69 protein-coding genes and 2 tRNA genes (2 of these 71 running past the window's edge) are annotated in these 54,147 nt (G+C 34.0%); 32 read left to right on the top strand and 39 right to left on the bottom strand.

Annotated features, from left to right (window positions below; all coding sequences use genetic code 11):
- On the top strand, window positions 1-620 hold the 3' portion of the coding sequence (locus SB689_RS08860) for a glycine-rich domain-containing protein (RefSeq protein ID WP_410691763.1). It extends 115 nt beyond the left edge of the window; 620 of the gene's 735 nt are visible here — the last part of the coding sequence; the start codon falls outside the window, past its left edge; its stop codon occupies window positions 618-620.
- Between the two features lie 16 nt (window positions 621-636).
- On the top strand, window positions 637-987 hold the full coding sequence (locus SB689_RS08855) for a hypothetical protein (RefSeq protein ID WP_410691762.1): 351 nt from the start codon (window positions 637-639) through the stop codon (window positions 985-987).
- A gap of 73 nt (window positions 988-1,060) precedes the next feature.
- On the opposite strand, the gene SB689_RS08850 is transcribed toward SB689_RS08855, so the two are convergent.
- From SB689_RS08850 to SB689_RS08840, 3 genes are all read right to left on the bottom strand, one after another.
- On the bottom strand, window positions 1,061-1,267 hold the full coding sequence (locus tag SB689_RS08850) for a hypothetical protein (protein ID WP_410691761.1): 207 nt from the start codon (window positions 1,265-1,267) through the stop codon (window positions 1,061-1,063).
- Window positions 1,268-1,360: 93 nt separating this feature from the next.
- Entirely contained in the window at window positions 1,361-2,131 is a 771-nt protein-coding gene (locus SB689_RS08845; RefSeq protein ID WP_410691760.1) for an SDR family oxidoreductase, read from the bottom strand.
- Between the two features lie 11 nt (window positions 2,132-2,142).
- A complete protein-coding gene (locus SB689_RS08840) occupies window positions 2,143-2,898 on the bottom strand; it encodes an SDR family NAD(P)-dependent oxidoreductase (protein WP_410691759.1) in 756 nt (251 codons plus the stop codon).
- A gap of 106 nt (window positions 2,899-3,004) precedes the next feature.
- Here SB689_RS08840 and SB689_RS08835 point away from each other — a divergent pair, with 106 nt between their 5' ends.
- Window positions 3,005-3,358 (top strand): winged helix-turn-helix transcriptional regulator, encoded by a 354-nt coding sequence (locus tag SB689_RS08835; protein WP_066753955.1) that lies wholly within the window; start codon window positions 3,005-3,007, stop codon window positions 3,356-3,358.
- 56 nt (window positions 3,359-3,414) lie between these two features.
- Here SB689_RS08835 and mnmA read toward each other — a convergent pair whose 3' ends face one another.
- On the bottom strand, window positions 3,415-4,602 hold the full coding sequence (gene mnmA, locus SB689_RS08830; RefSeq protein ID WP_410691758.1) for a tRNA 2-thiouridine(34) synthase MnmA: 1,188 nt from the start codon (window positions 4,600-4,602) through the stop codon (window positions 3,415-3,417).
- A gap of 115 nt (window positions 4,603-4,717) precedes the next feature.
- On the opposite strand from mnmA, the gene SB689_RS08825 reads away from it, so the two are divergent.
- Window positions 4,718-5,245 carry a hypothetical protein gene (locus tag SB689_RS08825; protein WP_410691757.1) on the top strand — a complete coding sequence of 176 codons (528 nt, stop codon included), beginning with the start codon at window positions 4,718-4,720 and terminating at the stop codon, window positions 5,243-5,245.
- Window positions 5,246-5,330: 85 nt separating this feature from the next.
- On the opposite strand, the gene SB689_RS08820 is transcribed toward SB689_RS08825, so the two are convergent.
- The 9 genes from SB689_RS08820 to SB689_RS08780 all read right to left on the bottom strand — a co-directional run bounded on the left by SB689_RS08820 (window position 5,331) and on the right by SB689_RS08780 (window position 11,954).
- The gene (locus SB689_RS08820) at window positions 5,331-5,888 is read right to left on the bottom strand and encodes a hypothetical protein (RefSeq protein ID WP_410691756.1); all 558 of its coding nucleotides are present in this window, start codon (window positions 5,886-5,888) and stop codon (window positions 5,331-5,333) included.
- Between the two features lie 6 nt (window positions 5,889-5,894).
- Complete coding sequence (locus SB689_RS08815; RefSeq protein WP_410691755.1) at window positions 5,895-6,275, bottom strand: hypothetical protein; 381 nt, start codon at window positions 6,273-6,275, stop codon at window positions 5,895-5,897.
- A gap of 23 nt (window positions 6,276-6,298) precedes the next feature.
- Complete coding sequence (locus SB689_RS08810) at window positions 6,299-6,871, bottom strand: hypothetical protein (protein WP_410691754.1); 573 nt, start codon at window positions 6,869-6,871, stop codon at window positions 6,299-6,301.
- Window positions 6,872-6,875: 4 nt separating this feature from the next.
- On the bottom strand, window positions 6,876-7,250 hold the full coding sequence (locus tag SB689_RS08805) for a hypothetical protein (RefSeq protein WP_410691753.1): 375 nt from the start codon (window positions 7,248-7,250) through the stop codon (window positions 6,876-6,878).
- 59 nt (window positions 7,251-7,309) lie between these two features.
- On the bottom strand, window positions 7,310-7,861 hold the full coding sequence (locus tag SB689_RS08800) for a hypothetical protein (protein ID WP_410691752.1): 552 nt from the start codon (window positions 7,859-7,861) through the stop codon (window positions 7,310-7,312).
- A gap of 4 nt (window positions 7,862-7,865) precedes the next feature.
- Window positions 7,866-8,240 carry a hypothetical protein gene (locus tag SB689_RS08795; protein WP_410691751.1) on the bottom strand — a complete coding sequence of 125 codons (375 nt, stop codon included), beginning with the start codon at window positions 8,238-8,240 and terminating at the stop codon, window positions 7,866-7,868.
- Between the two features lie 105 nt (window positions 8,241-8,345).
- Window positions 8,346-8,897 carry a hypothetical protein gene (locus SB689_RS08790; protein ID WP_410691750.1) on the bottom strand — a complete coding sequence of 184 codons (552 nt, stop codon included), beginning with the start codon at window positions 8,895-8,897 and terminating at the stop codon, window positions 8,346-8,348.
- A gap of 4 nt (window positions 8,898-8,901) precedes the next feature.
- Window positions 8,902-9,276 carry a hypothetical protein gene (locus SB689_RS08785; protein ID WP_410691749.1) on the bottom strand — a complete coding sequence of 125 codons (375 nt, stop codon included), beginning with the start codon at window positions 9,274-9,276 and terminating at the stop codon, window positions 8,902-8,904.
- A gap of 149 nt (window positions 9,277-9,425) precedes the next feature.
- Window positions 9,426-11,954 carry an ATP-dependent Clp protease ATP-binding subunit gene (locus SB689_RS08780; RefSeq protein WP_410691748.1) on the bottom strand — a complete coding sequence of 843 codons (2,529 nt, stop codon included), beginning with the start codon at window positions 11,952-11,954 and terminating at the stop codon, window positions 9,426-9,428.
- 153 nt (window positions 11,955-12,107) lie between these two features.
- Here SB689_RS08780 and SB689_RS08775 point away from each other — a divergent pair, with 153 nt between their 5' ends.
- The 4 genes from SB689_RS08775 to SB689_RS08760 all read left to right on the top strand — a co-directional run bounded on the left by SB689_RS08775 (window position 12,108) and on the right by SB689_RS08760 (window position 14,934).
- Complete coding sequence (locus SB689_RS08775) at window positions 12,108-12,335, top strand: uroporphyrinogen decarboxylase (RefSeq protein WP_123981898.1); 228 nt, start codon at window positions 12,108-12,110, stop codon at window positions 12,333-12,335.
- Window positions 12,332-13,432 (top strand): glycosyltransferase, encoded by a 1,101-nt coding sequence (locus SB689_RS08770; RefSeq protein WP_410691747.1) that lies wholly within the window; start codon window positions 12,332-12,334, stop codon window positions 13,430-13,432. Before SB689_RS08775 ends, SB689_RS08770 begins: the two co-directional genes overlap by 4 nt.
- Window positions 13,433-13,543: 111 nt before the next feature.
- The gene (locus tag SB689_RS08765; protein ID WP_410691746.1) at window positions 13,544-13,963 is read left to right on the top strand and encodes a SufE family protein; all 420 of its coding nucleotides are present in this window, start codon (window positions 13,544-13,546) and stop codon (window positions 13,961-13,963) included.
- A gap of 2 nt (window positions 13,964-13,965) precedes the next feature.
- A complete protein-coding gene (locus SB689_RS08760) occupies window positions 13,966-14,934 on the top strand; it encodes a glycosyltransferase family 9 protein (RefSeq protein WP_410691745.1) in 969 nt (322 codons plus the stop codon).
- 6 nt (window positions 14,935-14,940) lie between these two features.
- On the opposite strand, the gene SB689_RS08755 is transcribed toward SB689_RS08760, so the two are convergent.
- The 4 genes from SB689_RS08755 to SB689_RS08740 form a co-directional block, all read right to left on the bottom strand.
- Window positions 14,941-15,420, bottom strand: a complete 480-nt coding sequence (locus SB689_RS08755) for a hypothetical protein (RefSeq protein ID WP_410691744.1) — start codon at window positions 15,418-15,420, stop codon at window positions 14,941-14,943.
- Between the two features lie 53 nt (window positions 15,421-15,473).
- Window positions 15,474-15,548: transfer RNA gene (locus SB689_RS08750), tRNA-Val, on the bottom strand.
- A 30-nt stretch (window positions 15,549-15,578) separates the two neighbouring features.
- Window positions 15,579-15,653 (bottom strand) — tRNA-Val (locus SB689_RS08745).
- Window positions 15,654-15,695: 42 nt separating this feature from the next.
- Window positions 15,696-16,940, bottom strand: coding sequence for a bifunctional folylpolyglutamate synthase/dihydrofolate synthase (locus SB689_RS08740; RefSeq protein WP_410691743.1), 1,245 nt, complete (start codon window positions 16,938-16,940; stop codon window positions 15,696-15,698).
- Window positions 16,941-17,038: 98 nt separating this feature from the next.
- Here SB689_RS08740 and SB689_RS08735 point away from each other — a divergent pair, with 98 nt between their 5' ends.
- The 5 genes from SB689_RS08735 to SB689_RS08715 are packed head-to-tail and all read left to right on the top strand — an operon-like array spanning window position 17,039 to window position 21,235.
- The gene (locus SB689_RS08735; protein WP_410691742.1) at window positions 17,039-18,352 is read left to right on the top strand and encodes a TolC family protein; all 1,314 of its coding nucleotides are present in this window, start codon (window positions 17,039-17,041) and stop codon (window positions 18,350-18,352) included.
- A gap of 1 nt (window position 18,353) precedes the next feature.
- Window positions 18,354-18,944, top strand: a complete 591-nt coding sequence (locus SB689_RS08730) for a SprT-like domain-containing protein (RefSeq protein ID WP_410691740.1) — start codon at window positions 18,354-18,356, stop codon at window positions 18,942-18,944.
- Window positions 18,945-18,946: 2 nt separating this feature from the next.
- The gene (locus SB689_RS08725) at window positions 18,947-20,029 is read left to right on the top strand and encodes a mannose-1-phosphate guanylyltransferase (RefSeq protein ID WP_410691738.1); all 1,083 of its coding nucleotides are present in this window, start codon (window positions 18,947-18,949) and stop codon (window positions 20,027-20,029) included.
- A 32-nt stretch (window positions 20,030-20,061) separates the two neighbouring features.
- A complete protein-coding gene (locus SB689_RS08720; RefSeq protein ID WP_410691736.1) occupies window positions 20,062-20,733 on the top strand; it encodes a hypothetical protein in 672 nt (223 codons plus the stop codon).
- On the top strand, window positions 20,693-21,235 hold the full coding sequence (locus tag SB689_RS08715) for a GNAT family N-acetyltransferase (protein WP_410691734.1): 543 nt from the start codon (window positions 20,693-20,695) through the stop codon (window positions 21,233-21,235). Before SB689_RS08720 ends, SB689_RS08715 begins: the two co-directional genes overlap by 41 nt.
- A gap of 90 nt (window positions 21,236-21,325) precedes the next feature.
- Here the strand turns inward: SB689_RS08715 and bcp are convergent, their stop codons facing one another.
- On the bottom strand, window positions 21,326-21,775 hold the full coding sequence (gene bcp / locus SB689_RS08710) for a thioredoxin-dependent thiol peroxidase (RefSeq protein ID WP_410691733.1): 450 nt from the start codon (window positions 21,773-21,775) through the stop codon (window positions 21,326-21,328).
- A 33-nt stretch (window positions 21,776-21,808) separates the two neighbouring features.
- Here bcp and SB689_RS08705 point away from each other — a divergent pair, with 33 nt between their 5' ends.
- Window positions 21,809-22,429, top strand: a complete 621-nt coding sequence (locus tag SB689_RS08705) for an endonuclease III domain-containing protein (protein WP_410691731.1) — start codon at window positions 21,809-21,811, stop codon at window positions 22,427-22,429.
- A gap of 45 nt (window positions 22,430-22,474) precedes the next feature.
- Here the strand turns inward: SB689_RS08705 and SB689_RS08700 are convergent, their stop codons facing one another.
- The 3 genes from SB689_RS08700 to SB689_RS08690 all read right to left on the bottom strand — a co-directional run bounded on the left by SB689_RS08700 (window position 22,475) and on the right by SB689_RS08690 (window position 25,700).
- Window positions 22,475-22,921, bottom strand: coding sequence for a DinB family protein (locus SB689_RS08700; RefSeq protein ID WP_410691729.1), 447 nt, complete (start codon window positions 22,919-22,921; stop codon window positions 22,475-22,477).
- 3 nt (window positions 22,922-22,924) lie between these two features.
- Window positions 22,925-23,758, bottom strand: a complete 834-nt coding sequence (locus SB689_RS08695) for a DUF6438 domain-containing protein (protein WP_410691727.1) — start codon at window positions 23,756-23,758, stop codon at window positions 22,925-22,927.
- Window positions 23,759-23,903: 145 nt separating this feature from the next.
- Window positions 23,904-25,700 carry a DUF885 domain-containing protein gene (locus tag SB689_RS08690; RefSeq protein WP_410691726.1) on the bottom strand — a complete coding sequence of 599 codons (1,797 nt, stop codon included), beginning with the start codon at window positions 25,698-25,700 and terminating at the stop codon, window positions 23,904-23,906.
- Between the two features lie 170 nt (window positions 25,701-25,870).
- On the opposite strand from SB689_RS08690, the gene SB689_RS08685 reads away from it, so the two are divergent.
- From SB689_RS08685 to SB689_RS08670, 4 genes are all read left to right on the top strand, one after another.
- Window positions 25,871-26,332, top strand: coding sequence for a hypothetical protein (locus SB689_RS08685; RefSeq protein ID WP_410691724.1), 462 nt, complete (start codon window positions 25,871-25,873; stop codon window positions 26,330-26,332).
- Between the two features lie 175 nt (window positions 26,333-26,507).
- Entirely contained in the window at window positions 26,508-27,212 is a 705-nt protein-coding gene (locus SB689_RS08680; protein WP_066753902.1) for a MotA/TolQ/ExbB proton channel family protein, read from the top strand.
- A gap of 10 nt (window positions 27,213-27,222) precedes the next feature.
- Complete coding sequence (locus SB689_RS08675) at window positions 27,223-27,621, top strand: ExbD/TolR family protein (RefSeq protein WP_410691722.1); 399 nt, start codon at window positions 27,223-27,225, stop codon at window positions 27,619-27,621.
- Window positions 27,622-27,655: 34 nt separating this feature from the next.
- Window positions 27,656-28,543: a ferric siderophore ABC transporter substrate-binding protein gene (locus SB689_RS08670; RefSeq protein ID WP_410691721.1), complete on the top strand. Its 888-nt coding sequence runs from the start codon at window positions 27,656-27,658 to the stop codon at window positions 28,541-28,543.
- A gap of 15 nt (window positions 28,544-28,558) precedes the next feature.
- Here the strand turns inward: SB689_RS08670 and SB689_RS08665 are convergent, their stop codons facing one another.
- The 9 genes from SB689_RS08665 to SB689_RS08625 all read right to left on the bottom strand — a co-directional run bounded on the left by SB689_RS08665 (window position 28,559) and on the right by SB689_RS08625 (window position 36,611).
- Window positions 28,559-28,951 (bottom strand): hypothetical protein, encoded by a 393-nt coding sequence (locus SB689_RS08665; protein WP_410691720.1) that lies wholly within the window; start codon window positions 28,949-28,951, stop codon window positions 28,559-28,561.
- Between the two features lie 549 nt (window positions 28,952-29,500).
- Window positions 29,501-30,904, bottom strand: coding sequence for a nucleoside recognition domain-containing protein (locus SB689_RS08660; protein ID WP_410691719.1), 1,404 nt, complete (start codon window positions 30,902-30,904; stop codon window positions 29,501-29,503).
- A gap of 191 nt (window positions 30,905-31,095) precedes the next feature.
- Entirely contained in the window at window positions 31,096-31,608 is a 513-nt protein-coding gene (locus tag SB689_RS08655; RefSeq protein ID WP_410691718.1) for a DUF6973 domain-containing protein, read from the bottom strand.
- Window positions 31,609-31,662: 54 nt separating this feature from the next.
- On the bottom strand, window positions 31,663-32,517 hold the full coding sequence (gene accD / locus SB689_RS08650) for an acetyl-CoA carboxylase, carboxyltransferase subunit beta (RefSeq protein ID WP_066753890.1): 855 nt from the start codon (window positions 32,515-32,517) through the stop codon (window positions 31,663-31,665).
- A gap of 92 nt (window positions 32,518-32,609) precedes the next feature.
- The gene (gene fbaA, locus SB689_RS08645; protein ID WP_072410144.1) at window positions 32,610-33,680 is read right to left on the bottom strand and encodes a class II fructose-bisphosphate aldolase; all 1,071 of its coding nucleotides are present in this window, start codon (window positions 33,678-33,680) and stop codon (window positions 32,610-32,612) included.
- A gap of 70 nt (window positions 33,681-33,750) precedes the next feature.
- Window positions 33,751-34,617 (bottom strand): NAD kinase, encoded by an 867-nt coding sequence (locus SB689_RS08640; protein ID WP_410691717.1) that lies wholly within the window; start codon window positions 34,615-34,617, stop codon window positions 33,751-33,753.
- A gap of 2 nt (window positions 34,618-34,619) precedes the next feature.
- Entirely contained in the window at window positions 34,620-35,195 is a 576-nt protein-coding gene (locus SB689_RS08635; protein ID WP_410691716.1) for a CBS domain-containing protein, read from the bottom strand.
- Between the two features lie 260 nt (window positions 35,196-35,455).
- Window positions 35,456-35,986, bottom strand: a complete 531-nt coding sequence (locus tag SB689_RS08630; RefSeq protein WP_410691715.1) for an RNA methyltransferase — start codon at window positions 35,984-35,986, stop codon at window positions 35,456-35,458.
- A gap of 4 nt (window positions 35,987-35,990) precedes the next feature.
- Window positions 35,991-36,611 (bottom strand): toxin-antitoxin system YwqK family antitoxin, encoded by a 621-nt coding sequence (locus tag SB689_RS08625; RefSeq protein ID WP_410691714.1) that lies wholly within the window; start codon window positions 36,609-36,611, stop codon window positions 35,991-35,993.
- 55 nt (window positions 36,612-36,666) lie between these two features.
- Here SB689_RS08625 and SB689_RS08620 point away from each other — a divergent pair, with 55 nt between their 5' ends.
- Window positions 36,667-37,266, top strand: coding sequence for a hypothetical protein (locus SB689_RS08620; RefSeq protein ID WP_410691712.1), 600 nt, complete (start codon window positions 36,667-36,669; stop codon window positions 37,264-37,266).
- An 11-nt stretch (window positions 37,267-37,277) separates the two neighbouring features.
- On the opposite strand, the gene SB689_RS08615 is transcribed toward SB689_RS08620, so the two are convergent.
- Window positions 37,278-38,159 carry a bestrophin family protein gene (locus SB689_RS08615; protein ID WP_410691711.1) on the bottom strand — a complete coding sequence of 294 codons (882 nt, stop codon included), beginning with the start codon at window positions 38,157-38,159 and terminating at the stop codon, window positions 37,278-37,280.
- A 225-nt stretch (window positions 38,160-38,384) separates the two neighbouring features.
- Here SB689_RS08615 and SB689_RS08610 point away from each other — a divergent pair, with 225 nt between their 5' ends.
- The 3 genes from SB689_RS08610 (at window position 38,385) to mutS (ending at window position 42,499) form a co-directional block, all read left to right on the top strand.
- The gene (locus SB689_RS08610; RefSeq protein ID WP_410691710.1) at window positions 38,385-39,260 is read left to right on the top strand and encodes a cupin-like domain-containing protein; all 876 of its coding nucleotides are present in this window, start codon (window positions 38,385-38,387) and stop codon (window positions 39,258-39,260) included.
- 192 nt (window positions 39,261-39,452) lie between these two features.
- Window positions 39,453-39,746, top strand: a complete 294-nt coding sequence (locus tag SB689_RS08605; protein ID WP_410691709.1) for a hypothetical protein — start codon at window positions 39,453-39,455, stop codon at window positions 39,744-39,746.
- A 155-nt stretch (window positions 39,747-39,901) separates the two neighbouring features.
- On the top strand, window positions 39,902-42,499 hold the full coding sequence (gene mutS, locus SB689_RS08600; protein WP_410691708.1) for a DNA mismatch repair protein MutS: 2,598 nt from the start codon (window positions 39,902-39,904) through the stop codon (window positions 42,497-42,499).
- 32 nt (window positions 42,500-42,531) lie between these two features.
- Here mutS and SB689_RS08595 read toward each other — a convergent pair whose 3' ends face one another.
- The 3 genes from SB689_RS08595 to SB689_RS08585 form a co-directional block, all read right to left on the bottom strand.
- Window positions 42,532-42,963, bottom strand: coding sequence for an energy transducer TonB (locus tag SB689_RS08595; protein WP_410691707.1), 432 nt, complete (start codon window positions 42,961-42,963; stop codon window positions 42,532-42,534).
- A 72-nt stretch (window positions 42,964-43,035) separates the two neighbouring features.
- Window positions 43,036-43,830 carry a hypothetical protein gene (locus SB689_RS08590; RefSeq protein ID WP_410691706.1) on the bottom strand — a complete coding sequence of 265 codons (795 nt, stop codon included), beginning with the start codon at window positions 43,828-43,830 and terminating at the stop codon, window positions 43,036-43,038.
- A 182-nt stretch (window positions 43,831-44,012) separates the two neighbouring features.
- Window positions 44,013-44,162 carry a bacteriocin-like protein gene (locus SB689_RS08585; protein ID WP_157885987.1) on the bottom strand — a complete coding sequence of 50 codons (150 nt, stop codon included), beginning with the start codon at window positions 44,160-44,162 and terminating at the stop codon, window positions 44,013-44,015.
- 121 nt (window positions 44,163-44,283) lie between these two features.
- Between SB689_RS08585 and SB689_RS08580 the strand changes: the two genes are divergently transcribed.
- The 3 genes from SB689_RS08580 to SB689_RS08570 all read left to right on the top strand — a co-directional run bounded on the left by SB689_RS08580 (window position 44,284) and on the right by SB689_RS08570 (window position 45,952).
- On the top strand, window positions 44,284-44,772 hold the full coding sequence (locus SB689_RS08580) for a TlpA family protein disulfide reductase (RefSeq protein ID WP_410691705.1): 489 nt from the start codon (window positions 44,284-44,286) through the stop codon (window positions 44,770-44,772).
- A 10-nt stretch (window positions 44,773-44,782) separates the two neighbouring features.
- The gene (locus tag SB689_RS08575) at window positions 44,783-45,436 is read left to right on the top strand and encodes a thioredoxin family protein (RefSeq protein ID WP_410691704.1); all 654 of its coding nucleotides are present in this window, start codon (window positions 44,783-44,785) and stop codon (window positions 45,434-45,436) included.
- A 120-nt stretch (window positions 45,437-45,556) separates the two neighbouring features.
- The gene (locus SB689_RS08570; protein WP_410691703.1) at window positions 45,557-45,952 is read left to right on the top strand and encodes a DUF2809 domain-containing protein; all 396 of its coding nucleotides are present in this window, start codon (window positions 45,557-45,559) and stop codon (window positions 45,950-45,952) included.
- A gap of 6 nt (window positions 45,953-45,958) precedes the next feature.
- Here the strand turns inward: SB689_RS08570 and SB689_RS08565 are convergent, their stop codons facing one another.
- The 3 genes from SB689_RS08565 to SB689_RS08555 form a co-directional block, all read right to left on the bottom strand.
- A complete protein-coding gene (locus SB689_RS08565; protein ID WP_410691702.1) occupies window positions 45,959-46,876 on the bottom strand; it encodes a YARHG domain-containing protein in 918 nt (305 codons plus the stop codon).
- On the bottom strand, window positions 46,873-47,511 hold the full coding sequence (locus SB689_RS08560) for a DUF2306 domain-containing protein (RefSeq protein ID WP_410691701.1): 639 nt from the start codon (window positions 47,509-47,511) through the stop codon (window positions 46,873-46,875). The genes SB689_RS08565 and SB689_RS08560 overlap by 4 nt, the downstream gene beginning before the upstream one ends.
- 104 nt (window positions 47,512-47,615) lie before the next feature.
- The gene (locus tag SB689_RS08555; RefSeq protein ID WP_410691700.1) at window positions 47,616-48,818 is read right to left on the bottom strand and encodes an NAD(P)/FAD-dependent oxidoreductase; all 1,203 of its coding nucleotides are present in this window, start codon (window positions 48,816-48,818) and stop codon (window positions 47,616-47,618) included.
- 335 nt (window positions 48,819-49,153) lie between these two features.
- On the opposite strand from SB689_RS08555, the gene SB689_RS08550 reads away from it, so the two are divergent.
- From SB689_RS08550 to SB689_RS08520, 7 genes are all read left to right on the top strand, one after another.
- Window positions 49,154-49,645 carry an acyl-CoA thioesterase gene (locus SB689_RS08550; RefSeq protein ID WP_410691699.1) on the top strand — a complete coding sequence of 164 codons (492 nt, stop codon included), beginning with the start codon at window positions 49,154-49,156 and terminating at the stop codon, window positions 49,643-49,645.
- A gap of 88 nt (window positions 49,646-49,733) precedes the next feature.
- Entirely contained in the window at window positions 49,734-50,798 is a 1,065-nt protein-coding gene (gene thiL / locus SB689_RS08545) for a thiamine-phosphate kinase (protein ID WP_410691698.1), read from the top strand.
- A gap of 108 nt (window positions 50,799-50,906) precedes the next feature.
- Window positions 50,907-51,260 carry a hypothetical protein gene (locus tag SB689_RS08540; RefSeq protein ID WP_410691696.1) on the top strand — a complete coding sequence of 118 codons (354 nt, stop codon included), beginning with the start codon at window positions 50,907-50,909 and terminating at the stop codon, window positions 51,258-51,260.
- A gap of 88 nt (window positions 51,261-51,348) precedes the next feature.
- Window positions 51,349-52,032, top strand: a complete 684-nt coding sequence (locus SB689_RS08535; protein ID WP_410691695.1) for a hypothetical protein — start codon at window positions 51,349-51,351, stop codon at window positions 52,030-52,032.
- A 139-nt stretch (window positions 52,033-52,171) separates the two neighbouring features.
- On the top strand, window positions 52,172-52,705 hold the full coding sequence (locus SB689_RS08530; protein WP_410691694.1) for an REP-associated tyrosine transposase: 534 nt from the start codon (window positions 52,172-52,174) through the stop codon (window positions 52,703-52,705).
- A 39-nt stretch (window positions 52,706-52,744) separates the two neighbouring features.
- Entirely contained in the window at window positions 52,745-53,011 is a 267-nt protein-coding gene (locus SB689_RS08525) for a hypothetical protein (protein WP_410691693.1), read from the top strand.
- Between the two features lie 11 nt (window positions 53,012-53,022).
- Window positions 53,023-53,451 carry a hypothetical protein gene (locus SB689_RS08520; RefSeq protein ID WP_410691692.1) on the top strand — a complete coding sequence of 143 codons (429 nt, stop codon included), beginning with the start codon at window positions 53,023-53,025 and terminating at the stop codon, window positions 53,449-53,451.
- Between the two features lie 83 nt (window positions 53,452-53,534).
- Here SB689_RS08520 and SB689_RS08515 read toward each other — a convergent pair whose 3' ends face one another.
- Both SB689_RS08515 and SB689_RS08510 read right to left on the bottom strand, forming a co-directional pair.
- Window positions 53,535-53,783, bottom strand: coding sequence for a hypothetical protein (locus SB689_RS08515; RefSeq protein ID WP_410691691.1), 249 nt, complete (start codon window positions 53,781-53,783; stop codon window positions 53,535-53,537).
- Window positions 53,784-53,930: 147 nt separating this feature from the next.
- Window positions 53,931-54,147, bottom strand: partial view of a DUF3472 domain-containing protein gene (locus SB689_RS08510; protein WP_410691690.1) — the 3' portion only. It continues 1,109 nt past the right edge of the window; only the last 217 of its 1,326 coding nucleotides appear in the window; the start codon falls outside the window, past its right edge — the gene reads right to left on this strand; its stop codon occupies window positions 53,931-53,933.

The following is a 54,147-nucleotide window of genomic DNA, read 5'->3' as shown; positions in this document are numbered from 1 at the left end:
ACTGGAGTGTAGATTTTACTAAAAAAGCGATAGAAGAGTATAAAAAATTCGTTTATCTCTGCTGTGTTCTACCAAATGGCGCTTCACCAAGCGAAATTGTAGATAAGGTTTGGCACATGCATCTTATTTACACTCAAAATTATTGGGAAGAATTTTGTCCGGATATTCTGAAAAGAAAACTCCATCATCATCCATCAAAAGGAGGTTTTATAGAAAAAGATAAACATCAGAACTGGTTTTCAGATACTTTAAAAAACTACAAAGAAATTTTTAACCAAGACGCACCAGAAGATATCTGGAGTAATACAATTAAAAAACCTCAGCATAAAAAATCATGGTTCAAAGGACTGAGGATTGCCACTTTAATTGGTCTTTTATTGATGGTTTATTCCTGCTCCGACAATACGCTTAATACACTGACAATCTTTGTTGCAGTGATTATAATCTTTTTTCTTTTTATAAGTTTGGCCTCAACGGTTTTAGAGGCAAATACTCCAAAAGATCAGGATAAAAATGGTAACAGTAATGCTGACAGTGGCGGTTGCAGTGGCGGTGGTGGAAGTTGTAGCGGTGGCGGTTGTGGCGGTTGTGGCGGAGGATGTGGTGGTTGCGGAGGATAATCAAAAAAGGTTAACGATGAAAAAGATAATCATTTACACAGTTCCGTTTATCGTAAGCTTAATTTGGCTTATTGCAAACAAAAATACCTTTAATCCGATTTCCTTAAAAGGCCCGGATTTCCTGAAATTCTATTTGATTCTTTTGCTTGGATTTTATGCTTCAGTTTTCCTTTTAAAATCATTAAAAGAAACAGTTTCTAAAACTACATTTTACTTCATGATTTCGATTTTAGTTTTGGGAATTGTAAAATTACTTAGAGGAATTTTTTTAGGAAAACCTGTAGGTTTTTTAATTATGATTTTAATTTTAGAAGTTATTGTTATGTTGTTTCTTAATTTATCTGAATTAAAGCAAAAGATTAAATAATTATTTTTGAATTATTTCAAAAAAATAAACCCGAAACAAACTGCTTCGGGCTTCTTATAATTTATCTGGAAATTTACTTTTCTTCCGTCTCTTTGGCTGTTTTATAACCGTATTCTTTACACATGTAGTAAGTAATTCCTAACAGAAGAATGCTTAATAGCAAGTGTGATTTTTCGGGATGCACGATCGCTTGGTAAAGATTATATCCAAAAACGGCAGATACAATTCCGATTAATACTTGATTTGCTTGAGCGTACTGGTTTTTTAATGAAGTTTTCATGATTAATATTTTTAATTGTTATTTATCAAGTAAGTACAACAATTTGAAATATGTTACAGAAAAAAATTAATTACAAAATTATCTTCATTCAAATTATTTCATCAGACTGATATTGGTAAGCCCTCCATCTGCAAGGATTTCGGTTCCAACAACAAAAGTTGATTCATCTGATGCTAAAAACACGGCAGCATTTCCAATGTCCGATGGCAATCCCTGTCTGCCAACCGGAGTAATGTCTATCCATAACTGTTTTACCGCTTCCAATTGTTCTTCCGGGACAATTTTTCCGAAAACCGGGGTGTCAATAGAACCTGGTGAAAGGGCATTCACTCTAATTTTCTTCGGCAGTAAATCTAATGACAAACCTTTTGCTAATGATATGATAGCGGCTTTAGCAGCTCCATAAATGGCCATTCCCGGTGCGGCACGATGAGCAGCACTTGATCCGATAAGAATGATTGAAGCTCCTTCATTAAGATAAGGAAGTGCTTTTTGAACGGAAAAGTAGGCGCTTTTCAGGTTTAAGTCCATGTATTGATCATAACTTTTTTCTGTTACATCTTCAATACTTCCCAACGGAACGCCGTCAACAATACCTCCTGCATTCACTACCAAGAGGTCAATTTTTCCAAATTTTTCGGATGTTTTCTTAAAGACATTTTCCAGATCATCAAGATTGGTGACATCTCCTTTAATTCCGATAAATTCTGAACCTAAAGCTTCTACAGAACTGTTTAAGGTTGTCTCATTTCTACCCGTAATTGTACCAACCGCCCCTTCATTTTTGAATGATTCTGCAATACCAAATCCGATACCGCTGTTACCGCCGGTAATGACGGCTACTTTATTTTTTAATCTGTCCATTTTTTCAATTATTAAAAACCAAAAATTCCACCTGAAACGGCAATTTGTTCACCCGTAATCCATCCTGCATCATCAGAAGCAATAAATACGGCAGCTTTTGCAATGTCTTCCGGCTGTCCCGTGCGCCCGAGTGGTGTGTTGGATACAAACTTAGTTTCGGCTTCGCTACCGATGAATCCGGCAGTATGAGAACCTTCTGTTTCTACGATACCCGGCAAAATAGAATTGATTCGGATATTTCTGCCTGCAAATTCTTTTGATAAAGCAACGGTAAAAGCATCTAATGCTGTCTTTGTTGCAGAATATACTGAGCCTGTAGGCAACGGAGATCTGCTTGCGCCTGAACTGATATTGATGATATTTCCGCCTTTTTCACCAAATAGTTTTAATGCCGACTGAATCGCAAAAATAGAACCTAAAACATTGATGTTGAATTGCTGATGAAATGTTTCTGCCGATACCTGTTCGATAGGTTCATAGTTATAAATTCCGGCATTATTTACCAAAACATCCAATGTACCGAAAGCATTTTTTGTTTCATCAAAAAGTCTGATGACATCTGTTTCTTTCGACACATCGCCTTGTACGGCAATTGCAGTTCCACCAGAGTTGTTGATTTCGGTTACCACTTTATCTGCGTCAGCTTTACTTGAGGCATAATTAACGACAACTTTTGCGCCTTCTGCTGCAAAATATTTTGCGATTGAAGCACCTATTCCTTTTGAAGCACCTGTAACTACAGCTACTTTATTTTTTAATTTACTCATTGTTTTTGTTGTTTAAAAACTTAGGAGCAAAATTACCACATTGAAATTTATTTTAGTAACTTTGTAACTAAAAGTAACAGTAACCTCTAAGTAACAATGTAACCTTATGGAATGTAAACCTCTTGAAAAAGAACTTCATAAAAAGGAGATGATGGCCGTTCAGGATTCGATGGATGTGCTGAGCGGGAAATGGAAAATATCTATTATCTCCTCTATCTGCTATTACAATAAAAGACGATTTTCTGATATTCTGAATGATGTGGTTGGAATTTCCAACAAGATGCTGAGTAAAGAATTGAAAGAATTGGAAATCAATAAACTGATAAACCGTACAGTTTTGAATACTCAACCTGTAACGGTACAATATGAATTGACCAAACACGGCAAAACATTGCAGACAATCATTAATAATTTAACAGACTGGGGAATTGCTCATAGAAAGGAAATTATTGGGAAATAGTTTTAAGAAAATATCAAGCATAAAAAAAGACCTGAAAAGGTCTTTTAATATTTAGTTTAAGCAATTACTCCGCTTCCGATAAGTTCATCATCAAGATACCACGAGGCAAATTGTCCTTCTGCGATGGCAGATTGTGGATCTTCAAATTCCATATAAAAGGCATTTTTAAATTGGAAGATCGTTGCTTTCTGCAAAGTCTGTCTGTAACGGAATCTCGCCATTACTTCCATTGATTCTCCATTTTTCAGCCTTAGATCTTCGCGAACCCAGTGAAGTTCAGAATTATCAACTTTCAAGGCTTTTTTATGCAAACCTGGGAAGCTGTGACCTTCTCCAACGAAAATAATATTGTTTTCCATATCTCTGGATACAATAAAACAGCTTTCTTTATGTCCGCCGATTCCTAATCCTTTGCTTTGACCGATCGTGAAAAATTGGGCACCTTGATGCTTTCCGATCACTTTTCCGTCCGCTTTTTTATAATTGATTTTTTGACTTAAAAATTCTAACTCTTCTTCTTTTGAAGAAAATTCCGGCGTTTCCTGAGAAAACAAAGGAGAATCTTTGAAAATTTCTACAATTTCACCTTCTTTCGCAACCAATTGTTGTTGTAAAAACTGAGGAAGACTTACTTTTCCGATAAAACATAATCCTTGCGAATCTTTTTTATCAGCCGTAACCAATCCGATTTCTTTTGCAATTTCTCTTACTTCAGGTTTCGTTAATTCTCCGATAGGAAATAACGCTTTAGACAATTGATCCTGATTCAATTGACATAAAAAGTATGACTGATCTTTATTATTGTCTTTTCCAGCTAAAAGATGAAAAATCTCTTTTCCGTTCTCATCAAAAGTAGAATCTACTCTTGCATAATGTCCTGTCGCTACTTTATCTGCACCTAAAGACATCGCTGTTTTCATAAAAACATCAAATTTTACTTCTCTGTTGCACAAAACATCAGGATTTGGAGTTCTTCCTTTCTGATATTCGTCAAACATATAATCAACGATTCTTTCTTTGTAAAGATCGCTCATATCAATCACCTGAAACGGAATTCCCAACTTCTGGGCAACCATCAACGCATCATTACTGTCCTCTATCCAAGGGCATTCATCTTCTAACGTCACGGAAGCGTCGTTCCAGTTTCTCATAAACAAAGCCACGACCTCGTGACCTTGTTGCTGCAGCAAATATGCTGTAACACTGGAGTCTACACCTCCAGATAATCCTACTACTATTTTCATTTTATTTCAATTTTACGAAACTCTTAACGGGAGTTCTTAGTTTGATGCGGCAAAAATACAACTAAAAAAATTCGTAAAAAAACCATAATTTTAAACATCGATAAAAACAATTTATATGAAAAAGTTTATTATTCCTTTAGTGTTGATGCTTTCAGGATCGGCATTTTCTCAGGTTTCGGTAGGCACAACAGAACAAAATAATAACAAATGGACTTTCGGAGGCGGAATTGGAGTTGGTTTTGGAAGCCAAAGTTTGTTTTATTTACAGGCTTCACCAAGAGTAGGTTACAGGCTTACTGATGATTTGGAAGGAGGAGTCATTGGAAGTGTTTCCTGGCAGACTTCAGATTATTATCGCTCAACCATGTTCGGAGTTGGCCCGTTTTTGAATTATTATATTGCCAGAACGTTTTATTTAAGTGCTAATTATCAGCATTATTTTATCAATTATAAAGATAAATATTACGATTATAAAATGAATGAACAGGAAGATGCTTTGTATCTCGGAGGAGGGTATATGCAAAGAATCGGGAATAATTCTTTTATGCAGATTGGGGTAATGTATAATGTTCTCTGGAAAGAGAATTCAAGTATATTTTCTAGTGGTTTAGTTCCTAATATTGGATTTGTAGTTGGATTGTAAGATTAAAATTCATTTAAACATTGATATAAAAATAATTCCCGAAGCATCTCGCCCCGGGAATTTTATCTGTGTTGATATTAAATTACTAAAATATTACGATAAAAGTTGAACCTCCAACAGTAAATAGGTTACCGTTAACAACTGGAGTGCCATAACCTAAAAGATCGGTTACCGGGGGGTCTAATGGACCACAACCCATACGCATTGTATAATAACCGCCTATTGCTACTCCCGAAGTATCTCTAACCCCGAATTTCATGCCTGCCCATTTTGCAGCCGTCCAAAGTGATGATGGAACCGGGTTTCCGGGAAGATTATATGGATTTAAATAATCAGCGTTCACCACCCAGCTATTAATTAAAGGGGTATCGGGATAGGTAGGATTAAATGTGTCTGCAGTATTAACATCTGCAGTATAGTAAGCTTCAATAACACCTAATGGCGATGAAGACGCAGGTCCTAGTACCGATAGTGAAGTGTTCGCCTGAATATTGGGACTACAGTTTCCTGTTGTACTTGCGTAATTTGATTTCCAAATCGTATATTCAAGAATGGTATCTGTATAGTTTTGGATATAAAGATCGTCCTGCGCCGAGGCGAAAAATGAAGCAATAAATGCTGTCAATAAAAAAAGTTTTTTCATAAGATTTTAATTTTCAGATTTATAGTTTTTATTAGTTTGCTTGTTGTATTCGCCGTAAACTTGAACAGCCCATTTAAGAATTTTTTCCTTGTCTCCGCGTGTTTGTTTTTCAATTTCAGCATACGAAACTCCAGATGAAGCAATAAGGTCTTTTGCAGCCGGAAGAAGCATTTCTTTTTTATAATCGCTTAATTCAGCAGAGGTTCTTGGAGTTGCGGGAGCAGGTTCTTTCTCCATTGCTACTTTTTTAATAGCTAAATTGAATTTTTGTACCGCTTCGGGCTTTGAGATATCCGGAGTTGTATTTGTCGCCATATTCTCATTAGCGCAAGACAAAATAGTGAGCATCGGAATACTTAAAAGTAAAATTGTTTTTCTTAATTTCATGATAATTGTTTTGAATTAAATGATTAATAAATAACAACCCAAGTTGCTCCTCCTACTGTAAAAAGGACGGCATCTGTCATAGATGGAGGAATTAAGTTACCCGCTAAATTTGAAAATACAGTTGTACTTCCACAAAATTGTCCCAGAAAATAGTATCCGCCAACATTTACTCCGGATTGATCCTGTACTCCGAACTTAATACCTGTCCAAGTTGTCACGTTACTGAAAACATTGAGAACGCCTGACGGAGCGTAATATGGAGCTGCAAAATTGTTGTTAACGATCCATCTGCCTACCTGAGGGGTTGATGGATACGCTGCGTTAAATGCGAAAGTATTATTTACATTCCCATCATAACTTGCATCTATTGAAACCGAAGGATCATTAGTATATCCTAACTTTAATAAATTATTTGTGACGTCTCTCGCCTCCAAATTAGGAGTACACCCTGTTGTTGAACTCCCTAAATTAGATTTTAGCAAGTTATACTCTACATAATTAGGAGTATAGTTCTGGATATAAATTGGAGGAGGGGTTGTTTGAGCAGAAATACAATATGAAGCAATGAATGCTGTTAATAATAGTAGTTTTTTCATGATTTTAGTTTTCAGATTTGTAGTTTTTGTTAGTTTGCTTGTTGTAATCTCCATAGACTTCTACAGCCCATTTAAGGATTTTTTCTTTATCGCCTCCTGTTTGTCTTTCAATTTCAGAATAAGAAACTCCAGTTGAAGCGATGAGGTCTTTTGCGGCAGGTAAAAGCATTTCTTTTTTGTAATCACTTAATTCAGCAGACGTTCTTGGCGTTGCTGGAGCAGGTTCCTTTTCCATCGCGACTTTTTTGATTGCTAAATTGAATTTTTGCACAGCTTCTGGCTTCGAGACATCAGGCATTGTGGTGGTTGCCGATGACTCGTTGGCGCAAGATAGAATTGTAAGCATTGAAATACTTAAAAGTAAAATTGTTTTTTTCATGGTTAAATTGTTGTTAAAATTTAATTGATAGTGTTTAAACTAATTATATAAAGTGATTATTAATAGAGTACCATCCAGGTTGCTCCTCCGGCTTCAAAAAAAGTACCATTGATAACCCCGCTAAATCCGGCAACAGCTGTTGGTGATCCGCAAAAATATCCCATAGAATAATATCCTCCGATATTGTTTCCCGACTGATCCTGAACGCCTAGTTTTATACCTCCCCATTTCGACCCTGAAATAGCTGCTGCAGGAACAGGATTGGAAGGAAGAGTGTATGGACTAGAATAGTTGCTGTCTAAGGTCCAAGTATCAATTAAAGGAGTTTGAGGATAAAAAGGATTAAATGTATTTGAAGTATTAATGTCTCCGCTGTAAAATGCATCAACAGATACTGCTCCAGGCGAAGTAGAGTAGGTTAATGTTGACAATCCTGTGACAGAACTTGAAGACTGAAGGTAAGGACTAATACAGTTTCCAGATGTATTCAAAGGGTTTAATCTCCATACGACATATTGTATAACTGTATCCGTATAATTCTGAATATAGAGATCCTGTGCTGAAGCGCAGAAAGAAATAGCAAATGTTGCCAATAAAAGTAATTTTTTCATAATTCTAGTTTTCAGATTTGTAGTTTTTATTGGTTTGCTTGTTGTAATCTCCATAGACTTCTACAGCCCATTTAAGGATTTTTTCCTTGTCACCTCCTGTTTGTCTTTCGATTTCAGAATAAGAAACTCCAGACGAAGCGATGAGGTCTTTTGCAGCAGGTAAAAGCATTTCTTTTTTATAATCACTCAATTCAGCAGAGGTTCTTGGTGTTGTAGGGGCAGGTTCCTTTTCCATCGCTACTTTTTTGATGGCTAAATTGAATTTTTGCACTGCTTCCGGCTTCGAAACGTCAGGCATTGTAGTAGTTGCCGATGACTCATTGGCACAAGATAGAAATGTAAGCAGCGAAATACTTAATAGTAAAATTGTCTTTTTCATTTTTATTAGTTTGTTTTTTGGAATGTGAAGTCGTAATTAAAACAAGGGAAGCGCTCAAAAGGTTTGTTGTTGAGGGCTTTATCTGAATTTAGTTTTAAATTAATACTAATATATTACAATCCATGTTGCTCCTCCGGCTGTAAAAAGGGTGCCATTCACTGCTGGATTTGTATAAGCCGATAGATCGGAAATTATAGGCTGTCCACAAAATTTTGCCATAGTATAGTATCCACCTATTGCTGTTCCTGATAGATCTTTTACCCCAAATTTTATACCCGACCATTGAGAAGCCAAACTTGGTGCGACTAGTGAAGGATTGGGTGGAACGAGTGGATTTGCAAAATCAGCGTTCAATATCCAATGGTCGATTAACGGAGTATCTGGATAAGCAGAACTGAAAGTCATTGTAGTTGTTAGATCTTCTAGATAATATGCTTCTCTTGGCATTGTAGCTGAAATAGTTGGGCCAAGAATGCTTAAACCTGTTGTGCTGTCTCTTGATTCGAGATTTGGTTGACAGCCTCCTCCAACATTGGTTTGATTATCTTTCCAAATCGTATATTCAAGAATCGTATTGGTGTAGTTTTGGATATAAAGATCTTGTGCTGAAGCGCAGAATGAAACAGCAAATGACGCTAATAAAAGTAATTTTTTCATAGTCTTAGTTTTCAGATTTGTAGTTTTTATTAGTTTGCTTGTTGTAATCTCCATAGACCTCTACAGCCCATTTAAGGATTTTTTCCTTGTCACCTCCTGTTTGTCTTTCGATCTCAGAATAAGAAACTCCTGATGAAGCGATGAGGTCTTTTGCAGCTGGTAAGAGCATTTCTTTTTTATAATCACTCAGTTCAGCAGACGTTCTTGGAGTTGCAGGGGCTGGTTCCTTTTCCATCGCTACTTTTTTGATGGCTAAATTGAATTTTTGCACTGCTTCCGGCTTCGAAACGTCAGGCATTGTAGTAGTTGCCGATGACTCATTGGCACAAGATAGAAATGTAAGCAGCGAAAGGCCTACACATAAAGTTATTCTTTTCATATTAATGATATTGATTTTATGTTCAATAAAATTAAATATTTTTTTTAATTAATCATCAATTAGTGAAAAAAATATGTTAAAAATTAATTTAAACGAAAAAAGCATCGAGAAAATCCCGATGCTTTTATATTTAAAAATTAAATTATTTACTAAGAAGATTTTTCAACCGTCTTTTTTGTTTTCTGAGCTTTTCCGGCAAGACCATCTTTCGCTTCATTTACATCTAAAATAATAGTTTCTCCTTCATTTAATTGCTTGTTTACCAGCATTTCAGCCAATAAATCTTCAATATATTTCTGGATCGCTCTTTTTAGAGGTCTCGCACCGAAGTCTTTATCCCAACCTTTTTCAGAAATAAAGTCTTTTGCTTCTTCAGTTAAATCAACTTTATATCCTAATTTATCAAGTCTTGTGTAAAGTTTGTTCAATTCAAGATCAATGATTTTCTTGATGTCTTCTTTCTCAAGAGAGTTGAAGATTACAATATCATCAATTCTGTTCAGGAATTCAGGTGCAAATGCTTTCTTAAGGGCATTTTCAATTGTTCCTCTTGCTCTTGTGTCAGAACCTGTTTTCTTAGCAGAAGTCCCGAATCCTACACCATCACCGAAGTCTTTAATATCTCTGGTTCCGATGTTCGAAGTAAGGATGATGATTGTATTTCTAAAATCAATTTTTCTACCTAAACTGTCCGTAACATGACCTTCATCTAAGATCTGCAACAAGATGTTGAATACATCCGGGTGAGCTTTTTCAATCTCATCCAAAAGAACCACAGCATAAGGTTTTCTTCTTACAGCTTCTGTTAATTGACCGCCTTCCTCGTATCCAACGTATCCCGGAGGCGCACCAACTAATCTTGAAACCGCGAATTTTTCCATGTATTCACTCATATCGATTCTGATCAAAGATTCATCAGATTCGAAAAGTTCTCTTGCCATTACTTTAGCAAGCTCAGTTTTACCAACTCCCGTTGTTCCAAGGAAGATAAATGTTCCGATCGGACGGTTTGGATCTTTAAGACCTGCTCTGTTTCTTTGAATAGCTTTAACAACTTTCTTCACAGCATCTTCTTGACCGATAACTTTTCCGTTCAGTTTTTCGTCCATTTGAGCTAGTTTATCAAGCTCATTTTTACCGACTTTCGTTACAGGAACACCGCTCATCATAGAAACTACTTCCGCAACATTTTCATCGGTTACGGTTTCTTTCTTCTCTTTTACATCTTTATCCCATTTATCCTGAGCAGAATTTAATTCCATTTGAATACGTTCTTCTTCATCTTTAAGCTTTCTTGCCTCAAGATAATCCTGAGCTTTTACAGCTTTCTGTTTCAGTTCTTTAATGTCTTCAATTTTCTGTTCAAAATCAATGATTTCAGTCGGAACTTTCATGTTTTTAATATAAACACGAGATCCAGCTTCGTCCATTGCATCAATAGCTTTATCCGGTAAGAAACGGTCTGTAATATATCTTGCTGTTAAATTAACACAAGCCAGAATTGCTTCCGGAGTATATACTACATTATGATGTTCTTCGTATTTGTCTTTGATTTGATTCAAGATCTGAATGGTTTCCTCAATATTAGTAGGCTCTACCATTACTTTCTGGAATCTTCTCTCTAAAGCACCATCTTTTTCAATATACTGACGATACTCATCAAGAGTTGTGGCACCAATACATTGGATCTCACCTCTTGCTAAAGCTGGTTTGAACATATTGGAAGCATCTAAACTTCCCGTAGAACTACCTGCACCAACAATTGTGTGAAGCTCGTCGATGAATAAGATTACATCACGGTTTTTTTCTAATTCCGTCATGATGGCCTTCATTCTCTCTTCAAACTGTCCACGGTATTTTGTACCTGCTACCAAACTTGCAAGATCCAAAGTGATTACTCTTTTACCATAAAGAACTCTAGAAACTTTCTTCTGTTGAATTCTTAAAGCTAAACCTTCAGCGATGGCAGATTTACCAACTCCAGGCTCACCGATAAGCAACGGATTGTTCTTCTTTCTTCTTGATAGAATCTGAGAAACTCTTTCGATTTCTTTCTCACGACCAATCACTGGGTCTAATTTCCCGTCTCTTGCCAAAGAAGTAAGGTCTCTACCAAAGTTATCCAAAGTTGGAGTTTTACTTTTTGCAGACCCTAAATTTCCTGTAGGCTTTCTCATTTGCTCAAAATCCTCTCTCTCTTCGTCGTCATCGTAAGCACTCATTTGTGGCGCCTGGCCAGAATTTTTTAGCATAGTTTGATATTCTTTTGATACTCCTTCATAGTCGATGTCGTAAGCACCTAATATACTTGAGGTAGGGTCTTCATATTTATATAGAATGCCTAAAAGCAAATGAACGGTATTAATTTCATTACTTTTATACTGTCTGCATTCTAACTCAGCACGTTTGATGGAATGATCTGCCATCTTGGTGAAAGAAATATTGGTAACCTCCTCAGAAATAGGATTTAGACTTGCTGTATTTAGAGTTTCAATTTTTCTTCTGATTTGTGTTAAATCCGCATTAAGGTTTTGAAGGATTTCTTTTGCAGAGTTTTCTGTTTTTATAATACCTAAAAGTAGATGTTCTGTATTAAGAAATTCACTTTTCAGCCGTTTAGCTTCGCTTTTGCTTTGTTTGAACACTTGGCTCAAACCTTGTGAAAACTTATAATCCATAATATATCTCATTAGAATAATAGCAACGTTGCTAATTATTCATTATCTAAATTACAAATATTTTACCAAAAATAAATTAATGACTTTATGGCAGAAAAAAACTTTATTATCTTATTGAAAATGACTAAGTTTGTTATCCTTTAAATTTTTCTCATGAATCCCGAAATTTCTACCTATATCGGATATTCTGCTTCACTTTTTGTAGTGTTGAGCTTTATATTGAAAGATGTAAGAAAAATCAGAATTGTTAATATGATTGGCTGTATTTGTTTTGTCATTTACGGTATCTTTAGCGGAATGCTTTGGCCGGTAATCATACCTAACGGACTGATTTGCTTTATACAAATTTACCATTTGTTGGCAGGAAAAAAAAGTAAATGAGGAAAAAAATAATCACATCTGCTTTTAGTAATTTATATACAGATCAACGTATAGAAAAGGTTTGCAGGACTTTGCACGAAAATGGCTATGAGATTGACTTAATAGGTAATGATTGGGGTGGTGCAGAAAAAATGCAGCGACCTTATTCTTTTTCCAGAATACAATTAATTTCTAAAAGTTTAAAAACAGGCTACTTTGAGTTTAACTGGAAACTATATCATGAATTAAAGAAAAAGGCAGATCAAAATACGATTCTTCATGCTAATGATTTGGATGCCTTACTACCGAATTATCTTATTGCTAAAAAATTAAATATTCCTTTGGTTTTTGACAGTCATGAAATTTTTTCCGAAATGCCGGCAATTCAAGGCAAAATGTCACAAAAATTATGGGGATATCTTGAAAGAAGCATCGTTCCGAAAGTGAAATTTATGATAACTGCGAGCGGAAGTTATGGAAAATGGTTCCAAAAAAAATATGGAGTTGATCCGATTATCGTTCAAAATGCACCACGAAAAATCAATTTTAACCTTGAAATTCCTGAAAATAATCCAAAAGTAATCTTATATCAAGGCGCAATAAATCCGTTTCGCGGAGTAGATAAAGTTATTTTAGCAATGCATCATCTTGATAATGTAATTTTAAAAATTGCAGGAGGTGGGCCTCGGAAAAAAGAATATGAAGATTTAGTCATTAAAGAAAATCTTCAACATAAAGTTCAGTTTTTAGGAAAATTAAAACCGGAAGATTTAAGAGAAATCACGGTAAAGGTTGATTGCGGAATGAGCATCGAAGAGAATGGGGGAGAGAGCTATTTTTATTCTTTACCGAATAAGGTTCTTGATTGCATTCAGGCACGAGTTCCTTTAATTTTATCTAATCTTCCGGAAATGCAGAATATTAAAAGTCAATTTAATATTGGAGAAATCATTAAAAATCATCAGCCTGAAAATATTGCTGAATCCATCAAATTAATTTTAAATAAAGGAAGAAAAAATTACCAACCCGAACTCGAAAAAGCAGCAAATACTCTTTGCTGGGAAAATGAAGAGATAAAATTGTTACAGGTTTTCGAAAAGGCATCAACTGCGCTATAAGCTTTAAACAATAGGCAACAAGCCAAATTTCATACCCCAATCACTCTGCCTATAGCTTACTGCTTCAAGCCTAAAGCATAATTTAGTATCTTTGCAAAAAGAAAGTATAGAATGACCATTAAAGAAAAACAGAAGGAACTTATCGACGAATTTGCGTTTCTTGAAGACTGGGAGCAAAAATATGAGTACATCATTGATCTTGGGAAAGAATTAAAAGGACTTCCAGATGACAAGAAAGGTGATGAAAACCTTATTAAAGGTTGCCAGAGCAAAGTTTGGATTGATGCTGAGTTCAAAGATGGAAAACTGTTTTTTGATGCAGATTCTGACGGTATTTTGCCAAAGGGAATCGTTTCTTTATTGGTGAGTATCTACAGTGGACATTCTACACAGGAAATTTTAGATTCTGACTTTGAGTTTATCTCCGAGATCGGATTACAGGAGTTTCTTTCTCCTTCCAGAGCCAATGGACTAATGGCGATGACAAAACAAATTAAATTTTATGCAGTTGCCTATCAACTAAAGTCGTAGCTGTGACCAGAATTTTAGCATATCGTTTTTCCGCTTTTGGTGATGTCGCTATGACTGCACCGGTTTTTCGTGAGTTCTTGGAACAGAATCCCGATATTGAAATCATCATGGTTTCAAGAAAGAATTTTGAGAGCTTATTCTCTGATATTCCGAATGTTATATTCAAAGGAATCAACTTAGATGATTATAAAGGTATTTTCGGATTACAAAGATTGGCGAATGAATTGATTAAAGAATTTCATCCCGATATGGTCGCCAATTTACATGATGTGATCAGAACGAAAATCTTAGATAAAATTTATCGCCGAAAAGGACTTAAAGTATTCAAAATCAACAAGGGGAAAGAAGAAAAAGAACAGCTAACCGATATTTGGAATTTAAATAAAGTTCAATTAAAAAAAACGGTTGAGCGTTATGCAGATGTTTTCCGTGAAATGGGTTTTAAAGTTGAGCTTTCTCATCAGTTAAGACCAACTTCAATTAATAAATCCGGAATTGGTTTTGCGCCATTTGCCCAACATAAAGGGAAAATGCTTCCTTTGGAGAAATCTTACGAATTGGTAAAGATTTTAGCTCAAAAACATAAGATCTACTTCTTCGGAGGCGGAAAAGAAGAGACTGAAACATTAGAAAAATGGGAAAGTCAGATTCCGAATACAAAAAGTTTATCCGGCAAATTAAGCCTTACGGAAGAACTCAATAAAATTTCAGAATTAGAGTTAATGATCTCCATGGATTCTGCCAATATGCACTTGGCAAGTTTAATGGGGACGCGATGTGTTTCTATTTGGGGCTCTACGCATCCATATGCAGGCTTTTTAGGCTTTGGGCAGAGTGAAGATGATGTTGTACAGGTAAATGATCTTACGTGCAGGCCTTGCTCTGTTTTTGGAGATAAGGAATGCTATAGGGGAGACTGGGCTTGTCTGGAAGAGCTTAATATTCAGAAAATAGTTGATAAAATCTATTAGAGGATTTTATTTGAATTTTTTCTGCTTTTCTTTTCCAACGTACACTTCTTTTGTTTTTTCATCAACCAATTTTATATATTCTCCTGATCTGTCTATTTTTAAGATCAATTCGCTATTATTTTTAATATCGGTAAGTATAAGAAATTGCTTTTTTATTTTAAAAGTAAAAGTAGTTTTTGTTAAAATGCTTTCAAAATGGGAGTCTTTTATTGAGTGATTCATCAATTGAACCTTTGTGGAAGAGGAGTTTGTTTGCGAAAAGACCTTTTTATCACCGATAAATATTAAAACTTTTGAATAGGGTTGGTTAGCGTTCAAAACATCAATGTTCCGAGTGTCTAGACTATATTCAAATCTTGTAAAATTATCAAAGTTAGGATCAGCATTCTTTGATGCTTTTATAATTACAGGACTCTCCTTAATTTCCTGAGAATAAATTTTTGAAATCGAGAGAAGAAAAACAAAGGATATGAATATTTGTTTCATTGTAATAATATTTATATAACAAAAAAAATCTCCCTTAAAAAAGAGAGATTTTGTGGGCCCTGAGGGATTCGAACCCCCGACCCTCTGGGTGTAAACCAGATGCTCTGAACCAACTGAGCTAAGAGCCCTAAATTTTTTAAAGGTATTAGGAACCTTTGTGGGCGATGAGGGATTCGAACCCCCGACCCTCTGGGTGTAAACCAGATGCTCTGAACCAACTGAGCTAATCGCCCTCTGTAACGTTATTTCCGTTTAGAGTGGTGCAAATATACGACTTATTCGGAAAACTCCAAATTTTTTTCTAAAAATTCTCCAACAACAAAGTTACTTCCGCCAATAAAAATCATTTCTTCATTTGTACATTGTTGTTTTGCAGATAAATACGCCTCCTGCACAGAATCGAAAATTTTATAAAAAATTTTTGCATTTATCAACAGATCTTCATAATCTTTCGGATGTCTGCCCCTGTGGATAGACGGTTTTGCAAAATAAAACTCAGAATTTTCTGGTAATAAACTCATCACTTCATCGATCTTTTTATCAACTACAAAACCTAAAATGACGTGTTTATGCTTGTCAATCGAGTTTAATTGAGTAAAAACCTGTTCCAATCCTGCCTGATTATGTCCTGTATCACAAATTGTCAATGGTTTTTGAGAGAATTCAAACCAACGACCGATAAATCCGGTGTTTTTATGAACGTTTAAAAGTCCGTTTTCAATATTTTGATCTAAAATATTTACGTTGAGTTTTCTTAATTCTTCAATTAATGCCAAAACAACCTTTATATTTTTTGCCTGATAATTTCCTTTTAAATCTGACTTTAAGTCGGTTTTTAGTAGGGTAGCATCACTAAAAGGAGCGTTTTCTTGAATTGATTTTTCTTTAATAATGTTTTTTACGACTTCATTTTCGTCACCAAAGATTATTGGAGTATTATTTTTAATGATTCCGGCCTTTTCAAATGCAATTTGTTCAATCGTGTCTCCCAAAATATTTTGATGGTCTAATTGAACGTTTGTGATTGCAGAAGCCAAAGGCTTAATAATATTGGTAGAATCTAATCTTCCCCCCAAACCAACTTCAATAATGGCAAAATCTACCTTTTGCTGATAAAAATATTCAAAAGCCATAATGGTAGTGAACTCAAAAAATGAAGGAAGAATATCTTCAGGAAGACCTTTCAGCTTTTGAATGAAATTAAATACAAATTCCTTATCACAATTTCTTCCATTTACTTTTATACGTTCCGTAAAATCAATAAGATGAGGTGAGTTGTATAAGCCAACTTTATAACCCGAATCCTGAAGAACAGATGCCAACATATTACTGGAAGAACCTTTTCCGTTAGTTCCGCCGATATGGATGCATTTTATTTTTTCCTGAGGGTTGTCAAAAAATGCACAAAGTTTAGTGATATTATCTAAACCCGGTTTGTAAGCTTTTTCTCCATCGATTTGATAGTTAGGTGCTTGTACGAAAAGCCAGTCAACGGCTTCTTGATATTGTTCAGTTGTCATGATGCAAAATTCTCAAAAGTTTGATAAAAATAAAACATTAATTTTTTTTATCTGTAACTTTTTTAAATTTGGTTCGTCTAATATCATAAAATCAGAATATGAAAAAAGTTTGGATTATTGTTTTGGGATTAACAAGCATGGGCTTAAGCGCTCAGAAAAGATGGTCCTTAAGAGAATGCGTAGACTATGCCGTAGAGCATAATCTTCAGGTGATCCAAAATGAATATTCAAAACAAATTCAGGATTCTAATTTAAAAATAGCTAAAAATAACTATTTACCGTCTGTTTCTGCAAGTGTCGGAAATACGGTGAGTTTTGGTCAGGCTTCGTTGGGAACGGGAAGTATCAGGAACGACAGATTTAGTAATAATGCTAATCTTGGTGCTGATATCTTAGTTTACAACAACGGAAGATTAGAGAAAACTATTCGTAAGACGGAATTTGATGTTGAAGCAAGTCAATATGACATCGAAACCATCAAAAATGATATCTCTCTGCAAATCGCTCAGCAGTATTTAACGACTTTATTGAACAAAGAAATCGTGAAAATCTCTCAGGCAGCGGTAGAAAATGCTCAAAAACAAGCCGACAGGGCGAAAATTACAACTCAGGTTGGAACTACAGCTCAAACGATTTTGGCGGAAGCTGATGCTGGATTGGCAAGAGAAAAACAAAACCTTAAAACTGCTGAAATTAATGTAGGAAGAAGTTTATTTGCGCTGGCGCAGCTTTTACAATTAAATGAATATAAGGATTTTGATGTGGAAGATGTAAGTGTTTCAGATCAATTGTCTCCGCAATTAAAATCTGTGGATGAGGTTTTGACGACAGCTTATGAAAATCAGCCTCAGGTGAAAGCTGCTGAAAGTAGAATTAAATCTGCCGAAGCTCAGACAGAAGTAACTAAAACAGCATTTTGGCCAACAATAACGGCAAGTGCAGGAATTGGAAGTTTTTATAATAACCTGTTGAATGCACAGGATGAAAGGGTTTTCTTTCCTCAGTATAAAGACAATTTTGGGCAAAACGCAGGAGTTTCTATCAATATTCCGATTTTTAATAAAGGAATTACTAAACTTCAGGTTGAGCAATCCAAGATTAATGAAAATATTGCCAAAGCAACTTTAGAACAGCAAAAACAAACCGTAAGACAGAATGTTCAGAAGGCACAATTTGATGTTGATGCTAATTATGAAATATTTTTATCTGCTGTAGAAGCCGAGAAGAGTACAAAATTAGCTTTAGATTTTGCAGATAAAAGTTATGTTGCAGGGAGAACGACGATTTACGACGTGAATGTTGCCAGAAATAATTATGCAAACGCACAAGGTTCTGTGGCTCAGGCTAAATTTAACTATCTTTTCAGTCTTAAATTATTGAATTTCTATGCAGGAATTCCACTAAGTTTGTAAAATGTCTATTCAATCATTAGAAAAATATTTACCACCAAATACGCTTCAATATTTAAAACATTGGTTTTTAGATTATTATATTCATATTAAAATTACACGAAACAGGAATTCTAAACTGGGAGATTACAGAAAGCTTCCGGACAATTCTCATGAAATTACAATAAATTCTACGCTTCCTCCACAACTTTTTTTCTTTGTTCTGACCCATGAATTGGCTCATTTAATAGCATTTGAAAAGTACGGAAGAAGAATTTCACCACACGGAAATGAATGGAAAGAAACATTCCGATTAATGCTTCTTGAAAGTATCGAGGTTTATGAGGAAGAATTAAGACCAATTGTTACCAAATTTTCGAAGTCTCCAAAGGCAAATTTCATGGCTAGCCCCGATTTGGTTAAATATTTTCACATTGAAAAACAAGATGATACCCTACAATTTATTGAAGAGCTTCAAAAAGGAGACTATTTCATCTATCGAAATGAAAAGTATTTTTTAGAAGGTCTGATTAAAAAAAACTATCTTTGTAAGAACCTGGCTACTGGGAGGAAGTATTCTTTCAAGCCTTTGGCTAGGGTAGAAAAATGTAGTTAAACATGTCAAATTCAGATAAATACTGTGTGATAATGGCTGGAGGAATCGGTAGCAGATTCTGGCCGCTGAGCACTCAGAAATTTCCAAAACAATTTCAGGATATTTTAGGAACCGGGCGTACGATGATTCAGCAGACGTATGACAGGATCAAAAAAATCATCCCTAATGAGAATATATTTGTCATTACGAATAAAGAGTATGTAGCTCTTTCTCATCAGCAGTTGCCGGAGGTTCCGGAAGAAAATATCGTAGGCGAACCTTTGATAAAAAATACGGCTGCGTGTAATCTTTACATGGCTAACAAAATTTCTGAGATCAATCCGAATGCTACAATGATCGTTTTGCCGGCAGATCACTTGATTCTGAAAGAAGATATTTTCCTGGAAAAAGTAGAGGTTGCTTTTGACCTTGCTTCTAAGCATGATTATCTTGTGACGTTGGGAATTACACCTACAAGACCTGATACAGGTTATGGTTATATACAATTTGTAGATAAAAAAGAATCAGAATATTTTAAAGTAAAAACTTTTACAGAAAAACCGATTCTGGAGCTTGCACAAAGCTTTATGGAAAGTGGAGACTTCCTTTGGAATGCAGGAATTTTCATCTGGAATGTTAAAACGATTCATCATGCTTTTGAAATGTATCTTCCAGAGATGACGCAACATTTTATGGCTTGTGAATACAATGCAGACAGTGAAAAAAGCTGTATTGAAATTATTTATCCGAAAGTTCAGAAGATCTCTATTGATAACGGAATTTTAGAAAAAGCTAAAAACGTTTATGTAATTCCGTCTGACCTTGGTTGGAGCGACTTAGGAACATGGACATCCGTTTATGAAAACGCTGAAAAGGACGAAAATGAAAATGCAGTCAAGCAAAAACATATTCTGACTTACAATACAGAAGGAAACATCATTCATGTAAAAAATAGCAATAAAGCGATTGTTATTGACGGATTGAAAGATTTTATCGTTGTAGATACAGAGAAAGTCTTACTGATTTGCCCAAGAGATCACGATCAATTAATAAAAGATTACGTTCTTGATCTGAAAAATTTAAAAAAAGGAGAAAAATTCATTTAAAAAATGGCATAATTTCTGCCACGTTTTGAATTATGATAAAAAATACATCCAAACTTATTTTATTGATTTTCTTTCTTTTAGGAGCGCTTGCGTATGCTCAGGAAAAGAAAAAGTTTAGCAGTATTCCTAATATTTTGAAAGGAATTATACCAAACGGTAAAATAGATTCTTGGGTGTTGGTTTATAACACTTATGCAAAAGATCAGGAGATCAGTATTTCCGGATCTAAGCAGGATTATACACCTCAATTTTCAGGATTTGATCTGTTTCCGGATGAAGACAGCTTTTATTACATCGCCTATTCTTCCGGTGGAAAAATGAACTATGTCACAGATCTTAATGGTTTAAAAACATTTATAGGAAGAATTGATAATATTCAGGAAGCTGCCATTGCGGCAACGATTGAAGGATATCTTGTAGATGAGGAATTCAAAGATGTTGCAGCGAATTATTATGAAGATGCTTCTAACTACTATTTAGACCTAGGAAAGCTTACTTCACAAGAGTGTCCTTACCAGAAAAAGCATTATACATTAACGATCAGCAAGTCTACAGGAGCCATTACCAATGTAAAAGACAATGGAGCTTATATTGAACTTTACAATAAAAAATGTGCGAATAATCCAAGGCTTATGAAAATCGAAAAAAAGGAAGAACCAAAAGATGAGCCTAAAAAACCAGCCAAATCAACCAAGCGAAAATAACGTCTACGAAACAGAAAGACTCATTCTTCGTCCAATGTCATTGGAGGATGGGGAGTTCATTTTCGAACTGTACAATAGACCAAAATTCATACAATATATCGGAGATCGTCATCTTAAAACCATTTCTGATGCCGAAAATTACATCAAAAATAGATTTCTTCCGCAAATTGAAAGGTTAGGTTTCGGAAATTATTTGGTTGTTACTAAAGATAAAAATGAGAAAATCGGTGGAGTAGGAATCTTCGAAAGAGAAGGTTTAGACATCGTAGATATCGGATTTTCTCTTTTGGAAGAATTTGAAGGCAAAGGTTATGCTTATGAAGCCGCTCAAAAAGTAAAATCTATCGGAATGGATGATTTTGGTTTAAAAAAGATCTCTGCAATTACTTCAAAAGATAATTTTTCCTCCCAGAAGTTAATCGAAAAATTAGGATTAAAATTTAAAAATCATGTAACTCTTCCCAACGAGGACGAAGAACTAATGTATTACGAAACAGAATAAAAAAACACGAGTGCCTCTAATATTTTTCACGAATGGCACAAATTATTAGTGATATTCGTGAAAAATATTAGAGGCACTCGTGTTTAAAATTTATCCTTCCAAAATCTGTTCAGCAGCCGTTTTCGAAGTCACTTTTTCAATTACTCTTTCACAAACGCCTTTTTCATCAAAAATAAAAGTAGTTCTTACAATTCCCATATAGGTTTTTCCGAACGTTTTCTTTTCCTGCCAAACACCGAATTTTTCAATAATTTCACGGTTTTCATCAGCGATCAAATCATAAGGAAAAGCAAATTTGCTGTGGAAATTTTTCTGTTTTTTTACAGAATCACCACTTATTCCCAATAACTGAAATCCTGCTTTTTCCAATTGAGAATAATTATCACTCAAATTACAGGCTTCCACCGTACAGGTTGGAGTGTTGGCTTGAGGATAAAAGAAAATAACTAACTTTTTCCCAATTAATTTTGATGAACTTACCGTTTCTCCCTCTTGATTTATTCCTTCAAATTCAGGTAATTTGTCTCCAACTTTCAACATAATGATTTAATTTTGTTCAAATTTAATGGTTAAATGACAAAAAAGCAAAGAGCCGAGCTTGTTCAACTCGAATTAGAGAAATTATATCCGGAAGTTCCTATTCCGTTGGAGCATACCGATGCTTATACCTTGATGGTTGCGGTGGCGCTTTCTGCGCAGACGACCGATAAAAAAGTGAATCAGGTGACGCCTCAATTATTTGCTGTTGCAGATACGCCTGAGAAAATGGCAAAATTAGAAGTTTCTGAAATTAAAGAACTCATCAAAGAAATCGGACTGTCTAATACTAAAGCTAAGAATCTGAAAAAAATGGCAGAAGTATTAGTGGAAAAACATAACGGTATTGTTCCGCAAACCTATGGAGAATTGGAAGAATTGGCCGGAGTTGGCCACAAAACAGCTTCTGTGGTGATGAGCCAGGGCTTCGGATTTCCTGCTTTTCCTGTCGATACACACATTCACAGACTAATGACGCAATGGAAGCTTACTTCAGGAAAAAACGTCGTAGAAACAGAGCGAGACGCAAAAAATATTTGGAAAGAAGAAGTTTGGAATAAACTTCACCTTCAAATTATTTTCTACGGAAGAGAATATTCTCCGGCAAGAGGAAAAGGAGATAAAGATTTTATTACGAAAATGATGTTTGAAAAATAAAAAAACAACCCCGAAAAGGTTGTTTTTGCTATTGAAAATATATTTTTAGTTGTCAAGCAATCTTCTGTGATAATTTATTTGGCCTACATGATAACTCAAATGACCAAATAAATGAATCAGAAAATATTCAGTTGTCATTTTATACCCTAAAGGTTCAATAGGATATTCTTTTTCCAGATCATTTTCATTAAGCTGATCGAGTGTTTTGATGACAATATCTAAAGTTCCTTCAACTTTTTCAATTAACTCAATTCGTGGAATATCTTTTAACGAAAACTCAAGTTCTCTGTTTCTCACATAACCTGAATTTCCCAGTATTGCTCCAAAGAAATGATTAAGATTTCCTACCAAGTGAAGACAAAGGTTTCCTGCAGAATTGGCAATGTTTTCATCTATTTTCCACATTGAATCTTCGTTTTGATAAGCTTCAATTTCTGTTTTTAATTTATTGAAATCTCTTGTGTAAAGAGATTTTAGGCTTTCTGTTATCATTTTTTATAGTTTTGTCCATTCTTGATTTGCTTTCAAATCAATTAACTTATCATAAAGCTTTCGTAGTCCTCTTGTACCCATGCCTCCGTAATCTGTTATGCTTTTTACTTCTAAATTGTCATAAGTTACTTTAAGACGTGTAGTTGCAGCGTCAGAATAACCAACTTCGTATTCATCTGCAAGATTTTCAAAATCAATATAATTCAGTAAATCTACGATTTCTTTAAATTTTTCCTGTGAAAGTTTTGATGTGTAAACACCTGCTCTTAAAAGGCCATCATCTTTGGTAACCCACGTTATGTCTCTGTTGGATACTATTTCCATTTCTAAAACATATCTATTCCAGTGTGAGCCTGAAGTTCTAAATTCTATTTCTAAAATATTGTGTCTTTTGGGATTTATATTTTCTTCAATAAATCCACCAAACTTATAAATGAGATTTTCTTTAATCAAATTGCTTAAATATCCTTGTCTGCTTAGAATTTTTACACTGCGATATTCTATTTTATTATCTTTTACTGAAGAAAATGAACATTGCTCATAAAGTTTTCCTTTACTAATATTTTTAGATTCAAAATGATCTCCTTTGTCTAAAATATATATTGTTTTATGCCCTTCTGATGTACTGCCGGTTACCAAAAGATCTGTAAGTCCATTGTTGTCAAAATCTGCTTTTCCCCAGTTTTGTTTTAAATTAAGACTATCAGCAATTACTTTACAGTACCAATCATAACTTATTTTATCTTCAACATTTAAGTAATTATTTATTTTATTTTGATCATTTTGAATAAATTCTTCGATGTCTTTTGCTGAGGTTAACGAATCTATTTTATTCAATTTTTTACTATTTTGGCAATAGAAAAATGAAAAACAAAAGAAGACTAGTAGAAATGAAAAACTCTTTATCATGATTTGTGCTTATAAAATAAAAAGACGGAGCTTCGATGATTGCTCCGTCTAAATTATATAAATTTTTGAAATATTACTTCTGCTTCTTTGCCCAAAGCTCCATTTTTCTGTTCAAGACATCCAAAGGAAGACAACCCTGACTCAAAACTTCATCATGAAATTTTGCCAAGCTGAATTTGTTTCCAAGCTGTTTTTGATATTGATCTCTCAATTCGCGAATTCTCAACGAACCAATTTTATATCCTAAAGCTTGTCCCGGCATTGCCATATATCTCTCAACTTCTGCGGTTGCGCCTGCTTCATCGTAAGAAATATTGCTTAGGAAATATTTGATAGCTTGTTCTCTCGACATTTTTCCGGTGTGAATTCCAGTGTCAACAACCAATCTTACAGCTCTCAACATCTGATCGCTTAAATAACCCATTTTCTGATAAGGATCTGTGTACAATCCGAATTCCGGTCCTAACGTTTCACAATAATGCGCCCAGCCTTCACCGTAAGCTCCAAACCATCCGAACCTCATGAACTTCGGTAATTTCGTGTTTTCCTGTTGCAGAGAAACCTGATAATGGTGTCCCGGAATCGCTTCGTGTAAGAAAAGCGATTCCATTCCTGAAGTTACATTGAATTTGGATGGATCCGGAAGTGGAACATAAAAAATTCCCGGTCTTTTTCCGTCTGGCGTTCCTTGAATATATTCTGCGCTTGCACTTGCTTCTCTGAATTTTTCAGTCTGTCTGATCTCAAATTTTGTTTTCGGAGTTACGCTGAACATCGTTTTCAGCTTTGGAGTTATTTTAGCTAAAATTCCGTTGAATCCGGCTAAAACTTCCTTAGAAGTCTTGTAAGGCATCGCTTTTGGATCCGTTTTTACAAAATTGATGAATTCCTCCAACGTTCCTGAAAAACCGATTTGTTGTTTTACTTTTTCCATTTCGGCGCGAAGCATTGCAACTTGTTGAAGTCCAATTTTATTGATGTCTTCCGGAGATTTATTGGTTGTCGTCCAGCTTTTTACATAATAAGCATAAATGTCGCTTCCTTTCGGTAGGCTGTTGTAACCGTCTGTATCTCTTCCTTTTGGCAGGTATTCTGTTTCTAAAAATTTGCCCATTTTTGTATAAGCAGGAATTATTTTTTTAGAAATAGCATCCTGATATAATTTTGTGAATTTATCTTTTTGAGCCTGAGTGAAATCTTTCGGAAATTTTTCAATAGGTCCGTAGAAAATATTTTTTTCGAAATCAGGAGTAGTGATTTCTTCGGCTTTCATCTGAGGAATCATTTTTACGATCAGTTTTTTAGGCAAAACGACTTTATTATTGATTCCTTCTCTGAAATTTTCAATCGCGGCATCCATCCATAATGGGAACTTGTCCATTCTTTTCAACCAATCTTCATAATCTTTTTCGGTTTTAAAAGGCTGACTTCCTTCTCCGCTTCCGTACAAGGGAAAATTTAATGGTAATCCCCCAAATTGAGTAAAAGGAATGTATTCCGGATGATAAGCGTAGGCTTCAGTTTTATCTTTTAAGGTATAATCCAAAACATCATACACAACTTTATCATCATCAGAAAGACTTTTATAATCTACCTGATCCAATTGTTTTTGAACTGAATTATAAAAAGCTACTTCTCCGGAAATGAAGTCTTTATCGATGTTGATAGGAAGTTGATCATTATATCTGAGATCTCCCTGTGACGTAGCTTCCAACGGATATAATTTTAGATATTGCTCATAATAATTTGAAGCAATAGAATCTATATTTGTCGGAGTAACTTTCGTTAAAGGAGAATCGGATTTTTTACATGAAATTAAGCTTACTGCCAAGCCTAAACCTAAAATACTTTTCGATAAAATGTTTTTCATTTTCAGAATCTTTATGAAAACAAAAGTAAGTATTATTGAAATAAACCGATTATTAATAAACTGGATTTTTAGAAAAATAATTTTCAAAATATTTTCCACTTTCAATCTATTTTTTATCTTTGCTGAAAACGTTTAACAATCATATTATTACAGCTCTTTTTTAAGAAATAATGAAAGGGATTTTAAAAATTTACCATCCGGACGAAACGCTAACATACAATATTAGAAATACTTATTGCAAGGCGGTTTACAGTAACCAAGAACATTTTCTTGAGGTTGAAATAATCACGGATGACAGCTTAGATCATGTAGATGATGATTCTTTACACTACAATTTTCCACAGCTTTCGCTTAATATTTTCGATTTTCCTATCGAAACAGCGGAAATAGAGGGAAAAAGTATTAAAATCAATGATTCTGATGAGGAAACCTACACAGAAGTAGATCTTTTCGACGATGAAGAGGCTTTTATCTATGATAATGAGCTTCAATTCGACAAAAACGAAGAAGACGTGCTTCAGGTAATCTGGAAAGGAACCATTGATGATTTCTACACAGGATCGGACACACCGATTCCTTTTAGACTCAAATGCGAATTTAAACAAGATGAGATTGTAGTAGACGAAGATTAATTAATCTTCTCTTCAATAGTTTTATAATCGAATTTCTTTTCAAATGTTTTTTGGAGAGAAATTTGCTGTTGATAAAAAATAACAAAATTTAAGGTGTTTTTAAGCATTTTTTAAGACATCAATTAATAATATTCAACTACTTTTGTCGTTAAAACCTTTATAAATACTAATATTAATGCTGCTAACGGAACTTACTCAGATTTTATTTGCGCAAATAACTGCACCAGCAGTTGCAACAGACGATTTAGAATTTTCATTTTGGAAGATTATGTTCCACGGTGGAGCTTTCGCTAAAATAGTAATGTTTACCGTATTGGCGCTTGGTGTGTTTTCGGTATATCTGTTTTTTGAAAGATTTTTCTTTATTAAAAGACTGACTTCAAAAACAGATTCCAATTTCATGGATAATATTGAAGATTTTATTAAAGAAGGCAAAATAGAATCTGCAGCAGATTACTGTAAAAGACAGAATTCTCCTGAAGGAAGGATTTTAGAAAAGGGAATCTCAAGATTGGGGCGCCCTGTTTCAGACATTGTAAGCGCAATGGAATCTCAGGCTCAGGTAGAAGTGGCGAATATGGAGAAAAACCTTAACCTTTTGGCGGTTGTACCAAGTATTGCTCCAATGTTAGGGCTTTTGGGAACGGTTATCGGGATGATCATTGCATTCTTTAACCTATCTCACGCATCAGGATCTTTCTCTCCGAAAACTTTATCTGAAGGTATTTATACAGCTTTGGGACAGACTGCGGTTGGTCTTGCGGTGGCAATTCCGGCTAACTTTTTCTACAATATTCTTTTAACAAGAATTGATAAATTTGTATTGAAAGCTCAGAATATGTCTGGCGAATTTTTAGATCTTATCAATAAACCTTTATAAATCTTTCCAGATGAAAATTCAGAGAAGAAATAAAGCGAATCCCGAATTCAGTTTGGCAGCGATGACCGATGTTATCTTGCTGATGCTGATATTTTTTATGATTACTTCGTCGGCAGCCAATCAAAGCGCTATTGAGGTTAATTTGCCGAAAGCGGGAGCAGTAGAAGATAATATTCCAAATCCTCTGGTGGTAAGTATTAAACCGGATGGATCTTATTTTGTAGACGATAGTCCTGTTACAAAAGATCAATTGGAGCCGGTGATTGTCAGTAAATTAACGAATCAAACCAACAAGTCTTTTACAATTCGTGCAGACGAAAACACAATGCATAAAGATGTTGTTTTTGTAATGGAAATTGCTGAAAAGAATAAATTCAATATTGCCATTGCGACGGTTAAAGATAAATAATAACTCCGAAAATATCGGGAAGGATCATTTTAAAATGAGAAGTTATACAGTGAACAAAGACGAGCAAAACAGAGACAGGATAAAGAGTGCGATACTTTCTATCCTTATTTGGTCTGCGATCCTGCTTTTTGTTTTTCTTTATAAATTAAAACCAGAACTGGATAAAAAGCCTGATGAAGTTGTTACAACAATGCTCGTCAACTTTGGAGACAACAGAAACGGGAAAGGCATTGAAGAACCTGCTGAACAAGAAGGAAGTTTAGCCGCTGCGACAGAAGTTGTAACTCCGGAACCTGTAGAAACTCTTGTTCCTGAAACTAAAACTGTTGTAAAACCAGAACCACAGCCTGAAACGAAGAAAGCTGAAGCTAAGGATAAAGTAATTACAGGAAATAATTCAAAACTTACGGTTCCTAAAAAAGAAGAATCAAAAAAATCTGATAAAAAAGCAGCAACAAGTACATCTGCCTCTAAAAATACTAAAAAATCAGGCGCCACAACCGCCAACTCCAAAACTGGAAATGGTGATGGAAAAGGAAATGCCGCCATCGGAAATTTAATTAAAGGAAGAGGAACCAAAGCGGGAAATCAAGGAACGGGAGAAGGAATCGGAAATGCAGGAGATCCTTTAGGTGGCGATGGAAATGGTGATAGTAAAGTCGGAATTGACAGAAAATTAATCGGATATATTCCCGGAACAATGGGAAGAGGAGGATCACAACCAACCAATAGTTGTACGGCAAGTGGAACAATCACAATTGCATATACCGTAGATAAAGCAGGGAATGTGGTCTCTGCAAGACGATCAGGAGGAACATCAGATTCCTGTATTTCTTCTACAGCAGTATCTTGGGTTAAGAAGTATGTGAAAGCCGAAAAAGCAAGTACATCCTCCACCGGAACTTATAAAATTACATTCTAAAAATACAAAAGCACTTTATTCAAGTGCTTTTTTTATTTCGCTGATTCTATTGATAACCGGAAGTGCAAAAATTCCGCTGGTTTGAAGATATAGTTCGTAAAACGTTTTTGCTTTGTCTAAAAAGTCATTGTTTTTTTGTCCTCTGCCTGTAAAATAGAAAAGATTCCCCAGCATTTCGTAATAATCTTTGTGGTCTCTTTCCTGTCTTTCATTGACGATTTCTATGATTTCTTCTTTTGATTTTGCTGAAAGTGTAGCAAAATCAAACTTGAAAATATCTCTCATTAAAGTCTCGAAATCTAATTCTTTTTGCATTAAACTTTCCTCAGGTTTGTCTAAAATCAGTTTTTCTAATGCTTGAGTTAACTGACGTATGAGTCTTAATGTGAATTCTTTATCTGTGATCATAATTTTTTATTTATATATTATTAATGATTTTTTATTTAAAAAATAGAATAGGCATGAAAGCTCCGATTGTAAAAACAATTAAACTATAGCCAAAATCAATTCGGTCAGATTTTCTGTTCTCTATTTTACTGTATCGATGATTTATAGACTTGGTTATGAGTAAAGGTATTGGCTCTTTCTTATAAATCCATTTAAAAACGAAACGAGTGATTTGTAAGAATATAAAAATTAAAAAAGGTAAAATAGAGGATGTAAAATCTTCTTGTACTATTAGATATGATATACAAGTTACCAACCAGAATAATGAAAAATAAATATTCCTAAATTTTTCTGATAATGGAGTTGAAATTGGCACCCACCAAAGAGCTATAAAAATTATTGAACCCATTATTTTTATAATTTCTAAATGGATTTGATTAAATTTTAAAGAGTAAATTATAATTTCTATGAGCAGAATTAAGCTAAGTGAAATTATTTCATATAAGCTCAACGGTTTTAGAAAGAATCCAAATTTTGTATTTTTCAACTTAAGGGTTTTAATTAATATACTTAAGCGAAAAACAAATAAGCCAAAGCAATCGCAGTAATGACACCCACTAAATCCGCCAAAAGCATAGCAATTACCGTGTATCTCGTATTCTTCACGGCTACGGCTCCAAAATAAACTGCAATCACATAAAAGGTCGTATCTGAGCTTCCCTGAAGAACTGCTGCTAACTTCCCTTGGAAACTATCTGCACCGAAAGTTGTCATCGTATCAACCATCATTCCCCGGGCTCCGGAACCGGATAAAGGTTTGATTAATGCGGTTGGAAGTCCGTCAACAAAACGAGGATCAAAATTAGCAGTGTACGCTACCCATTTCATTCCATCGATGATGACATCAAAAACGCCGGAAGTTCTTAGAAGAGAAATTGCAATCAACATTCCCACTAAATAGGGGATGATCTTTACACAGGTCGTAAAACCTTCTTTTGCCCCTTCAATAAAAGCATCAAAAACATTAATTTTTTTATAAAGAGCACCAAGCACAATTCCTAAGAATATAAAAAGTATTAATCCGTTGCTTAAAACTTTGCTAAACGTATCTAATTCGCCTTTACTTAATTGAACAAGGTACACCACCAAAAGTCCAATGATCGCTGAAATTCCACCTACATAAGCGATAACTACGGGGCGAAGAAGATTTATTTTCTGATACAAAGAAACAATAATCATGGCTGCTAACGTGGCTGCAAATGTTGCAATCATACACGGAAGGAAAATATCCGTTGGTGTTTTAGAACCCATAGAAGCTCTAATTGCGATAATAGAAACAGGAATCAAAGTCATTCCTCCAGCATGAAGGCATAAGAACATGATCTGTGAATTACTCGCGGTATCTTTATTTGGATTTAAAGTTTGCAGACTTTCCATGGCTTTTAAACCAAATGGGGTAGCGGCATTATCCAACCCTAAAAGATTAGCACTGAAATTCATCAACATATGCCCAAAAGCAGGGTGGTTTTTCGGTATTTCTGGAAATAATTTTGAAAAGAATGGTTGAATTAATCGGCTTAAAAGATTGATTCCTCCAGCTTTTTCTGCGATACTCATGAATCCCATAAATAAGGTCATGATCCCGATCAAACCGATGCAGATTTTTACGGCAGTTTCAGAGGTTCCGATAACGCCATCCGATTCCTGAACACGATATACTTTTACATCTTGTTTCAGAGAATCTGTTTTGTAATGAATTCTGCTTTCTGCAAAATTCTGTTTTTTCATCAAACTGTCTCGGACAATAGGAGAGAGCGTATTCATTTTCTGAGTTGCTATCTGCACCGTATCACCGCCTTTTCCAACAACCATATCATTGAAAATGGTTTTGTAATGACTTGATGACATATACTTTATGCTTGCGATAGCAATGGCAACGATAATAAAAGCCGACCAAATTCTGCTGAGAACCATTTGATTAAATTATAATTTGAGAAAAGATAATAAATTTAATGTAAAACTATTTAAACTTTTATTTTTTTTGAACCATTAAGATTGAATAAGGAGTTAAGGGTATTAAGATTTAGCTTTAAAAATCAGAATGATTAACCTTAACTCAGCTTAAAATCTTAATAAGACTTAATGGTTTAAATTTTTTTGAAAAACTACTTTTCGTCAAGATAGACTAAGTGTCCCGCAAAATCATCATCCAGATTTTTCAAAACTTTTGCGTCTTTCATTTTATCAATTAAAGCATCAATAAAAAACCCTTTTTCAAAAAACTGGCGGTGAATTCCGGGTAACAATTCCATGAAATAATCCATTCCGATTTTGTTGTTGTGAAGATCCATTTTGGTTTCCAACGGTTTATTGGGGAATAATTCTTCGTGCATATCGGTTATTCTTTTGCAGAAATCCAATGCTTTTTCAGGCGAAGAAATCTTGCTGCAGTACATCAGGATAAAAGCACACCAAAGTGAGTGTCTGAAAGCATTTCCTATTCCATTATTGGAAGCTGTATCGGGAAAACGTTTCTGAGCGATAGTAAAAGCCTGCATGGTAGCATAAAAGCTTAATAAAGAAAAAAGAGGATGGGGTAGAACAAGCGATAAAAGGCGCATGATCTTTTTAAAGCTCATACTTCGGATCGTATTGAAAAATATTTTAAAAGTCCTCATAAATAAAAATCTCTCCCCAATTAGAGAGAGATTGTATTGTATTTGTTACAAATTTTAAGCATGTACTGCTAATAAATTTACTGTCTTAGCTACTACTTCTTTAATTTCAGTTCTTTTTACGATGAAATCAACGAATCCTTTTTCCTGCAAGAATTCAGAAGTTTGGAAACCTTCCGGTAAGTCTCTACCGATGGTCTCACGGATAACTCTTGGTCCTGCAAAGCCGATTAAAGCTTTAGGTTCAGCCATAATAATGTCTGCCGTCATTGCGAAAGAAGCTGTAATTCCTCCAAAAGTAGGGTCGCAAAGGTATGCGATGTATAAAAGTCCTGCCTCTGAAAGTTGAGCCAATTTAGCCTGTACTTTAGCCAATTGCATCAAAGAATAAGTTGCTTCCTGCATTCTTGCTCCTCCTGACTGACAAATGATCATATAAGGAAGTTTGTTGGCGATACAGTAATCAATTGCTCTTCTGATCTTTTCACCCATTACAGAACCTAATGATCCTCCAATAAAAGCGAAATCCATACAAGAAACTACCATTTTAGTTCCGTTTACAGTTCCTACACCATTTCTGATGGAATCTGTAAGCTTTGTTTTTGCTCTTACCTCTTTTAAACGATCTGCGTAAGGCTTTGTATCTTTGAAGTTTAGGATGTCTATACTTTCAACATTAGCATCTAGTTCAGTGAATTTACCTTCGTCAAAAAGGATATCAAAAAATTCTGCACTTCCTATTCTTACATGAAATCCGTCTTCAGGAGAAACATAATTGTTTTTCTTCAGTTCGTCATGCTCTACTACTTTTCCTGACGGAGTTTGGTGCCAAAGACCTTTGGGAACATCCTTTTTTTCATCAGTAGAGGTCGTAATGTTTTTTGCTTTTCTTTTAAACCAGTCGAATGCCATATCTATATAATTGATGTATGATAAATGCTAAAAGATGAAATGAAAGCGGTTAAAAATCACTTGCCACTCATCTTTTAGCATTTATTTATAATTTATTTAAGCGTATTTACGTTATTTAAGTCTTCAAACGCTTTAACCAATCTTGTAGAGAAAGTTTCTTCACCTTTTCTTACCCAAGCTCTTGGATCATAGAATTTTTTGTTAGGTTTTTCTTCTCCTTCTGGGTTTCCGATTTGAGCTCTTAGATAATCGATATTATTAACCATGTAATCTCTAATTCCTTCTGTGTAAGCGAATTGAAGATCTGTATCGATGTTCATTTTAATCACACCATAATCGATAGCTTCTCTGATCTCTTCTAAAGTAGATCCAGAACCTCCGTGGAATACGAAATTCACAGGTTTTTTACCCGTTCCGAATTTCTCTTCAACAAATTTCTGAGAGTTGTCAAGGATTTTTGGTGTAAGAACCACATTTCCTGGCTTATAAACTCCGTGTACGTTACCGAATGCTGCTGCAATCGTAAAGTTATCAGAAACAGCTTTTAATTTTTCGTAAGTATAAGCGATATCTTCAGGTTGAGTATATAATTTAGAATTGTCAACATCAGAGTTATCTACACCGTCTTCTTCACCTCCTGTAACACCGATCTCAACTTCTAAAGTCATCTGCATTTTAGCCATCCTTTCGAAATACTTAACAGAGATTTCTAGGTTTTCTTCTAAAGATTCTTCAGAAAGATCCAACATGTGAGAAGAGTAAAGAGATTTACCTGTCTGCTTGTAAAATTCTTCACTAGCATCCAATAATCCGTCGATCCAAGGCAATAATTTTTTTGCACAGTGGTCAGTATGTAAAATTACAGTTGCTCCGTAAGCTTCTGCAAGAGTGTGAATATGTCTAGCTCCGGCAATAGATCCTAAAATAGCAGCCTTCTGACCGTCATTGCTTAATCCTTTTCCTGCGTTAAAAGCAGCTCCACCGTTAGAAAACTGAATGATAACAGGAGAGTTTAATTTTGCTGCAGTTTCCATAACAGCATTTACATTACTAGAACCAATTACGTTTACTGCAGGTAATGCATATTTGTTTTCTTTAGCATGCTGAAAAATATCAGTAACTAATTGACCTGTGGCAACTCCTGCCGGGAAAATTCTGCTCATGTTTTACTTTTTATATAAATTATTAGGTGTTTCTAAAATTCCTGTAAAGGTAAGAATTTTTGATAAATTGTTAATTTCTTTTATCGCGCCCCCAAAGTAGTTTCTGGCGGATGGTTTCATAGAAGCTCAGATCATTAGGCTGTACCAAAAGTATCTGGAAACTTGCCTTTTTAATAATGATCTCCTGATCTGTTTCTATATGGATTAATCTTGAATCTAAAGAAAGCGAATATTGAGGCACTCGGCTTTCAACTTTGAATTTTATTTCTACTCTGTCATTAACCACTAAAGGTCTCACATTCAGATTATGAGGAGCGATAGGAGTGATGACGAAGTTTTCGTTATTGGGAGAAATGATGGGTCCGCCACAGCTTAAAGAATAAGCAGTAGAACCTGTTGGGGTAGAAACGATAACGCCGTCTCCCCAGAATACATTTAAAAATTCATCATTAATATATGAATCAACCGTAACCATGGATGTTGTTTCTTTTCTGGAAACGGTAACATCATTTAAAGCATATGGAAAAAACTCGTCTGATCTTGGTGAAACGACTTCAATAACAGCACGACGGCTCGTTTTTACATCTCCTTTTAAGATGGCATCCAATTCTTTGAAGGCTTCTTCTTTGGTAAAACTTGCCAAAAATCCTAATCTTCCGGTATTTACACCTACAATTGGGATTTCAAGATCTTCAATGAAAGTTAAAGAGTTTACAATTGTTCCATCTCCACCGAAAGTGAAGAAAAGATCAACTTCTTTATCAATAAGATCCTGTTTATTATTAAAGGTCTCAAATATTTTTGAAAACTGAAGCGCTTCCGCCATTACCTCGTATAAAACAGATTTTACACCTCTGCTTTCAAGTTCTGAAACAAATTTGCTTAAATATAAAAAAGTATCAAGATCTTTTTTCTGAGAATATATGGCTGCCTTCATGTTTAAATTTCTATGAATTTTTGTAAAAACCCGAACCTGTCTTTAAACAGATCAGATTTTTCGTCAGAATAGAATTTTTCTACAATTCTATAATCATAACGGTCAAAAGTTGCGTCTATCGAGCCCAGATTTTCATTGCTGATCTTTATCGTCACGTGAATCACTTCATCAGACATAAAACTAATGAATCCGCCATAAAATTTAGAGTTGTTGCTCTCAATAATATTGGCAATTTCAGTCATTGAATATCTTCTGGCGGGGGTTTCAATCGTAAGGATAGCTCCTAGTTCCGAAAACAGCGGATATTTAGACAAATCCTGGAAAATGTCTTCACAGCTGATGTATCCCAAATACTTTTCACTTTTATTGATAACCGGAATTATGTTGGCATTGAAAGTGTAAAACAAACGAATGCTGTCCATGATATTGTTATCTTCAAGGATCGCAAAACGCTCGATCTGATGTTCCAGATCTTTCAGGGTTCCTTCTTCTTCATAAAGGAAATCCTGTGCAATTGCTCCGTAAAAGTGATGGGATTTTTTAACGAAAATATGAGAATATCCAAAGTCCTCTAACATGTTTCTTGCTGATTCTATTGAGTCAGTCAAGCTAAAACACGGGAAATCTTTTGAGATATAGTCCTTGATAAACATTGTGCTAATTTATAAAAAATTAAACGAAACTTTTTCTGAAAACCTATATTTTTTTTAGGAAAAATAAAAAAACCAATTTTAAAATTTGTTCGCGCCGAAAAAAAAAGTATCTTTGTCGCCTTTCATTTTTACTTTTTATTAGATTTATTTCAAACTGCACTGTCTTTTAGACACATGCAGTTTTTTTATTTTAAGGCCTTTGTGAACTCCCACATCACGATTCCTCCACATACGCTTACATTTAAAGAATGCTTTGTTCCTAACTGCGGAATCTCTAAAAATGTATCAATATTTTCTAATGCTTCATCGCTAATACCTTCAACTTCATTTCCAAGAATTAAAGCATATTTCTTTGACTTATCGATCGTAAAATCTGTAATCATCTGGCTGTTTGAGGTTTGTTCAATACCAATGATTTCAAATCCTTTACTTTTCAGATCGCTGATTGTTACGTTAATATCACTTTCATGGCTCCAGTCAACGCTTTCTGTTGCGCCTAATGCCGCTTTGTGAATCTCGCGGTGAGGCGGTTGTGGAGTGATCCCGCACAGAATAATCTTTTCAATTAAAAAAGCATCTGCCGTTCTGAAGGTAGCACCCACATTGTGCATACTTCTTATATTATCTAAAACGATGATCAAAGGAATTTTCTCAACCTTCTTGAATGTTTCTACATCTATTCTGTTAAGTTCTTCCAGTTTTAATTTGTGTACCAATGTATTATTTTGTTGAAATTAATTTTCCTTCTTTGTAAACTTCCGTTTTTTCGATGCTTCCGTCTTCGCGATAATGAACCCTGTTGCCGTCTCTTTTATCATTTACGAACTCCGTTTCTCTCTGGATTTTTCCTGATGGATAAAGTGCCTTCCATTTCCCGATTGCAAGACCGTTTTGATAATAACCAACCTGTTTTACCGACTTCCCATCATCATGAAAAAGTTTACTTTCGCCGTCTAATTTACCAAATTTATAATTAGAAACTTCAATCACAGCGCCTGAAGTTGAATAAAAAGTTGCAGTAGAACTATTATCGTAAACGTTTTTATCCCCATTTCTAAAGACTTCTTTCGAGGTTAAAACGCCGTTTTTATCGTAATAATCCCATTCTTTTACTTTATACCCTTTTTTATATTCTCCTTTGGCCTGCGTTTTTCCATTTTCGAAATAAAAAATAGCATCACCTTCTAATTTTCCTTTTTTCCAGTCGGCAACTTCTTTTACCTGCCCGTTTTCGTAGAACTGCTTGCAGTTTCCTTCCTGTAGACCGTCCTTAAATCCGCATGGCTTTTGTGCTAATGCAAAAGATGTTGTTGAAAATAGTAACAGAAAAATGTATTTCATAGAATTTTTTATTTCAAAAATAGCAAAATACTTATATTTGACTAAAAAATATACTATGAAAAATGTTTCAGTTGTTATGATGTTGCTCTTTGGTTTTATTTTTTCAAAGGCTCAAAATACCTATTATCCTCAAGCTTTTTTTGATAAAAAATTGGCTCAACAAATGATTGGCTTTGGAAATTCTACGCTTGAAGGTGTGGCTTCAACCAAACAAAAGAATAATTGGGGAATCAAACCTTTGCTTGGAGAAAAACATTATGCTCCGAAAGGAACTGTGGTAATGCTTTTTCCTGTAACACTTTATTTTGAAGAGTTTTACAGCATGAGAAAAAAGTATGAGAACAAAAAAACGACAGTTTATATGTCTGAAGAAGCTTTTAAGTATAGAATAGAGGCTTTAACCGACGATCACGGCAGATTTAAATTCGAAAAACTTAAGCCCGGAAAATATTATCTTGAAACAATTGTCAATTTTACAGCAACTGCAAGTTATCAGCAACAAACAGGGCAGTCGGACGCGTACAATGCTTATGGAGGATATTTATACTCCACACCAATATATCAGACGTTTTTCTACGGATATTCTTCCGGAAACCGAGAAAGCAAGTTTGTAGAAATAAAACAAGACGGCGAACTAAAAGAAATCAATCTGTAAAAGGTTGATTTTTATTTTTTTAACCCCATAATTTGATGAACATTCTTCTCGATATTCTGTGCTAAAGTTTCCATTGGAATATCATTTTCATCATTATTAAAAGGATCTTCAATTTCTTCTGCAATCATTTCCAGACTCATCAAAACATAATAAACAAAAACCGTCAACGGAACCATGAAAAGTCCGATATTAATGACATAAGCAATCGGCAGAGCAAAAACATAAAGAATGATAAACTTTTTGATAAACGAAGAATAAGAGTAAGGAATCGGAGTGTTTTTAATTCTTTCACAGCCTCCACAAACATCCAGAAAACCTGAAAGTTGAGTGTCTAAATACAACATCTCAATCTCAGATATTTTTCCTTCTTTTTTTAACTGACCTAATTTATGCGTTAAAAGAATGACGATTTCACTTGGGCCGTGGTGTTTTAATGATTTTTCAATTTCAGAATAATCTTCATCCAATGCCAATCTCGTGGATTCTTTAGAAAGATGTTTGGCTAAAAAGTGAGGATAAAACTTTAAATATCTTGCGATTTGCTCAGCATCTTTTCTGTCATCAATTAAAATGTTATTGATTTTTACTGCGAAATTTCGGGTATCATTTACCAATTTCCCCCAAAGCTTTCTTCCTTCCCACCATCTGTCGTACGCTGTATTTGTCCTGAAAACCAATAATAAAGAAAGTACAAAACCTAATAACGAATGAATCATTCCTACATTGCTGACTCCTGATTTTGAAGTAAGATGAAAATATTCCACTTCTAAATATTGAATTCCCCACGAATACAATCCAACAAGAATCATACTCGGGAAAAGGATTTTCAATGTATCACTTTTATGTAAACTGAAAAGGATTTTAAGGAAATGTTTGGTGTTGTAGGCTCTCATAAATTAGGTTAGTCTTACAAAGATAAAATTTTCGCTTCATTTTCCTTTTACGTGAAACTTAAAATTAGTTTAAAGAAATAGAGAATTTAATTTCCTACAGATTTACACATGTGTTTGAAAATAATTTTATGATCTGTGTAAATCTGTGGGAAATAATTTAATTCCAAAATTTTTCTAAATTTCAAAAAAACACTATTTTTATTTCGCATTAAATCAAGAAACAAAATGATCCTCGAAAACGTAGATGTTGTTAACGATATCAGTAAAGAAGATTTTCAGAAAAATTATTTCAAAAAGCATAAACCTCTCTTAATTAAAAATTTTGCGAGCCGTTGGGATGCTTTCGACAAATGGAATTTTGATTTTATCCGTGAAAAAGCAGGTGAACAAGACGTTCCCCTGTATGATAACAAACCCGCCGACGCTTCCAAAAGTACAGACGCTCCCGTCACACACATGAAGATGAAGGATTATATTGATACCATAAAAAGTAAACCGTCAGATCTGCGTATTTTCTTTTATATCATCACCGACAGGCTTCCGGAATTATTGAAGAATTTCACGTATCCTGATCTTGGAATGAAGTTTTTCAAAAGACTTCCAACCCTGTTTTTCGGTGGAAGTGATGCTCATGTTTTAATGCATTATGATGTAGATCTTGGTGATTTTCTTCATATTCATTTTGAAGGAAAGAAGAGGATTTTATTATTTGACCAAAAACAATCTCCTTTTTTATATAAAGTTCCGTTGTCGGTTCATACGATCTATGATGTAGATTATGAGAACCCTGATTACGAAAAATTTCCTGCTTTGAAATATGCAAAAGGCTTTGAAATTTTCATGGAACATGGTGATGCGCTTTTCATTCCTGGTGCGTTTTGGCATTTCAACAGATATTTGGAGCCCGGATTTTCAATGTCACTTCGGGCACTTCCTAATAAACCGAAAGTTGTTGCGAATATGCTGTATCATGTTTTCATTATGAGATATACGGACAAATTAATGCGGAAAATTTTTAAAGCTAAATGGGTGAATTACAAACAGAAATGGGCGTATGAAAAAAGTACGGAAGCTTTAGAGAATCATTTAAATAATAGATGATTTTTTATTTCCCACGGATTTCACGGATTTACACAGATGATTGCGTATATTTCTTTACTAGCAGAGGTTTTATCAAATAATATATTTAACAATTAAAATATAGCGAAGGTTATGAAATTAATTTATCTAAGTTTATTTTTTACATTTTCAATTTCTTTTTTTTATTGTCAAAGTTCTTATACACCTGCAAAAATGTATAAAGTACTTCCTACATTTACAAAATCAAAGCTGGTCTTACAAAGTGAAATTTCGTCCTTAGTTTCTACTGATAAATGCAGATACTTAACAAAAGGAAGAAGTTATGTTGCTCCTGCTGGGATATTTGCGAAAAATGATTTAAAAAATGCAGCAAAAGGAATTGATGAATGGGTACAATTAGATAAAGGAAATACATATGTTCTTACAAATTACAAATGGATATCAATGGATAATTCAGGCTCAACACAATTAAACGTAGATTTTGATACGCTATATTGTAATGAGTAAATTTCAAATAGAGTATTTGTTTTAATTATTAAAAAAATATACTTAATCATCTGTGTAAATCTGTGGGAGAAAAAATTATTTTAAATTATTAAGCATTTTAATCCTTCTATTTTATTTCATACTTTTACCATCCTAATTTTTTAAGAAAGATTTTAATGGCAAAGGCGACGAAAGAAAAGAAAGAAACCCCCTTAATGACTCAATATAACACCATCAAGGCGAAATATCCTGATGCGCTTTTGTTATTTCGAGTGGGAGATTTCTATGAAACTTTCGGGCAGGATGCCGTTAGGACTTCCCAGATTTTGGGTATTGTTTTAACCAAAAGAGCGAATGGAGACGGTCATATAGAATTGGCTGGATTTCCACATCATTCTGTAGATTCTTATCTTCCAAAGTTGGTGAGAGCTGGTCTTCGTGTTGCAATCTGCGACCAATTGGAAGATCCTAAAACCGTAAAAGGAATTGTAAAAAGAGGAGTGACCGAATTGGTGACGCCTGGAGTTACCTTCAATGACCAGGTTTTAAACTCGAAAAAGAATAATTTCCTGCTTTCTCTTCATAAAGAAAAAGAGAAGTACGGAATTGCTTTGGTTGATGTTTCAACAGGTGAGTTTTTGGTTAGTGAAGGAAATCTAGATAAAATACTTCATATTGTCAATACTTTTGACCCTAGTGAGATTATTTATCAGAGAAGTGTTCAGCTTCCGGAGCAGCTTAAAAACAAAAGTGCTTTCAAGCTTGAAGATTGGGCGTATCAATATAATTTTGGCTACGAAAAACTGACGAATCATTTTAAAACCAATTCTTTAAAAGGTTTTGGTGTTGAAAATTCTCAGTTAGCAATTACCGCTGCAGGCGCAATTTTTGCTTATTTAGTTGAAGATACGCATCATAATTTATTAGCTCACATTACAAAAATTCAGGTGATTCCTCAGGAAGATTTCTTGATGATGGATAATTTCACGCTAAGAAATCTGGAAATTGTCTATCCAAGCAATCCACAAGGGAAATCATTATTAGATATTATCGATAAAACGTCAACTCCAATGGGAGGGAGATTGTTGAGAAGAAGAATTATTCTTCCATTAAAATCTGTCTACGAAATTGGTAGAAGACTTTCTTTAATTGATTTTTTAAACGAAAATGATCATCTGAAATACGAAATTTCCCAATTATTAAAGGCTATTTCCGATTTAGATCGATTAATGGGAAAACTGGCTGCCGAAAAAATATCGCCTAGAGAATTAGGACATTTGCGGCAGAGCTTAATTAATATTCATAAAATTAAGGCATTACTTCATCCTCACGCTGATGTTTTGGCTTGGCTTGAACCTTTGTCTGATTTAGATGAATTAATTAAATCGTTACAAAATTCTCTTAATGAAGAACTTCCGGTAAGTTTGGCGAAAGGAAATGTGATTAAAAATGGTATTTCTGAAGAGCTGGATATGTTGAGAGGACTTCAAAGTAAAGGTCGTGGTTTCCTTGATGATATGTGTCAGCGAGAAATCGAAAGAACGGGAATTACTAGCCTTAAAATAGATTTTAATAATGTTTTCGGATATTATATTGAGGTTCGAAATACCCATAAAGATAAAGTTCCGAGTGATTGGCTGAGAAAGCAAACGCTGGTAAATGCTGAACGTTATATCACAGAAGAATTAAAAGAATACGAAAGTCAGATTCTTGGTGCTGAGGATAAAATAGGTGTTTTGGAGAATCAATTATACAGAAATGTTTGCTCTGAAACGATGGTTTATATGGATCAGATTCAGGAGAATTCGAACATTATTGCGCAATTGGATGTTGCCGTTGGTTTATCTGAATTGGCTGTTTCTGAGAGTTATACAAAACCTGTTTTAACGGATAGTTTTTCAATTGATTTAAAGGAGGCAAGACATCCGATTATTGAAAATGCGCTTCCTTTAGGAGAAAAATATATTCCGAATGATATTTATTTAGATAAAGATTCTCAGCAGATTATCATGGTTACGGGACCGAACATGGCCGGTAAATCTGCGATTCTTCGTCAGACTGCGATTGTTTGTCTTTTAGCACAAATCGGAAGTTTTGTTCCGGCAAAACATGCTGAAATTGGAGTTTTAGATAAAATTTTTACGAGAGTAGGGGCGACAGATAATATTTCTGCAGGTGAATCAACTTTCATGGTTGAAATGAACGAAGCCGCTAATATTTTGAACAATATTTCAGACCGAAGTTTAATTTTATTAGACGAAATCGGTCGTGGAACTTCAACTTATGATGGGGTTTCCATTGCGTGGGCGATCGCGGAATATCTTCATCAACATCCGACTCAGGCTAAAACTTTATTCGCAACGCATTATCATGAATTAAATGAAATGACTGTGAATTTTGAGCGTGTAAAAAACTTCCACGTTTCTATTCAGGAGAACAAAGGAAGTATTATTTTTCTGAGAAAGCTGATTCCTGGTGGAAGTGAGCACAGTTTCGGTATTCATGTTGCGAAATTGGCGGGCATGCCTTCAAAAGTGGTTAACAGAGCCAATGAAATCCTCAAAACATTGGAAGCAAGTCGCGGACAGGGGACTGGCGCATCTGAAACCATCAAAAGAGTAACAGAAGAAAATATGCAGCTTTCATTCTTCCAATTGGATGATCCTGTGTTAGAAAATATCCGTGAAGAACTGACGAAAATTGATATTAATACCTTGACGCCGATTGAAGCTTTAATGAAGCTGAATTCTATTAAAAAGATGATTGGGAAATAACCATTTAACTTTAAAATATTAATAATAAAGTCCTAATATTTCTTCAACGATAAAGGAAAAGTATAAAGATAACGCACGGGTTCATTATTTACTGTTGCGGGTTTCCATTTTACAAACATTCTTCTGATGGCTATTTCTGCTGCTTCTGAGTGTTTTTTATCATCCCCGGTTGCGGTGACATATCGCACATATCCGTTTTTTTCAACGATAAAATATACTCTTGTGTTGATTTTATTGGTTTTTACATCAATAATATCCATGTTTTCTGCAAATTTTCTGTGAAAAGCTTCCATTCCTCCCGGAAACTCAGGAGCCTTGTCTGCTTTTGTTACCACATCATCCATTTTCATTTTTGATTTTAAAAATGTATAATCTGTAATTGGAGCATCGGTCTTAACATCAGTTTTTTGCCCAAATACGGTGATGCTTAAAAATGATATTAAAAAGAAGAATAATTTTTTCATAGCGAAAGAATTTTGTTAAAATTTTTAATGATTTTAACCTAAGCAAAAAGAGAGCCTAAATGCTCTCTTGTATTATAAATGATTGTATTCGTAAGTTGTGATCTCGGTCTTGGTTATTGAAGTCCCTGTTTTTTCGTAGGAATCCTTGGTTTCTTTCTTAGGATATCCGTTCGTATTATATTCGTAGGTTGAGTGGTAGATAGTCCATTCATCTCCCGGTATATTGGTGTATTGGATACGGTTGTTATAATCTATAACATTACGGCTTGATCCGTTCATTTCCTCACTTTCCAAAAGTCTTGTATAGCCTGTGATATTTTTAAAAGGAAAGCTTCCGCTATCATAGGCAACATTTTTAAGAATTCCGGTTCCGTTTTGAGTTGTTGTTGGCTTTACATCTGCCACGGTTTCTGTCCAGTTTTTTAAAGACCCGTCCGTATTTAAATAAACATCTTTTACATAAGTTTTAGTTGAGTTGGTCTGAGCAAGAACAACGGTTATTCTTACACGATCGGCACCAATGTAAGCATAATCTGTAGTGTAAGTTCCTCCTTGATAAGTAGATGATTTTTTTAAGATCTTGTTTGAACTGTTGTACGTTACATTTGTGGTTTGTGTTGATCCATCAGCGTAAGTATCAAGATATTTACTGATCAAATCACCGGAATACGTATAAGTTCTTTTGAAATTATCCGTTGTATTGGTCATGGTAACGATCTTGGCTCCGTTATAACTGAATGTATAATTATCACCATCCTGCACCATTTTGGTCACTAGAATAGGGTTGTCTTCTGCAGAAGTATCTTCCTCAACCGTTGCACACGATGTGAAAAGTAAAATAGGTAGTAAGAAGTAAAATTTTTTCATATAAATTGAGTAAATGAGTTATAAGAGTCAAAAATAAGAGAAATATTTAATTATTGAAATAAATTATAAGTTAAAATATAATATGGTTGATATTTTTTTAATTTAAAATAAAATGTTTCAATAAAAAATGACATCAAGTATTTGATGTCATTAGAAGTTTAATATAGATATGCTTAAAACAATTAACAGCAAACTCCTTTTGCGTTGCAAGCACCTATGTAAGCCTCACCGTCTGTGTCTGTAAAACAAAAACAAGTCGTAACACACTTAATTTCTCCAGCGCCATTAACTTTCTCTAATTGATCTCTTGTAAGTTTTTTTAAATTTTTCATAAGTAATAATTTTAATTTGTAAAACGAATATAAATAAAATAAATCAAAGAATAGTGACAAAAATGATTTTAAAGAATAATTTTCAAAATAAAAACTAATAATAATTTCACTAATTTTGAGTATGAAGAATGTAATCAATATATTATTTCTGTGTTTGTGTTTTACCATATTTAAAGCACAACAGACAACGGTTCCTTCGATTAAATATGAAGAGCTGGAAAAACGTATTCAACAGGAGAAAGATAAATTTCTTGTGGTTAATTTTTGGTCAACCACCTGTGCGCCATGCGTAAAAGAGCTTCCTCACTTCATGGAAGTGAATAATAGATACGCTAACAATCCGAAATTTAAAATGATCTTGGTTTCACTTGATCGATTGGTTGATAAAGAAAGAGTGATCAAATTCATCAAAAATAAAAACCTAACAGCAGAAGTTATTTTATTGGATGATATCAAAAGAATGAACACCTGGATTCCAAAATTTGAAAAAGACTGGGATGGAAATATCCCGGTGACTATTTTCTATAAAAACGGAGAAAAAGTGCATTTTAACGACGGAGAAATGAGCAAAGAAGAACTTGAAAATACAATTACTAAAAATTTACAATAATCAAAATAATATGAAAAATTTAAAGATTTTAATGACAGCTTTTATCGTTGGTTTAGGGCTTTTAAGCTTCACCACGATAAACGATGATAAAACTCCTCAAAAACAAAAGGCAGCTTCCACAAAAGGTTATGGAGTAGAAGATGAGGCAACAGATTTTAAGCTAAAAAATGTTGATGGAAAAATGGTTTCTTTAAGCGATTTTAAGTCTGCAAAGGGCTTTATCGTTATCTTCACATGCAACCACTGCCCATACGCGAAAAAATACGAGGACAGAATTGTTGAGCTTGACAAAAAATACAAAGATCAGGGTTATCCGGTAATTGCAATTAATCCAAATGATCCAAGCGTACAGCCGGAAGACGGTTACAAACAAATGATTGAGAGAGCTAAAGAAAAAGGGTTTACTTTCCCTTATTTGGTGGATGAGGGTCAGAAAGTTTTCCCTCAATACGGAGCAACAAAAACGCCGCATGTATTTGTTTTACAGAAAGAAAACGGTAAAAATATCGTAAAATACATTGGAGCAATCGATAATAATTACGAAAATCCAAACGATGTTTCAGAATATTATGCCCAAGACGCGGTAAATGCTTTGATAAAAGGCGAACCTATAAAAATGACAAAAACTGTCGCCATCGGATGCACGGTGAAAGTAAAGAAATAATATCTTTGTAAAATAATAAATAATCGGTGTTCTCTTGAATGCCGATTTTTTTATCAATAGGAACGGGCTTTAGCCCGTTTAAACAAATTAATCCATACAGGCTTTAGCCAAAACATAAATATGAAATTCAATTTTAGCTTAAAATATTTCGTTGCAACAATACTAATTTTCTTGGTTGAGGTTTTAATTGCCACAAAATTAAAAGACATTTTCTTCGTCAGAGCCTATTTGGGAGACGTTATTGTGGTGATTCTTCTCTATACTTTCGTTAAAAGTTTCTTCATTATTAATAATCAAAAACTTATTCTGGGAATTCTGGCTTTTTCTTGTTTGGTCGAGTTTGCTCAATCCTTCAATATTGCAGAAAAACTAGGCTTCCAACAAGGAAGCCTAATGTATATTGTGATCGGAAATTCTTTTTCCTGGATCGATATTTTATGTTATGTTGCAGGTTGTTTGATCCTTTTTCTTTTTGTAAAATTTGAAGAATCAATAAGCTTACAAAAAGTGAGTTAAGATCAATTATCTTCCGAAAGAATCATATTTATCTTCCGCATATTTTACAAAGCGATTCAACAAGGCAACGTTCTCTTTTTCCATCGGAGAAAGATCATTATCTACATTATTAGAAACCGGAATATACCAATCTGTCTGCTCAAAGAAGTTTCTGTAAGTTTGTTTTTTGAAAGCATAACCATGTCTTGCAAAAACAGAATTTTTGATGATTTCAAGATCTAGTTTTCTTAAGTTTTTAAGATCTTTTTCTGTCAGTTTTTGTTTTGAAGCGTTCAATTTAAACACAGCATCCGAAGCAACTCTGTTTTTTTGAGTTGTGTATTTTTCTGTTTTTCCGGTTTCTTCATCGGTATATTTTTCAACAAAATCTTTCGGATTTTCCCAATCTACCAAGTTGGAATCTTCATCCAGCATAAAATTCGGATTATAAACAAACTGCTTTTTGGTTAGTTTTAATGTTTTTAGAGGTGATTTTACCGCTTTTTTATTAAATACAGACCATTTTCCTGTTAAACTGTCACCAGTTAATTTTACTTCAAATCTGCCATCAGTTTTATCATTTCCGGGTTCGTCAAGAGTAAATGATTTAGAACTTTCATTAAAAATCCCTCTGAAAGGACGCTGATTTCCATTCACAATACTTTGTCCATAAACACTGTCTTTCGTAATTCTGTTGATCTTTAAAGCTAATTTTTTATAAACTTCTCCCTCGTATTCCTCACCATCTTCAGAAGTAATCATTTCCTTTCCTGCAAAATCGCCCATGTAAATTCCATACAGTTCTTGATGAACCTCAGGAACAACCACAGAATCTTTCTTTGCAACAAGAGAATCTTTTGATGATTTGGTTTCTTTTTCATCCTTTTTGCAGGCAATTAAACTGACTGTAAATAAGGAGATTAATGTTAATTTTAAAGTTTTCATATATGTTTTTTTGTAATTAAATATTCAATTAAAAGGATATTCGGAACCCATCCCATCCATGCAATAATTTCATAGACATCCATCGGATTGGGGTGGAATAAATATACAATAATAACCTTCCACATTCTTAAAGTGACAGCAGAAAGCGTTAATGCAAAGCTTCTCCACATCCATTGTTTATGTTGTTTAAATTTTTTCTGTCGGGCAAATTTATAAGCCTTAAAAGTCGTAAACCACCACAAACTTCCCAAAATAACAAAAGAAATTTTAGAGAAAATATCTCCGTTAGCGAAAAATCCCATGTAAATTCCTGACGGAGCAGAAAAGATCAACAATAGAAAAATATATATCTTTCCCGAATTTTTATGGAAATTTTTCAATCCAAAATCTTTCCTAAGAATAGCTAAAAACCCTGAAAGTAAAACAAAAATACTCGTGTAAACATGCGTGTAGAAAAACCACAGATATTCCGGTCTGTAGGTAACTTCAGTTTGTTTTATCATTAAAAAGCTGACCTCTGTTTTTAATGGAATATATTCTAACGTAATTTTCAGCATCAGCCAAAAGAAATATCCGAACCCGATGATTAAAAGGATTTTAAAAAGATTCGAAATGTTTTTTTTGACTAAAAGCATTTTATATTTTTTTAAACACTAATATCACAAATTTTCCCACTAATATTCACAAGATAAATTGTGCTATTTGTGAAATTATTAGTGTCATTTGTGTTTAGATTAAGCTATTTCAAATTCAAATCCTGCGCAATCAGCCAAGTCTCACTCCAACAAGCCTGAAAGTTAAAACCTCCCGTCACCGCATCAATATTTAAAACTTCTCCGGCAACATAAAAATTAGGCAAAATTTTGGAGGACATATTTTTAAAATTAACTTCTTTTAAATCTACCCCTCCTGCGGTTACAAATTCATCTTTAAAAGTTGATTTTCCTGTAACCTGCAATTTCTTTTTGCATAAATTTTCAAGAATCAACTGCATTTCTTTTCCCGAAATCTGTGCAACTTGTTTGTTTAGGTCTATTTTTGAAACCTCTAAAACTTTTTGCCAGAATCTATTCGTAATATCAAATATTTTTGCCAATCCAATCGTCTTTTTTGGATTAGATTGTTTGAAGTTTTGAAATAATTCTTCTGCATCATCAATATCTTTTGAAATAAAATTAACTTCAATTTCAAAATTATATTTAACCTTCGCTAAACTTAAAGCCTCCCAAGCCGATATTTTTAAAATAGCTGGTCCAGAAAGTCCCCAATGGGTAATCAATAATGGTCCGCTTTCCTCTGTTTTTAATTTTGGAATTGAGATTTCCGCATTTTCAAAACTTGTTCCCGGCAATTCTTTTAATAAATCATTCTTAATATTGAATGTAAAAAGTGATGGAACTAAATCGATGATTTTATGGCCTAAATTTTCAATGATTTTCAATGATTTTGGCGAACTTCCGGTTGTATAAATCACAAAATCGGCTTCAAAATCGCCTAAACTTGTTTTAACGATATATTTCTCGTCCAGTTTTTCAATTTCTTTTACAGAGCATTTTGTTTTTACTTCAACATTTTTGTGCTGAATTTCATTCAATAAAGTATTAATAATGGTCTGTGAAGAGTTGCTTTCAGGGAAAACCCTGTTGTCATTTTCTATTTTCAACGGAACTTTTCGTTGATCAAACCAATCCATTGTATCTCCCGGCTGAAATTTGGTGAAAACACTTAATAATTCCTTATTTCCACGAGGATAGAACTGAACTAATTCTTTGGGATCAAAGCATGCGTGAGTAACATTACATCTTCCGCCTCCGGAAATTTTAACTTTCTGAAGGACATCTGAGTTTTGCTCAAGAATTGTAATCTTATATTTTGTTTCGTCAAGATTCGATGCGCAGAAAAAACCGGCTGCACCGCCTCCAATAATGATAATTTGCTTCATAATTCTATTAATCTTATGCTCAAGATTATTTTTACAAAACTACAATTTTTATAAACCATCTTATTTGAGTAATTTTGAAGAATATAATTTTTTGAACTTTAAAGTGAAAATATTCAACCACAAAAGGAACAAAAGATTGTAAACACTTTAGAACAAATAAGTTTAATATTAAACAGTTTAAAAGTTCACATAAGATGAAAATCAAAGATTTTCTAAAACTAATGTGTTCTTCTGTTTATTGTTGAAAGATAGCTTGAAAGACTTATGTGTTGCAAAAGCTTTTGTTTCTTTTGTGGTTAAAAAGTTGGAGTTCATTATTAAAAAATAAAATTTAAATGATATTTTACCATAAATTCGAAGTTCGTTGGAGTGATCTTGATGCCAACAAACATTTAGCAAACTCATCATATGTGCAATTTTGCGCACAAACCAGAATGGCTTTTATGAAGCAGGAAAAAATGGGCGTTACTCAGATGAGCCGATGGGGAATTGGTCCTGTTATTATGCACGAAAGATTTTCTTTTTTTAAAGAAATATTTGCTGACCAAGTCGTTATCGTAAGTCTTGAAATCGATGGTTGTGCAGAAGATTCTTCTATTTATCGTTTTGTACACAAATTTTATCTTCCAGATGGTTCGCACTGTGCAACTGCAGAAGCGACAGGAGTTTGGATTGATACCATGTTGAGAAAAATGACAACGCCACCGGATGATGTAATGGAAGCAATGAACAAATATAAAACACCGGATACGATAATTTTAACGAGAGAAGATTTTAAGAAATTACCTTTCCGTCCGGAAAATATTGATCCGACGAAACTTAACTAATAATTGATAAGAGATAAATGATAGTTGATATAATAAAACGTCTTCAAAATCATTTATCTCTTATCAATCATCACTTATAAATTAAAATATGTTTGAAGATAAAGAACCAGAATTAACACCGATCTCTAAACTGGGAGAATTTGGATTAATTAAGCATTTAACAGAACATTTTCCTTTATCCAATGAGTCTTCGGAACTTGGAGTGGGAGATGATGCGGCAATCATTAATCCTGGAAATAAAAAGGTTGTTCTTACAACAGATGTTTTGGCAGAAGGAGTGCATTTCAATTTAGGATATGTTCCGTTGAAGCATTTAGGATATAAAGCGGTTGTTGTGAATCTTAGTGATGTTGCAGCAATGAACGCTACTCCAACACAGATCTTAGTTTCTTTGGCGGTTTCAAACCGTTTTCCGGTAGAAGCTTTAGAAGAAATTTATTCTGGAATTCAGTCGGCTTGTACAAGATATAAAGTTGATTTGATCGGCGGAGATACAACAAGCTCAAACGCTGGTTTGGTCATGAGTATTACGGCTGTCGGAATTGAAGATGAAGAAAACATCGTAAAAAGAAGTACTGCAAAACCAAATGATCTTCTTGTTGTAAGTGGAGATTTAGGAGGTGCTTATATGGGACTTCAGATTTTAGAAAGAGAGCATGCTGTGTTCCTTGCTGACCCAAATATGCAACCTGAAATGGAAGGATTTGATTATATTTTGGAAAGACAATTAAAACCAGAAGCAAGAACAGATGTTAAAGGTATTCTAGAAGGATTGGATATCAAACCAACTTCTATGATCGATATTTCTGATGGTTTAGCTTCTGAGATTTTACATCTTTCTGACCAATCAAACGTTGGTTTCAGATTGTACGAGGAGAAAATTCCGATGGATAATTTGACGATTACGACGGCAGATGAATTTAATTTAAATCCAGTAATGGCTGCTTTAAGTGGAGGTGAAGATTATGAATTGTTATTCACGATTTCTCCAAATGATTTTGAAAAAATGAAAAATCATCCGGATTTTACGATTATCGGACATGCTGTTGATAAAGAAGAAGGTAATTTCATGGTCGCGAGAGGCTCTAACCAATTGGTTTCTCTTACCGCGCAGGGTTGGGATGCTTTTTTAGGAAATAATCAAAACGATTAAATTTTATTTAATTTTGAAATATTGTGAAACCACTGCTTTTGTAGTGGTTTTTTTTGTTTAATTTAATTCGGTCTCTAATTTGTAGAGAAGTGAAAAACATAAAATGAAATGATAAAAAATAAAAGAAACCCGTTAAGTACTCTATTTGTAATAGGGATAATGATTCTAGGTTTTATTTCTTTAAAAGTGTATCAAAAATATAGTTTTAATAAAGAATACGAAAGTAAGTATAATGGTCTTGTAATAAAGCAAGAACCGGGCTCTAGAGGGTTTACTGATTTATATCTTTCAAATAAAAGTTGTGTACATTTAACATTTTATTCAAATTGGGACCGTAAAGAAGTTTTCGTAGGAGATTCAATTAGTAAAGATGAAAACTCAAGAGAAATAAGAGTTTATAAAAAAGATAATAATAGTGGTAATTATCAATATTTTAAGTCCGTAAATATGATAATTGACTAATTTCTTTGTTAGTCAAAGTCACAGACTTTGCGCAGAGGGGTAAGAAGTCTTGAAAGATGATGTTATTAATCTAAAATTTCCAAATATTATGAATTTTAAAACTAAAATAGTTATAATTTTATTATCCTCTTTATTACTTACGAATTGTAAGGAGGAAATGAAAAAATGTGTAAGTCAATCTACGGATACTAATGTAAAACTATATAATGATTTAACAGATCAGTTGATACCTTATTTTTTTAGAGAAGATTATTTAGGTGAAAAAAGATATTTTGATAGTTTAAGAGTTCATGATGATGATTTATATATCAAAGAGAAGACAAAAGCGCACAACGAACTTTTTAATCATCCTGAAAAATTTTGCAATTTGTATATAGATTCTATTAAAAATAAAAATACTGATTTTGCTACAGGTAGTACCGAAGATAATATAAAATACATACAAAGAAAGAAGGATTTTTTTAAAGACTTTTCCAATAGTCCAGATATTATTAAAAATTTAAGCCTACGAAGTTCTATAAAAGCAAATCAATTTAATTTGTGTACCGCAAAAGTGCTGGATCTGGCAGAGTATGATAAACATACAAATGAATGTGAGATAGGTGTTGTCTATTTTTCAGAGATTGTATTCGATATTTCAAAAAAAAGAGCATTAGTTTTTGTTGACCATCGTATAAAAAAAGATTATTATGGTAGAAATGCTATATTTAAACTAAGATTGCATGATAATTATTGGGAAATAGAAGATGTTATGTTAGTGTCAACTTCCTAATTTCCGGCTCTTTTCTTTTCCCCCCCCGCTGCGCAAAGTCTGTGACTTTGAGCCAGATTAATAAAAAAACCGCTACAATTTAGTAGCGGTTTTTTCATTAAAAGAAAATTATTTACATTTATTATATAAAAACAAAAAGATGAATGAAGGTTATATTATAAGAGATCAGGAGAAGCCACATTTTATAACCTGTACAGTTGTGGATTGGGTTGATATCTTTACAAGAAAGAATTATAGAGATGTAATAATTGAAGCCCTGAAATATTGTAAAGAACATAAAGGTCTTATATTATATGGCTATGTCATAATGAGTAATCATATTCACTTAATTGTACAATCGAAAGAAGGTAAACTATCAGACTTAATCAGGGATTTTAAAAAGTTTACATCAAAGAATATTTTAGAGAAAATACAAGCAGAACCGGAAAGTAGGCGAGAATGGATGCTGGAAAGATTTTCCAAAGCAACAGAAAGTCATAGTAGAAACAAAACCTATCAATTCTGGCAGTATGGTAATCATGCAGAAGAAATCTATACTTTGCACTTTTTATGGGATAAGCTTAATTATATTCATTTAAATCCTATAAGAGCGGGTCTGGTAGATAAGGCACATCATTATATATATATTCATCTGCAAGTAATTATGTTCTGGGAAATGGATTATTGGATGTAGAACTGGCAGATAATCCTGTAATTGATGTAACTAAGAAAAATGAGTTTTGGAAATATAATAATTATAATGAATAGAGCTCAAAGTCACAGACTTTGCGCAGCGGATGCTAATTTAACTTCAGGAACTATGACAATATCAAGGACTTGGCTAATTAATGATGTTAAAGCAACATCCGAAAGAGGCTTTTTAGATAGGACTGGTAATAAAATAAGCCCAATAGGTTCTGCTATTATTAATAATCCAGATTTGAATCACCTTATAAAAAATATAAGTAAAGGAGTTGGACATCGATCACAATTTAATTAAATAAAGTACAAATGAAAGACATAGTAAAAATTTTATCCCTAATATGTTTAGTAGCTCAAATTAGTTGCTCGATAAAAAATGAAGAAATTCCAGAAAAAGAAATGAAAAATAATGTTGAATTTGTTGGCAACATAATAAGTTTTCAAAAATCAAGTAATCATGCTTTTGGAATTATAAGATTAAAAATAATCAAAAAAAATATTAAAAATTTTGACGAAATATTGGATAAAGGAATATATCCTTATAAAATAAAAGATAAGATAGCTGAGTTATATTGTACTGTTTCAGTTGATAGAAAAGTAGGAGAAACGGTTAAGGTTGTATCTAATGATGGAGTTGTATATTATAACCCTTCCAATAGCAGAGAAGAAGGGAGCTTATTTATTATTGATGATCCTTATAACATTGATTTTGTAAAAATGAATACAATATTTAGATAGAAATAAAAATCCCGTTGCGCAAAGTCTGTGACTTTGAGCCAGATTAACAAAAAAACCACTACAATCCGTAGTGGTTTTTATCATTAAAAAGGCTGTTCCGTACAGCGATCATCGCCGGGAGGGCAATACGTTCCGCCACCACCTCCAGATCCACCGCCTACAGCGATGCATTGTCCGGGATTTCCGTCGTCATTCATTTCGCATGCTTTTCCGAAGGTGCATTCGCAGTCTGTCCAGCAATAGGCAGAATCTCCGTTGCTATGACAGCTACCTCCACCACTTCCAAGAATGTTGGATAGATCTTTTCTTAAAAGTTTTTTGATGTTTTTCATAATTAAAGTTTGTAATTTGGTTAAAATGTAAAATATTTTACATTATTTAAAGATAAAAAATTAAAATTAATCATTTCTCATACTTGTGATAAAAAGAAAACCAGCACAATATTGCACTGGTTTTATAGATGATTTTAAAATTAAAGCTTAATTTTCTAAGATCGTACAAGAACCTAAATCAGTTAAATTAATATCAGGAGCCCGAGTTGGCGGACTAACATTTAAAACAGAATTCATAAGCGTAACATCATTTGTAAATGCCCCGTTTTTAAGGTAAAAAGTATTATTTACAGTTCCTCCTGTAGCATCAACTCTTTGATGAGCTTTATAGGTCGCATCTGCGGTAAATTTAGCCTGAGATATC

This window comes from Chryseobacterium sp. SIMBA_038, assembly GCF_046535115.1.
Taxonomy (GTDB): domain Bacteria; phylum Bacteroidota; class Bacteroidia; order Flavobacteriales; family Weeksellaceae; genus Chryseobacterium.
This window is presented reverse-complemented; position numbering and strand designations above follow the sequence as displayed.

What these genes read in the sequence shown, in the direction of transcription:
- SB689_RS08690 (WP_410691726.1), bottom strand. Translation starts at nt 25,700, where the DNA reads ATGAAAAACATTTTATCGAAAAGTATTTTAGGTTTAGGCTTGGCAGTA.
- SB689_RS08605 (WP_410691709.1), top strand. Translation starts at nt 39,453, where the DNA reads ATGTATAAAGTACTTCCTACATTTACAAAATCAAAGCTGGTCTTACAA.
- SB689_RS08560 (WP_410691701.1), bottom strand. Translation starts at nt 47,511, where the DNA reads ATGCTTTTAGTCAAAAAAAACATTTCGAATCTTTTTAAAATCCTTTTA.
- SB689_RS08595 (WP_410691707.1), bottom strand. Translation starts at nt 42,963, where the DNA reads ATGAAAAAATTATTCTTCTTTTTAATATCATTTTTAAGCATCACCGTA.
- SB689_RS08590 (WP_410691706.1), bottom strand. Translation starts at nt 43,830, where the DNA reads ATGAAAAAATTTTACTTCTTACTACCTATTTTACTTTTCACATCGTGT.
- SB689_RS08815 (WP_410691755.1), bottom strand. Translation starts at nt 6,275, where the DNA reads ATGAAATTAAGAAAAACAATTTTACTTTTAAGTATTCCGATGCTCACT.
- SB689_RS08705 (WP_410691731.1), top strand. Translation starts at nt 21,809, where the DNA reads ATGACAAAAAAGCAAAGAGCCGAGCTTGTTCAACTCGAATTAGAGAAA.
- SB689_RS08755 (WP_410691744.1), bottom strand. Translation starts at nt 15,420, where the DNA reads ATGAAACAAATATTCATATCCTTTGTTTTTCTTCTCTCGATTTCAAAA.
- accD (WP_066753890.1), bottom strand. Translation starts at nt 32,517, where the DNA reads ATGGCATTCGACTGGTTTAAAAGAAAAGCAAAAAACATTACGACCTCT.
- SB689_RS08680 (WP_066753902.1), top strand. Translation starts at nt 26,508, where the DNA reads ATGCTGCTAACGGAACTTACTCAGATTTTATTTGCGCAAATAACTGCA.
- SB689_RS08730 (WP_410691740.1), top strand. Translation starts at nt 18,354, where the DNA reads ATGTCTATTCAATCATTAGAAAAATATTTACCACCAAATACGCTTCAA.
- SB689_RS08810 (WP_410691754.1), bottom strand. Translation starts at nt 6,871, where the DNA reads ATGAAAAAACTACTATTATTAACAGCATTCATTGCTTCATATTGTATT.
- SB689_RS08785 (WP_410691749.1), bottom strand. Translation starts at nt 9,276, where the DNA reads ATGAAAAGAATAACTTTATGTGTAGGCCTTTCGCTGCTTACATTTCTA.
- SB689_RS08805 (WP_410691753.1), bottom strand. Translation starts at nt 7,250, where the DNA reads ATGAAAAAAACAATTTTACTTTTAAGTATTTCAATGCTTACAATTCTA.
- SB689_RS08700 (WP_410691729.1), bottom strand. Translation starts at nt 22,921, where the DNA reads ATGATAACAGAAAGCCTAAAATCTCTTTACACAAGAGATTTCAATAAA.
- SB689_RS08575 (WP_410691704.1), top strand. Translation starts at nt 44,783, where the DNA reads ATGAAAAATTTAAAGATTTTAATGACAGCTTTTATCGTTGGTTTAGGG.
- SB689_RS08845 (WP_410691760.1), bottom strand. Translation starts at nt 2,131, where the DNA reads ATGGACAGATTAAAAAATAAAGTAGCCGTCATTACCGGCGGTAACAGC.
- SB689_RS08775 (WP_123981898.1), top strand. Translation starts at nt 12,108, where the DNA reads ATGAATCCCGAAATTTCTACCTATATCGGATATTCTGCTTCACTTTTT.
- SB689_RS08585 (WP_157885987.1), bottom strand. Translation starts at nt 44,162, where the DNA reads ATGAAAAATTTAAAAAAACTTACAAGAGATCAATTAGAGAAAGTTAAT.
- thiL (WP_410691698.1), top strand. Translation starts at nt 49,734, where the DNA reads ATGTTTGAAGATAAAGAACCAGAATTAACACCGATCTCTAAACTGGGA.
- SB689_RS08725 (WP_410691738.1), top strand. Translation starts at nt 18,947, where the DNA reads ATGTCAAATTCAGATAAATACTGTGTGATAATGGCTGGAGGAATCGGT.
- SB689_RS08800 (WP_410691752.1), bottom strand. Translation starts at nt 7,861, where the DNA reads ATGAAAAAATTACTTTTATTGGCAACATTTGCTATTTCTTTCTGCGCT.
- SB689_RS08580 (WP_410691705.1), top strand. Translation starts at nt 44,284, where the DNA reads ATGAAGAATGTAATCAATATATTATTTCTGTGTTTGTGTTTTACCATA.
- SB689_RS08515 (WP_410691691.1), bottom strand. Translation starts at nt 53,783, where the DNA reads ATGAAAAACATCAAAAAACTTTTAAGAAAAGATCTATCCAACATTCTT.
- SB689_RS08640 (WP_410691717.1), bottom strand. Translation starts at nt 34,617, where the DNA reads ATGAAGGCAGCCATATATTCTCAGAAAAAAGATCTTGATACTTTTTTA.
- SB689_RS08685 (WP_410691724.1), top strand. Translation starts at nt 25,871, where the DNA reads ATGAAAGGGATTTTAAAAATTTACCATCCGGACGAAACGCTAACATAC.
- SB689_RS08835 (WP_066753955.1), top strand. Translation starts at nt 3,005, where the DNA reads ATGGAATGTAAACCTCTTGAAAAAGAACTTCATAAAAAGGAGATGATG.
- SB689_RS08720 (WP_410691736.1), top strand. Translation starts at nt 20,062, where the DNA reads ATGATAAAAAATACATCCAAACTTATTTTATTGATTTTCTTTCTTTTA.
- SB689_RS08790 (WP_410691750.1), bottom strand. Translation starts at nt 8,897, where the DNA reads ATGAAAAAATTACTTTTATTAGCGTCATTTGCTGTTTCATTCTGCGCT.
- SB689_RS08570 (WP_410691703.1), top strand. Translation starts at nt 45,557, where the DNA reads ATGAAATTCAATTTTAGCTTAAAATATTTCGTTGCAACAATACTAATT.
- SB689_RS08565 (WP_410691702.1), bottom strand. Translation starts at nt 46,876, where the DNA reads ATGAAAACTTTAAAATTAACATTAATCTCCTTATTTACAGTCAGTTTA.
- SB689_RS08780 (WP_410691748.1), bottom strand. Translation starts at nt 11,954, where the DNA reads ATGGATTATAAGTTTTCACAAGGTTTGAGCCAAGTGTTCAAACAAAGC.
- SB689_RS08765 (WP_410691746.1), top strand. Translation starts at nt 13,544, where the DNA reads ATGACCATTAAAGAAAAACAGAAGGAACTTATCGACGAATTTGCGTTT.
- SB689_RS08535 (WP_410691695.1), top strand. Translation starts at nt 51,349, where the DNA reads ATGAATTTTAAAACTAAAATAGTTATAATTTTATTATCCTCTTTATTA.
- SB689_RS08530 (WP_410691694.1), top strand. Translation starts at nt 52,172, where the DNA reads ATGAATGAAGGTTATATTATAAGAGATCAGGAGAAGCCACATTTTATA.
- SB689_RS08740 (WP_410691743.1), bottom strand. Translation starts at nt 16,940, where the DNA reads ATGACAACTGAACAATATCAAGAAGCCGTTGACTGGCTTTTCGTACAA.
- SB689_RS08655 (WP_410691718.1), bottom strand. Translation starts at nt 31,608, where the DNA reads ATGAGGACTTTTAAAATATTTTTCAATACGATCCGAAGTATGAGCTTT.
- SB689_RS08620 (WP_410691712.1), top strand. Translation starts at nt 36,667, where the DNA reads ATGAAAAATGTTTCAGTTGTTATGATGTTGCTCTTTGGTTTTATTTTT.
- SB689_RS08625 (WP_410691714.1), bottom strand. Translation starts at nt 36,611, where the DNA reads ATGAAATACATTTTTCTGTTACTATTTTCAACAACATCTTTTGCATTA.
- fbaA (WP_072410144.1), bottom strand. Translation starts at nt 33,680, where the DNA reads ATGAGCAGAATTTTCCCGGCAGGAGTTGCCACAGGTCAATTAGTTACT.
- SB689_RS08670 (WP_410691721.1), top strand. Translation starts at nt 27,656, where the DNA reads ATGAGAAGTTATACAGTGAACAAAGACGAGCAAAACAGAGACAGGATA.
- SB689_RS08525 (WP_410691693.1), top strand. Translation starts at nt 52,745, where the DNA reads ATGAGTTTTGGAAATATAATAATTATAATGAATAGAGCTCAAAGTCAC.
- SB689_RS08735 (WP_410691742.1), top strand. Translation starts at nt 17,039, where the DNA reads ATGAAAAAAGTTTGGATTATTGTTTTGGGATTAACAAGCATGGGCTTA.
- SB689_RS08855 (WP_410691762.1), top strand. Translation starts at nt 637, where the DNA reads ATGAAAAAGATAATCATTTACACAGTTCCGTTTATCGTAAGCTTAATT.
- SB689_RS08820 (WP_410691756.1), bottom strand. Translation starts at nt 5,888, where the DNA reads ATGAAAAAACTTTTTTTATTGACAGCATTTATTGCTTCATTTTTCGCC.
- SB689_RS08540 (WP_410691696.1), top strand. Translation starts at nt 50,907, where the DNA reads ATGATAAAAAATAAAAGAAACCCGTTAAGTACTCTATTTGTAATAGGG.
- SB689_RS08635 (WP_410691716.1), bottom strand. Translation starts at nt 35,195, where the DNA reads ATGTTAGAGGACTTTGGATATTCTCATATTTTCGTTAAAAAATCCCAT.
- SB689_RS08615 (WP_410691711.1), bottom strand. Translation starts at nt 38,159, where the DNA reads ATGAGAGCCTACAACACCAAACATTTCCTTAAAATCCTTTTCAGTTTA.
- bcp (WP_410691733.1), bottom strand. Translation starts at nt 21,775, where the DNA reads ATGTTGAAAGTTGGAGACAAATTACCTGAATTTGAAGGAATAAATCAA.
- SB689_RS08550 (WP_410691699.1), top strand. Translation starts at nt 49,154, where the DNA reads ATGATATTTTACCATAAATTCGAAGTTCGTTGGAGTGATCTTGATGCC.
- SB689_RS08660 (WP_410691719.1), bottom strand. Translation starts at nt 30,904, where the DNA reads ATGGTTCTCAGCAGAATTTGGTCGGCTTTTATTATCGTTGCCATTGCT.
- mnmA (WP_410691758.1), bottom strand. Translation starts at nt 4,602, where the DNA reads ATGAAAATAGTAGTAGGATTATCTGGAGGTGTAGACTCCAGTGTTACA.
- SB689_RS08825 (WP_410691757.1), top strand. Translation starts at nt 4,718, where the DNA reads ATGAAAAAGTTTATTATTCCTTTAGTGTTGATGCTTTCAGGATCGGCA.
- SB689_RS08675 (WP_410691722.1), top strand. Translation starts at nt 27,223, where the DNA reads ATGAAAATTCAGAGAAGAAATAAAGCGAATCCCGAATTCAGTTTGGCA.
- SB689_RS08665 (WP_410691720.1), bottom strand. Translation starts at nt 28,951, where the DNA reads ATGATCACAGATAAAGAATTCACATTAAGACTCATACGTCAGTTAACT.
- SB689_RS08850 (WP_410691761.1), bottom strand. Translation starts at nt 1,267, where the DNA reads ATGAAAACTTCATTAAAAAACCAGTACGCTCAAGCAAATCAAGTATTA.
- SB689_RS08770 (WP_410691747.1), top strand. Translation starts at nt 12,332, where the DNA reads ATGAGGAAAAAAATAATCACATCTGCTTTTAGTAATTTATATACAGAT.
- SB689_RS08795 (WP_410691751.1), bottom strand. Translation starts at nt 8,240, where the DNA reads ATGAAAAAGACAATTTTACTATTAAGTATTTCGCTGCTTACATTTCTA.
- SB689_RS08555 (WP_410691700.1), bottom strand. Translation starts at nt 48,818, where the DNA reads ATGAAGCAAATTATCATTATTGGAGGCGGTGCAGCCGGTTTTTTCTGC.
- SB689_RS08610 (WP_410691710.1), top strand. Translation starts at nt 38,385, where the DNA reads ATGATCCTCGAAAACGTAGATGTTGTTAACGATATCAGTAAAGAAGAT.
- SB689_RS08840 (WP_410691759.1), bottom strand. Translation starts at nt 2,898, where the DNA reads ATGAGTAAATTAAAAAATAAAGTAGCTGTAGTTACAGGTGCTTCAAAA.
- SB689_RS08715 (WP_410691734.1), top strand. Translation starts at nt 20,693, where the DNA reads ATGAGCCTAAAAAACCAGCCAAATCAACCAAGCGAAAATAACGTCTAC.
- SB689_RS08520 (WP_410691692.1), top strand. Translation starts at nt 53,023, where the DNA reads ATGAAAGACATAGTAAAAATTTTATCCCTAATATGTTTAGTAGCTCAA.
- mutS (WP_410691708.1), top strand. Translation starts at nt 39,902, where the DNA reads ATGGCAAAGGCGACGAAAGAAAAGAAAGAAACCCCCTTAATGACTCAA.